Here is a 57,671-nt window from a genome sequence, read left to right as displayed (position 1 = left end):
CGTGCTCGCACCTCATGCCGTCACCCCCATCTCGTTCAGCGCCATCTTCAACGAGCGCAACGCATAGTGCGTGCGCGACTTCACTGTGCCCGGGGGCACCCCGAGCCGTGCGGCGGCCTCGGCCACCGAATGTCCTCGGTAGAAGCACTCGACCAGGACGTCACGATGTTGCTGGGACAGCCGTCCGAGCGCCTCGGCCACGGTCCATGCTTCGACCGCGCGATCCGCCTCGTCGGTATCCGGTGGTGGTTCGGGCATAACGTCGGTCATCACCTCACCCACCCGCACCGACCGGCGTCGCCAGGCGTCGATGGCCAGGTTTCGCGCGGTGGTGAACAGCCATGACCGCACCGCACCACGTTCCGGGTCCAGCGCCTCGGGATACCGCCAGGCCCGGAGCAGGGTTTCCTGCACCAGATCCTCCGCCTGCTGCCGGTCTCCTCCGGAGAGCCGGACGGCGTGGGCGTAGAGGGCATCCCCGTGTTCGTCCTGCAGAGCACGAAGCAGTTCGGCTTCCTGATCGTCCAAGAGCCCGCCCTCCCTCGTGTTCCACCCGTTCTTACGTGTGGAGGGAGAGAGCGGTTCAAACTCACGCGGTAGCCGCGTCACCACCCGATGACAGCGCCTCCGCGACGTTGCGCGCCGCCGCGGTCAGCTTGGCCCGGACCACCCGGGCCGACGTGAGCATCTCGGCCGCAGGCAGCGAGCAGGCCAGCACCAGCCGGCGTTCCATGTCGCGGTCGGTGATCACGGTGACCGCCGCGCAGGCCACGCCCTGCCGGAACTGGCCCATCTCCAGCTGCATGCCACGCCGCTCGCCGGCCGCCAGGTCGGCTTCGAGGGCCTCGGTCGTGGTCAGCGTGGCCGGGGTGAACGGCCGCATGCCGTAGTCGCGCAGGTATCGCGCCCGCTGGTCGGCGGTGAGCGTGGCCAGCAGCGCCTTGCCCAGCGCGGTCGCGTGGCCGCCCTCGTCGAACCCGGGCGTCATGTCGTCCATGAACGGGGAACGCGCGCCGTCGGCCGACGCGGTCACCGCTATCCGGCCGCCGACGAACCGGCCCAGATAGTGGCTGTATCCGGTGTCCACCGCGGCTCGGCGCAGCGCCTCGCCCACGGCGGGCGGGCCGCGGAAGGCGGAGACGAGCTCACGATAGCGATCGGCGATCTCCAGACCCACGATGTACGTGCCGTCCTCACGACGGATCACATAGCCCTCGTAGGCCAAGGTTCGGACAAGGTGATACGTCGTCGCGACGGTGAGTTCGCACCGCCGGGCGATCTGTTTCACGGTGAGTCCGCGCGGAGCACGTCCCACCGACTCGAGCACACGCAACGCGCGTGACACGCTCCGGATGAGATCTGACGGCTCCGCCAGAGGGTCGCGCACAGCCACCTCCGACGCCGGGGACTTACACCATATGAATAATCTTCCCCTGACGGAATGCCAAATGCGTGTGGATCCTGGTCGATTTGCACGAGCCGTGTGGTCATTCCCACTGAGCGTGCCTGGATGCATCACACAGGCTTAGTCTGCGGATGATGGCTACCACCTCTCCGATGCTCACGAAAAGGCGTCCGGTCCGCGCCGTCACCGGGGCGCTGACCACGACGATCGCGGTTTCCATCCCGGTATTCCTGGTCGGTGGCCTGGCCGTACAGATCGGTGACGATCTCGGCTTCTCCCCGGCCGGACTCGGTCTCGCCGTCTCGGCCTATTTCGGGGCCAGCGCACTGGCGTCGGTACCCGCCGGCGCACTCGCCGAAAAGTTCGGTTCCACGAACGTGTCACGTGTGGCCATCGGATTGGCCAGTGCGTCGTTACTGGCCATCGCTCTCGGCGCCCGATCGCTGTGGAGTCTGGTCGCGATCCTGGCCCTCGGCGCCGCCGCCAACGCGATGGGTCAGCTTGCCAGCAACAGCAGCCTGGCCGAGCACGTGCCGCCCCGCCGGCAGGGGCTGTCGTTCGGGGTGAAGCAGGCGGCGATCCCGGTGTGCACACTGCTCGCCGGGGCGTCGGTGCCCGTGATCGCGCTCACGCTGGGCTGGCGCTGGGCGTTCGCCCTGGCCGCGGTGCTGGCGATCGGCGCGCTCACGCTCGTACCCAGGCCGAACGACGCCAAGCGCAAGTCGCGCGGAGAGAGCGGGGACCGGGCGACCGCGGCGCTGATCGTGCTCGGGGCGGCGGCGACGCTCGCGGCGGGCGCGGCCAACGCGCTGGGGACGTTCCTGGTCGATTCGGCGGTGGAGCGCGGCATCTCGCCCGGACCCGCCGGCCTGACCCTCACCCTGGGCGGCGCGGTGTGCGCGCTCGCCCGGATCACCGGCGGCTGGCAGGCCGACCGGTTCCCCGGCCGGCAGGTCGGAGTGATCGCCGGGCTGCTGGCGGCCGGCGCGATCGGGCTGGGGCTGCTGGCCGTGTCGGGCACGGTGCCACTGGTCATCGGCGTGCTGATGGGCTTCGGGCTGGGCTGGAGCTGGCCCGGTCTGATGAACTTCGCGGTGGTCCGGCTGCACCCACAGGCGCCGGCCGCCGCGACCTCGATCACCCAGACCGGGGTGTACGCCGGAGGCTGCCTCGGCCCACTGGGGCTGGGCGCGGTCGCGACGATGGCCGGTTACCCGACAATGTGGACGGTCGCGGCCGTGGCGATGTTGCTGGCCGCTCTCCTGATGTTCGTGGGGAGCCGGATGTTGCTCAGTTGGTCCGGTCGGCGATGAAGTCGCAGAGGGCTTCCATCGCCGCCTTGGACGAACCATCCGGCAGCGGCGCCAGGCTGGCGCGGGCCTCTTCGGCATACCACCGGACCGTCTCGCGCGCCCGCTTCATCGCCGCCGAATCGCGCAGCAGGCCGAGCGCCTCGGCATGCAGGGCGTCGTCGGTCACCGGGCCGATCGCCAGGATCTCGCGCAGCCGCACCGCCGAGGCGTCGTTGTCGTCGTCGGCCAGCGCGTAGAGCACCGGCAGCGTCGGAACGCCCTCGCGCAGGTCGGTGCCCGGCGTCTTGCCCGACTGCACCGACTCGGACGTGATGTCGAGCAGGTCGTCGGAGAGCTGGAAGGCGATGCCGATCGTCTCGCCATAGCCGGCCAGGGCCTCGATGTGTTCCGGCGCCGCCCCCGAGAACAGCCCGCCGAAGCGCGCCGACGTCGCGATCAGTGACGCCGTCTTCTCGGTGATCACACCCAGGTAGTGGTCGATCGGGTCGCTGCCGCGCGGCCCCACGGTCTCGGCGATCTGGCCGTGGACCAGCCGCGAGAACGTACGCGCCTGAAGCCGCACCGCCTCGGGCCCCAGCGACGCCGCGATGTCGGCCGCCCGCGCGAACAGGTAGTCACCGACCAGGATCGCCAGCGAGTTGCCCCAGCGCGCGTTGGCGCTCGCCGCCCCGCGCCGCACGGCTGCCTCGTCCATGACGTCGTCGTGGTAGAGCGTCGCCAGATGTGTGAGCTCCACCACGAGCGAGGCATCGATGATCTCGGGCCGCCCCGGGTCGCCGAACTGGGCCCCCAACGCCAGGATCAGCGGCCGGAACCGCTTTCCGCCGGCTTCCATCAGATGTCGTGCCGCCTCGGCCACCAGCGGATCGGCGCTGGCCACGTTGCTGCGCAGCGCCACCTCCACAGACGCCAGCGTCGCCGTCACGACCTCATCGACGCTGGCGTCGATCTCCAGGCCGAGCGCCGCGAGCGCGCTGTCACCGGTGCTCATCACGCTTTCACGATGCCATACGGGTCCGACACTTCCCGTGCCAGGGTTATCAAGATCATCCTTGGGTACGCGCGCAGCCCCTGCTCGTCCGCGCCGACCGGCCAGTCGGTGCGAACGCTCCGCGCCCGCTTCCGGGTTGTCCCGACCGGTCCGGCCAGCCCGGCCCGGCACCGTCAGTGGCGGGTGGTCGGTAACGTCGCGTCATGCGCCTCCCTCCGCTGCCCGTGGCGGCCCCCGCCCTGACACCGGAACAGATGGCGCGGCGAGCCGTGGGCGACCGCCCCACCGAGGTGAGCCAGCCGATCACGGTGAGTGAGTACGACCCGGAGTGGCCGGCCCGGTTCGCGCGCGAGGAAGACCGGATCCGGGCGGCCCTCGGCGACCGCGTCCTCGCCCTCGACCACGTCGGCTCCACGGCCGTGCCCGGGCTCCCGGCCAAGGACCGCGTCGACATCGACCTCATCGTGGCCGACCCGGCCGACGAGGACGCCTACGTGCCCGCGCTGACCGCGGCCGGCTACCGCCTGGCCACCCGGGAACCGGACTGGTACGAGCACCGCGCCCTGTGGACCGCCACCCACGACGTCAACCTGCACGTCTTCGGCCCCGACTGCGACGAGCACCTGCGACACCTGATCTTCCGCGACCACCTGCGCGCCCACCCCGCCGATCGCGACCGCTACGCCGGCGTCAAACGGCGGGCCGCGGCCGACCATCCGATGAGCATGGCCGGATACGTGGCCGCCAAGGCCGCCGTCGTCATCGCCATCCTGCGCCGGGCCGGCCTCGTCTGACCACTGTGGAACCCCTGATCTTCGATCTCTACAACACCCTGCTCGACGGCGCCGACGACGAACGCGACGTGGTGGTGGCCGAGATGGCCATGGTGGTCGGCGTCGCACCGGAAGCTCTGGTCGAGTCCTACCACGACAGTTGGCGGGTACGGCTGATCGGCTGGACGGTCGAGGAGACCATCACGATTCTCGCCGCCCGCGTCGGTGGCCGGCCCAGCCACGAGCAGGTGGCCGCGGCGGCCGAGATGCGCCGGCGTTGGCTCGCCGGCTGCTCAGCAACGTACCCCCGTCGACTTTGGACTCGCTGGATCGCCTGCGCGCCAACGGCCATCGTCTCGCCCTGGTCAGCAACGCCACCTCGGAGACGGCCGAGGCGTGGCCGGACACCCCGCTGGCGTCCCGCTTCGACGCGGCCGTCTTCTCCAGCTCGGTGGCCCTGGCCAAGCCCGACCCGGCGATCTACCGCCTCGCCGCCGACCGCCTCGACGCCGCGCCCGAGACTTGCCGCTTCATCGGCGACGGCGCCGACGACGAACTGGACGGCGCCCTGAAGGCCGGGATGACCGTGATCCGGACCACCGAGTTCCGGGACAGCGCCCCCTGGTGGACCGGCCCCACCATCAGCGCGCTTGAGAGCCTTCCGGGTGGAGGTCTGCTGCATCGCTCGCGCTGATCATGGACTGAGCTTGGTTGCCAGGCGCCCGGGCTGCCCGCTCGCCCTCCCTGCCGCCGCTCACGCTCCCGACCAAGCCGCGCATTCGCAGCGCCGCGGACGGTGTCCCGGCCGCCCCTACACCGTCACGACCAGTGGTAGGACAGCCCGGCATCGCGGCCCCGAATACCGTCAGGACCCACCACTGCCACGAACCGTGGTAGGACAGCCCGGCATTACGGTCCCGAACACCGTCAGGACCCACCACTGCCACGAACGGTGGTAGGACAGCCCGGCGTCGCCCGACCGGACACTGTCAGGACCTACCACCTGTGCCGGGCAGCCAGGGCGAGGGGCGGCAGTGAGGGTGAGTCGGCAGCCCGGGCGCCTGGAAACCCCCGGCCGCTCGGCCAGCCAGCTGCCCGACGCTCGATTTTCCGTGCGCCAGACGGTCCTGCCGCTCAGACGACATCGTCCGCCCAGCCGCGGTCAAGGTGGCGCCCAACGCCGACGGACTGATTTCGATCTTGACGAGCGCGAGCGCACCGCCACCTCCCCCACCCCGGCACTGGGTGGGCCAAACGTTAGGCGGCGGCTACGACAATTTCGGACCGACATCCACAGGCGCGGCGCGGCTCTTCGCGATGAGAGCAAGGCGCGGCTCTAGGCGGAGAACGCAAGGCGCGGCACGAGGTGGAGAAGGCAAGGAACGGCACTTGGCGGTGAGGGCAAAGCGCGGCGCTAGGCGGAGGGAGAGCAAGGCGCGGCAAGGTCATGGGGGTAAGAGCAAGCGGTCGCAGCCCGGAAGGCGAGAACAAGCGCGGCGCGGCTTTTGGTGGTGGGAGCTTGGATCACGCACCCGGCAGGGTGTGGTCATCCGCTCATGAGCCGCCAGGCGAATGGATGGCCGCGCCCGGTGCCCGCGGGAGCATACGTCTCGGACCCACAACGAACGCGGGAAAATAGATCTTCAGGAACTTGATCTTCAAGAGACGAGAAACAAGAGACAAGAAACAAGAAACGGCAGCGCCTTGAACGAAGCAGCCCCGGCCGACAATCGACCGGGGCTGCATCAGCGAATCATCTGACGAATTGGGCGGCGTCCGTGGTGAGGTCCAGCAGGGGTGCCGGGGCGATGCCCAGTGCCAGCGTCGCCAGGAAGCCGATGGCCAGGGCGGCTGAGGTCATGGCGCCGGGCACGGAGACTGTGGGGGTCGACTCGCCGGGCTCGCTGAGCCACATCATGACGACCACCCGCAGGTACGGGAAGGCCAGCAGCATGCTGGTGATCACGCCGAAGATGACCAGCCAGGTCTGTCCGCCCTCGATGGCCGCGCCGAAGACCGCGAACTTGCTGGTGAAGCCGCTGGTCAGTGGGATGCCGGCGAAGGCCAGCAGGATGAACGTGAACAGGCCGGCGAACAGGGGACTCTTACGGCCCAGGCCGGCCCACCGGGAGAGGTGGGTGGCCTCGCCGTCGGCGTCGCGGACCAGGGTGACGACGGCGAAGGCGGCCAGCACCGAGAAGCCGTAGGCGACCAGGTAGAACATGGTGCTGGACAGGCCGCTCTTGTTCAGGGCCAGGGCGCCGACCAGCAGGTAGCCGGCGTTGGCGACCGACGAGTACGCCAGCAGCCGCTTCATGTCGGTCTGGGTGACCGCCAGGACGGCGCCGACCAGCATGGTGAGGACGGCGATGGCGCCGAGGACGGGCTGGAAGTCCCAGCGGACGCCGTCGAAGGCGACGTAGAGGATGCGCAGCAGCGCGCCGAACGCCGCGACCTTGGTGCACGCCGCCATCAGGGCGGTGACCGGAGTCGGCGCGCCCTGGTAGACGTCGGGGGTCCAGACGTGGAAGGGGGCCAGCGCGCCCTTGAACAGCAGGCCGATGGCGACCAGGGCCAGGCCGGCGAAGAGCAGCACCTCGCTGCGCTGGGGGGTGGCCACCGCGTCGTGGATCTGGCTGAACTGCACGCCACCGGAGAAGCCGTAGATCATGGCCACGCCGAACAGGAAGAAGGCCGAGGCGTACGAGCCGAGCAGGAAGTACTTGAGCGCGGCCTCCTGGCTGAGCAGGCGCCGGCGGCGGGCCAGCGCGCACAGCAGGTAGAGCGGCAGCGAGAAGACCTCGAGCGCGACGAACATGGTCAGCAGGTCGTTCGCGCCGACGAAGAGCAGCATGCCGCCCAGCGCGAACATGGTCAGCGGGTAGACCTCGGTGGCGCCGGGCTCGCTGCCGGCCTGCTTGAGGTCTTTCTGCGAGCCGACCGTGATCGCCGCCTGGGAGACGAACGCGCCGCCCTTCTCGATCGACCGCTCGCCGATCAGCAGCAGCGACACCAGGCCGAGCAGCAGGATCGCGCCCTGCAGGAACAGCGTGGGACCGTCCACCGCGACCGCGCCGCCGATGGTGACCGTGCGCTTGCCGTGGAAGACGATCACCGTGACGAACGCGGCGACCGTGGCCAGCATGGCCAGGGTGAGCTGGACCGGGTGGCGGGACCGCTTCGGCGCGAGCGCCTCGATCAGCACCCCGATGCAGGCGGCCCCGAAGAGGATCAGCATCGGCGCCAGGGCGCCGTAGTCGATCGCGGGTAGTTTGAGGTCTCCCATGGCTACGGAGCCGTCCTTCCGTTTGCGACCGCCGTCGGGCCCGGATCCTGCGTGCCGACGTCCTGCATGGTCGCCTGTACCGCCGGGTTGATCACGTCGGTGATCGGCTTCGGGTAGAAGCCGAAGATGATGAGCAGCGCCACCAGCGGCGCGACGACCACCTTCTCGCGCAGCGTGATGTCCTTCGTCATGGCCGGCACCTCGGCGAGCGCGGGGTTCAGGGTGCCCTGCGTGGTGCGCTGGATCATCCAGAGCACGTACGCGGCGGCCAGGATGATGCCCGCGGTGGCGACCACGGCCCAGGCCGGGTGCACAGTGAACGTGCCGACCAGGACCAGGAACTCGCTGACGAACGGGGCGGTGCCGGGCAGCGCCAGCGACGCCAGACCGGCGAAGAACATCACGCCGGCCAGCACCGGGACCAGCTTGCCGGCCCCGCCGAAGTCGCTGACCAGGGCCGAGCCGCGCCGGGACACGAACATGCCGACGACCAGGAACAGCAGGCCGGTGGCGAGGCCGTGGTTGACCATGTAGAGCACCGAGCCGGTGCCGCCCTGCGTGGTGAAGGCGAAGATGCCGATGCCGATGAACCCGAAGTGCGCGATCGAGGTGTACGACACCAGCCGCTTGAGGTCGTTCTGGCCGACCGCGAGCAGCGCCGCGTAGATGATGCCGATCACCGCGAGGGCGATCGCGACCGGCGCGAACCAGCGTGACGCCTCGGGGAACATCGGCAGGCAGTAGCGCAGGATGCCGAAGGTGCCGACCTTGTCCAGCACGCCGACCAGCAGCGCCGCGGCGCCGGCCGGGGCGGCGCCACCGGCGTCGGGCAGCCAGGTGTGGAACGGGAAGAACGGCGCCTTGATCGCGAAGGCGATGAAGAAGCCGAGGAACAACCAGCGGCCCGCCTCGGTGCCGATGTCGGCGTTGACCAGCGTCTGCCAGTCGAAGGTGTTCTCACCGGCGACCACCCACACGCCGATTACCGCGGCCAGCATGAAGAGGCCGCCGACCAGCGAGTAGAGGAAGAACTTGACCGCGGCGTACTGCCGGCGCTGGCCGCCGTAGCTGCCGATGATGAAGTACATCGGCACGAGCATGACCTCGAAGAACACGTAGAACAGGAAGATGTCGGAGGCCGCGAAGACGCCGATCATCGTGCATTCGAGGGCGAGGAGCAGGGCGAAGTAGGTGGGCACGCTCCGGTTGGTCTGTTCCGCGTCGTGCCACGACGCGAGGATGACCAGGGGTACGAGCACCGCGATCAGCATCAGCAGGACCAGGGCGATGCCGTCCACCTCGAAGGTGAAGCGCACGCCCCAGTTGGGGATCCACGGGTACGACTCGCGGAACTGGAAGCGTTCGCCGCCCACCTCGTAGGCGATCCACATCAGGACGCTGAGCACCAGCACGACCAGCGACCAGACCAGCGCAACAGTCTTGGCCAACTGTCCCTTGGCCTTCGGGATGAACGCGACCACCAGCGCGCCCACCAGCGGGAGCAGCGTGAGAATCGACAGGAACGGGAAGTTCTTCACGCCAGCCATCCCAACTGAACGGCGAGGAAGGCACCGACGACCAGGACCGCGCCGGTGAGCATCGAAAGGGCGTAGGAGCGCACGAACCCGGTCTGGAGCCGCCGCAGCCGGCCGGAACTGCCGCCGACCCCGGCCGCGATCCCGTTGACCACGCCGTCGATGCCCCTGTTGTCGAGGTAGACCAGCGCCCGCGTCAGGTAGACGCCGGGCTTCTCGAACACCGCCTCGTTGATCGAGTCGGTGTAGAGGTTCTTGCGGGCGGCGGTGACCACCACGCCGGCCGGCTGCTCGGCCAGGGCGGTGCCGCGGCGGAACATCGCGAAGGCGGTGCCCGCGCCGAGCAGCGAGACCGCGACCACCAGAAGGCTGATCACGATGGCCGGCATGACCGGCTCGTGTTCGCCCTCGCCGGTCACCGGCTCGAGCCAGGCCGGGATGGCCGAGTGCCGGCTGAGCAGGAAGCCCGCCACCATCGAGCCGAACGCCAGCAGCATGAGCGGCACGGTCATGATGGCCGGCGACTCGTGCGGGTGCTTGTTGTCCTCGGTGTACCGCTCCGGGCCGTGGAAGGTCAGCACGAACAACCGCGTCATGTAGAAGGCGGTCAGGCCCGCGCCGACCAGGGCCGCGGTGCCGAACAGCCAGGACGTCCAGTCGCCGCGGGCGTACGCCGCCTCGATGATCGGGTCCTTGGAGAAGAAGCCGGACAGCGGCGGGATGCCGATGATCGCCAGCCAGCCCGCCATGAAGGTCAGCCAGGTCCACTTCATGTGCTTGCGCAGGCCACCGAACCGCCGGATGTCGACCTGGTCGTGCATGCCGTGCATGACCGACCCGGCGCCGAGGAACATGTTGGCCTTGAAGAAGCCGTGCGCCAGCAGGTGGATGATGGCCAGCGCGTACGCCCCGCCACCGAGCCCGACACCCAGGAACATGTAGCCGATCTGGGAGACCGTCGACCAGGCCAGGACCCGCTTGATGTCGTCCTTGGCCGCGCCGATGATGCAGCCCATCAGCAGGGTGAGCGCGCCGACGCTGACCACGATGGTCTGCAGCGTGTGGTTGGCCGAGAAGATGATGTTCGAGCGGGCGATCAGGTAGACGCCCGCGGTCACCATCGTCGCGGCGTGGATCAGGGCCGAGACCGGGGTCGGGCCCTCCATCGCGTCCGGGAGCCAGGCGTGCAGCGGGAACTGACCGGACTTGCCGGCCGCGCCGAGCAGCAGCAGGAGGCCCAGGATCAGGACCGTGGTCGCGGACAGCGAGCCGACGCCGTTGAAGACGTCGGAGTACTGCGTGCTGCCCAGCGTCGCGAACATCAGGAAGATGCCGATGGCCAGGCCGGCGTCGCCGACCCGGTTCATCAGGAACGCCTTCTTGCCCGCGGTGGCCGCCGACGGCCGGGTGTACCAGAACGAGATCAGCAGGTACGACGCCAGACCGACGCCCTCCCAGCCGAAGTACAGCATCACGTAGTTGTTGCCGAGCACCAGCAGCAGCATGGCCGCGACGAACAGGTTGAAGTATCCGAAGAACTTCCGCCTGCCCTCGTCGTGCTCCATGTAGCCCACCGCGTACAGGTGGATGAGCGAGCCGACACCGGTGATCAGCAGGACGAACACGCCGGACAGCGGGTCGAACAGCAACCCGAAGTCGACGTGCAGGCCGCCCACCACGATGAAGTCCCACATGCTCAGCTCGGCCGAGCGGCCTTCGGCGTCCAGCCCGCTCAGGCTGAGGAACATGGTCAGGCCGAGGACGAACGTGACGGCGACGGCCAGCACGCCCAGCCAATGGCCCCACCGGTTGGCCCGCTTGCCGAGCAGCAGCAGGACGGCCGCGCTGGCCAGCGGAATGGCCACCAACAGCCAGATACCGCTCAGCAACCCCGTGGCCGGGGCATACTCCACTGTCGCTTCCACTCCAAATGCCCCTTTAGTACTTCAGCAGGTTCGCGTCGTCGACGCTCGCGGAACGACGCGTCCGGAAGATCGACATGATGATCGCGAGGCCCACCACGACCTCGGCCGCGGCGACCACCATCACGAAGAACGAGATGATCTGGCCGTCCAGGCTGCCGTTGATCCGGCTGAAGGTGACCAGCGCGAGGTTCGCCGCGTTGAGCATCAACTCGATGCACATGAACAGCACGATCGCGTTGCGGCGGATCAGCACGCCGGCCGCGCCGATCGTGAACAGGATCGCCGCGAGGATGAGGTAGTAGTCGGGTGTCACTTCTCGGTCCTCTTCGGCTCGGCCTCGCGCGTCGTCAACTCACGCACGGGGAGAATCGGCGAGATGCTGCGCTCGGACCCGTTGCCGTCGGGCAGGCGGGCGGGCACGGCAACCGACATGGTGTTGGCGTAGACGCCGGGACCGGCCTTCGGGCCCGGGTAGCTGCCCGGCCGGAACCGGGCGGTCATCCGGGTGACCTGGTCGGCCAGGTCGGCCTTGGTGCGTTCCACGTGAGCCATCACCATCGCGCCGACCGCCGCGGTGATCAGCAGGGCCGAGGTGACCTCGAACGCGAACACGTACCGGGTGAACAGCAGCGAGGCCAGCCCCTGGACGTTGCCGTTGGCGTTGGCCGCGGTCAGACCGGCCGACGCGGTGCCGCTCAGCGCGCGGGCCAGGCCGGCCGCGACCAGGGCGGCGAAGCCGATGCCGAGCACGATCGCGGCGACCCGCTGGCCGCGCAGCGTCTCGATCAGCGAGTCGGACGCGTCCCGGCCGACCAGCATCAGCACGAACAGGAACAGCATCATGATCGCGCCGGTGTAGACGATGATCTGCACCGCGCCGAGGAACGGCGCCGAGTTCATCACGTAGATGAAGCCCAGGCAGAGCATGGTGACGACCAGCCAGAGCGCGGAGTGCACCGCGTTGCGGGCGATGACCATGCCCAGCGCGCCGATCACCGCGAGCGTGCCGAGGATCCAGAAGCCCACGGCCTCACCGTTGGAGACGTGGTCGGCGGCGGCGGCGAGCACGACGTCCGGGCTCATCGTGCGCCCTCCTTCGCCGCTTCCCCGGTTCCGTCGACGGCCTCGTTGGTCGACCACGGCGCCCGCTCGGCGCCGGCCGAGGTGCCCGGGTTGGTCAGCGCCCCGAGGTAGTAGTCCTTGTCGGTCTCGCCGAGGCGCATCGGGTGAGGTGGCTGCTCCATGCCCGGCAGCAGCGGCGCCAGCAGTTCCTTCTTGGTGAAGATCAGGTCCTGCCGGTTGTCCCGGGCCAGCTCGTACTCGTTGCTCATGGTCAGCGAACGGGTCGGGCAGGCCTCGATGCACAGGCCGCAGAAGATGCACCGGGCGTAGTTGATCTGGTAGATGCCGGCGTACCGCTCACCCGGCGAGAAGCGCATCTCGTCGGTGTTGTCGGCGCCCTCGACGTAGATCGCGTCGGCCGGGCAGGCCCAGGCGCACAGTTCGCAGCCGATGCACTTCTCCAGGCCGTCCGGGTGCCGGTTGAGGATGTGCCGGCCGTGGTAGCGCGGCGCCGGCGTGGGCGGCGTGAACGGGTAGTCGGTCGTGATGACCTTGCGGAACATGTGCGCGAAGGTCACCCCGAAGCCCTTGAAGGAGCCGGTGAACGTGCCCACGTCACACCTCCTTCTCTGGCGAGGTTTCGCCGACCGTTGCGGGTTCCCGCTCGGCGACGGCCCGCCGCGCCCGTGGGCTCGGCGGCACTTGCAGGTCCATGGGTGGCACCGGGAAGCTGCCCGGTGGCCGGGCGGCCAGCTGCTCCTCGATGGAGAGCTGCCTGACCTTCTTGGCCGACGGCCAGAACAGCGCGACCAGCAGCACCAGGATCACCACGCTGCCGATCACCAGCCAGCGGGTGGTGCTGGAGAACTCGTTGCTGGCGACCTTCACCCCGGCCAGGAACAGGATCCAGACCAGGTTGACCGGGATCAGGACCTTCCAGCCGAAGCGCATGAACTGGTCGTAGCGCATCCGGGGCAGCGTGGCCCGCAGCCAGATGAAGCCGAACAGCAGGATCAGGACCTTGCCCAGCCACCACAGCAGCGGCCACCAGCCCTGGTTGAACATGCCGTCGTTGATCGAGCTGATCGGCCACGGCGCCCGCCAGCCGCCCAGGAAGAGCGTGGTGGCGAAGGCCGAGACGGTGATCATGTTGATGTACTCGGCCAGGAAGAACAGCGCGAACTTGAACGACGAGTACTCCGTGTGGAAGCCGCCGACCAGCTCGGACTCGGCCTCGGGGAGGTCGAACGGCGCCCGGTTGGTCTCGCCGACCGCCGAGATGCAGTAGATGACGAAGCTCGGCAGCAGCAGGACCGCGTACCAGCTCGGGGCGGTCGGGTGCCAGCCGAAGATGTCGACGGATCCGTTGCCGGCCTGGGCCTTGACGATCTGCGAGGTGCTCATCGTGCCGGCGGTCATGAAGACCGCGACGATCGACAGGCCCATCGCGACCTCGTACGAGATCATCTGCGCGCTCGACCGGAGACCACCGAGCAGCGGGTACGTCGACCCGGACGCCCAGCCGGCCAGCACCACGCCGTAGACCGCCATCGACGAGCAGGCCAGCAGCACCAGCACGGACACCGGAACGTCGGTGAGCTGCAGCGCCGTCTTGTGGCCGAACATCGAGACGACCGGTCCGAACGGGATCACCGCGAAGGCGGTGAAGGCCACGGTCGCGGAGATCACCGGCGCGATGAAGTAGACCACCTTGTCGGCGGTCTTCGGGATGATCTCTTCCTTGAACGGCAGCTTCACGCCGTCGGTGAGGCTCTGCAGCCAGCCCTTCGGGCCCACCTGGTTGGGGCCCGGCCGGACCGCCATCCGGGCCACGACCTTGCGCTCGTAGTTGATCGTGAAGAGCGTCAGCAGCAGCAGGACGACGAAGACGCCGAGCAGCTTGATCAGCACGATCCACCAGACGTCCTGTTCGAACGTCTGCAGCGTCGGGTCCTGCGCGAGGACCTCGAGTCCGTTGCTCATCAGGAGAGAGCCCCCTCAGCGAGGATCGGGCCCGGCACCCCGGCGGACAGCCGGACCACCGCTCCCGCGTTGACCCCGAGGCTGCGACGGACCGTCGAGCCGGGTGAGTTGGTGGGCAGCCACACCACCTGCGCGGGCAGGTCGGTGATCTCGGCCGGCAGCGTGACGCGGCCACGGCCGGTGCTGACCGTGATCAGGTCACCGTCCGCGACACCGAGCGTGTCGGCCAGGTCCTTGCCGATCCGGGCCACCGGCGGGCGGGCCGTGCCGGCCAGGGCCTCGTCGCCGTCCTGGAGGGAACCGAGGTCGAGGTTCTGGTTCCAGGTGGCCAGGATCGCCTCGCCCGGGCCCGGGGCGGGCCGCGCGGTCGCCGCGGCCACCGCGGGCCGGGACGGACGCTCCGAGCGGCTGGCCGGCATCGCGCCCAGCTCGCGGCGGATCGCCATCACGTCGCCGGTGTTCAGCGTGACGTCCATCAGCGCGGCGATCGCCTCGAGCACCCGCCCGTCGGTCATCGCCGTGGTCGGCAGCACCGTGTCGAAGGACCGCAGGCGGCCCTCCCAGTTGAGGAACGTGCCGGACTTCTCGGCGGCCGGGGCGATCGGCAGCACCACGTCGGCCCGCCGGGTCACCGCGCTCTGCCGCAGCTCCAGGCTGACCAGGAACGGCACCGTGTCGAGGGCTTCCTCGGCCAGCCGCGGGTCGGCCAGGTCGGCCGGGTCGACGCCGGCCACCAGCAGGCCGCCGAGCACGCCGTCCTTGGCCGCCCGCACGATCGCGTCGGTGTCCCGCCCGACCGAGGCCGGCAGCAGGCCATCGGCCAGGTCCCAGGCGGCCGAGATCTCGGTGCGGGCCGCCGGGTCGGTGACCGGGCGGCCGCCGGGCAGCAGGTTGGGCAGGCAGCCGGCGTCGACCGCGCCGCGGTCACCGGCCCGCCGGGGCACCCAGACCAGCCGGGCGCCGGTCCGCGAGGCCAGCGCGGCCGCGGCCGAGAGCCCACCGGGCACGGTGCCGAGCCGCTCGCCGACGATCAGGATCGAGCCGGGCGCGGCCAGCGCCGCGGCCACCGCCGGGTCGGTCTCGAGCAGCCGGGCCTCGTCGCCGGGAACCGCCTTGACCAGTGCGGCGCTGAGCTTGTCGAGACCCCGGGTGAGGTAGGGCGCGACCGCCGTGACCTTGAGCTTCCGCTTCCGTACGCCCTTGCGCAGACGCAGGAAGAGGATGCCCACCTCTTCCTCGGGCTCGAGCCCGACGAGGACCGCCGACGGCGCTTCCTCGACGTCGGTGTAGGTCACGTCGGTCAGCCCGGCCACCGTGGACGCCAGGAAGTCGGCCTCCTCGGTGCTGACCGGGCGGGACCGGAAGTCGATGTCGTTGGTGCCGAGCGCGACCCGGGCGAACTTGGCGTACGCGTACGCGTCCTCGACCGTGAGCCGGCCGCCGGTCAGCACGCCGACGCCACCGTTGCGCCGCGCCGCGGTCAGGCCCTCGGCCGCGGCGAGCAGCGCCTCGCTCCACGACGCGGTGCGGTATTCACCGGTCTCCCGGTCGCGGATCAGCGGCTCCATGATGCGGTCGGCCGCGGTCGCGTAGCGGAACGCCCAGCGTCCCTTGTCGCAGTTCCACTCCTCGTTCACCGCCGGGTCGTCGCCGGCCATCCGCCGCAGGACCTTGCCGCGGCGGTGGTCGACGCGGCTGGCGCAGCCGCCGGAGCAGTGCTCGCACACGCTCGGCGTGGAGACCAGGTCGAACGGGCGGGCCCGGAACCGGTACTGCTCGCCGGTCAGCGCGCCCACCGGGCAGATCTGGATCGTGTTGCCGGAGAAGTACGAGTTGAACGGGACGTCGCCCTCGCCGTCGCCGGCCTGGCCGTCACCGGTGAGCTCGCCGCCGAAGAAGTCGTCGCGGTAGACGTTGATCTGCTCGCCGGAGGAGCGGTCCATCAGGTCGATGAACTTGTCGCCGGCGATCTCCTCGGAGAACCGGGTGCAGCGCTGGCACAGGATGCACCGCTCGCGGTCCAGCAGCACCTGGCTGGAGATGTGGATCGGCTTCTCGTACTCACGCTTGTGCTCGTGGAACCGGGAGTCGGTGCGGCCGTTGGACATCGCCTGGTTCTGCAGCGGGCACTCGCCGCCCTTGTCGCAGGTCGGGCAGTCCAGCGGGTGGTTGGCCAGGAGCAGCTCCATCACGCCGTGTTGGGCCTTGTCGGCCACCTCGGAGGTGAGCTGGGTCTTGACCACCATGCCCTCGGCCACCGCCTGGGTGCAGGAGGCGACCGGCTTGCGCTGGCCCTCGACCTCGACCAGGCACTGGCGGCAGGCGCCGGCCGGGGCCAGCAGTGGGTGGTCGCAGAACCGCGGGATCGCCGTGCCCATCCGCTCAGCGACGCGGATGACCAGCTCGCCCTTCTCGGCCTGGACCTCGACGCCGTCGATGGTCAGGGTGACGAGATCGGTCTTCTTTGCGACGTCGGTCATCAGTGCGCTCCTACCAGGGCCTTCTCGGACAGCCGCGGAGCGGTCCGGCCCTCGATGTAGTCCAGGTAGTCCTGGCGGAAGAACTTGAGCGTGGACACCACCGGGGTCGCCGCGCCGTCGCCCAGGCCGCAGAACGACCGGCCGAAGATGTTGTCCGCGGTGTCCTGCAGGGTGTCCAGGTCGGCGTGGGTGCCGTGACCGGAGAGGATCCGGCGGTACGTGCGGACCATCCAGTAGTTGCCCTCGCGGCACGGGGTGCACTTGCCACAGGACTCGTGGTGGTAGAACTCGAGCCAGCGCCAGGTCGCGTAGACCGGGCAGTCCTGGTCGGAGAAGATCTGCATGGCCGTGGTGCCGAGGATCGAACCGGCCGCCGCCACACCCTCGAAGTCCATCGGGGTGTCGATGTGTTCCGCGGTGAGCAGCGGGGTGGACGATCCGCCCGGCGTCCAGAACTTCAGGTTGTGGCCGGGCTGCATGCCGCCGGCCAGCTCGATCAGCTCGCGCAGGGTGATGCCGAGGCCGCATTCGTACTGACCCGGGTTGGCGATCCGGCCGGACAGCGAGTAGATCATCGGGCCGGACGACTTCTCGGTGCCCATGCTCTTCCACCAGTCGGCGCCGCCCAGCACGATGTACGGCACGCTGGCGATGGTGCCGACGTTGTTCACCACGGTCGGGCTGGCGTAGAGGCCGGCCACCGCGGGGAACGGCGGGCGCAGGCGCGGCTGGCCGCGGAAGCCCTCGAGCGAGTCGAGCAGCGCCGTCTCCTCGCCGCAGATGTACGCGCCCGCCCCGCTGTGCACCACCAGGTCGAGGTCGAAGCCGGAGCCCAGGATGTTCTCGCCGAGGAAGCCCTTGGCGTACGCCTCCTTGACCGCATTGCGCAGCCGGCGGGCGGCGTGCACCGCCTCGCCGCGGATGTAGATGTAGGCCCGGCTGGCCCGGATCGCGTACGACGCGATGATCGCGCCCTCGACCAGCGAGTGCGGGTCGTACGTCATCAGCGGCAGGTCCTTGCAGGTGCCCGGCTCGCCCTCGTCGGCGTTGATCACCAGGTAGTGCGGCTTGCCGTCGCCCTGCGGGATGAAGCCCCACTTGAGACCGGTCGGGAAGCCCGCGCCGCCGCGGCCGCGCAGACCGGAGTCCTTGATCAGCTGGATCAGGTCGTCCGGGTGCACGTCCAGCGCCTTCTTGACCGCCGCGTAGCCGTCCAGCCGCTGGTAGACGTCGATCTTCCAGGCGTCCGGCGACAGCCAGCGCTTGGTCAGCACCGGGGTCAGCTTTTCGAGCACCTCACGCCGTGGCTGCGTCACTTCTTCTCCTCGGAACCGTCGGCGGCGGCGGGACGGGCGTCACCGGCCGGTGAGCCGTCGCCGGACGGGGTGGTCTGTGCTACCCCGGACGCCTCGGCCGCGTTGCTCGGCGCCGGCGTGCGGGCCTGGGAGTCGCCGGTGCGGTCGGGCTCACCCATGGTCGGGTTGCGCTTCTCGGCCGTCCGGGTCTCGGGGTCCTTCACGTCCTCGCCGCCGGTCTCCTCACCGGCGTGCCGGTTGGTGACCGCGCCGGCCGCGGCCTTCACCGCTCCGGCCGCCTTCTTGGCCGCCCGGGTCACCCGGCCCTCGGCCGGCGGCGTCGTCGCCGCGGTCCGGGACGCGGGCAGCCGGCCCGGCAGCAGCGGCGAGGTGGCCGGCTCGGCGTCCTTGACGGCCTTGGCCGACTCGTCGCGGGCCGGCTTGGTGGTGGTGATCGGGGTGTCCAGGTTGAAGTCGGGCACCGAGACCCCGTGTTCCTGGGCCAGGGTCACGCCGCGCAGGGTCGGCGCGCCGGCCGGACCGTCGGCGACCGCCTCGATCCGGTCGTCGGCGAACCCGGCCAGCTGGACCTGCATCTCCTTGAGGGTGCAGATCCGGCCGCCGCGGCTGGGCTGCGGGCGCTCGCCCTTGCGCAGCTGCTCGACCAGCCCGATGGTGCTTTCCGGGGTGGCCTGGTCGATCGCGAAGTCGTAGTTGACCGTGACCACCGGCGCGTAGTCGCAGGCGGCCAGGCACTCGGCGTGCTCCAGCGTGATCGTGCCGTCGGTGGTGGTCTCGTCGTGCCCGACACCGAGGTGCTCGGACAGCTCGTCGTAGACCTGCTGGCCGCCCAGCACGTTGCACAGGGTGTTGGTGCAGACGCTGACCAGGTATTCACCGGTCGGCCGGCGCTTGTACATGGTGTAGAACGTGGCCACCGCGCCGACCTGGGCCTTGTTGATGCCCAGGATCTCGGCGCAGAACGCGACGCCGGCCGGGCTGACGTGCCCCTCGGTCGTCTGCACCAGATGGAGCAGCGGGAGCAGCGCGGACCGGCCACGGCCCGCGGGGTAGCGGGCGATGATCTCGAGCGCGGGGTCCAGGAGCCTCTCGGCCAGCGGCGTGGCGGCCGGGGAGAACTCCACCGTGGTTTCGGACATCTATCGGTCACACCCACCCATCACGGGGTCCAACGAGGCGCCGCCGGCGATCACGTCGGCGAGCAGAGCACCCTCGGCCATCGCGGGGATGGCCTGCAGGTTGACGAAGCTGGGATCACGCATGTGCACCCGGTACGGATGTGTGCCACCGTCCGAGACGACGTGCACGCCGAGCTCACCGCGGGGGTGCTCGATGGACACGTAGACCTGACCGGCCGGCACCCGGAAGCCCTCGGTGACCAGCTTGAAGTGGTGGATCAGCGACTCCATCGACTGACCCATGATCTTGGCGACGTGTTCGAGCGAGTTGCCCATGCCGTCGATGCCCACGGCCAGCTGGGCCGGCCAGGCGATCTTCTTGTCGGCGATCATGACCGGGCCCGGCTTGAGCCGGTCGAGCGCCTGCTCGACGATCTTGAGCGACTCGCGGATCTCGGCCATCCGGACCAGGTAGCGGCCCCACACGTCGCTGGTCTGCGCGGTCGGCACGTCGAACTCGTAGTTCTCGTACCCGCAGTACGGCATGGTCTTGCGCAGGTCCCAGGGCAGGCCCGCGGCCCGCAGCACCGGCCCGGTCACGCCCAGGGCCAGGCAGCCGGTCACGTCCAGGACGCCGATCCCCTGCGTGCGCTCCTGCCAGATGATCTGGCCGGAGAGCAGGCTCTCGTACTCCTTGAGCTTCTTCGGCATGTACTTGAGGAAGTCGCGGATCTTGCGGATCGCCGAGTCGGGGACGTCCTGCGCGACGCCGCCGGGGCGGAAGTACGCGTGGTTCATCCGCAGGCCGGTGGTCTCCTCGAAGATGTCCAGGATGTACTCACGCTCGCGGAAGCCGTACAGCATCATCGAGATCGCGCCCAGCTCCATGCCGGTGGTGGCGATCCAGACCAGGTGCGACGAGATCCGGTTGAGCTCCATGAAGAGCAGCCGGATGGTGTTCGCCCGCTCGGTGATGTCGTCGGTGATGCCGAGCAGCTTCTCCACCCCGAGGACGTAACCGGCCTCGTTGAACAGCGGGGCCAGGTAGTCGGCGCGGGTGACGAAGGTGGTGCCCTGGGTCCAGTTGCGGTACTCGAGGTTCTTCTCGATACCGGTGTGCAGGTAGCCGATCACCGGGCGGGCGGCGGTCACCGTCTCGCCCTCGAGCTCCAGGACCAGGCGCAGCACGCCGTGTGTGGACGGGTGCTGCGGACCCATGTTGACGACGATCTTCTCGTTGCTCAACGGGTCGATGGAGCCGGTGACCGTGTCCCAGTCGCCGCCGGTGACCGTGAAGACACGGCCCTCGGTGGTCTCGCGCTCGGTTGCGTATTGAGAGGAAGTCACTGGTAAACCCTCCGCTGGTCCGGTGGCGGAATCTCGGCACCCTTGTATTCCACGGGCACTCCGCCGAGCGGGTAGTCCTTGCGCTGCGGGTGGCCCTCCCAGTCGTCCGGCATCAGGATCCGGGTCAGGTTGGGGTGGCCGGTGAAGACCACGCCGAACATGTCGTACGTCTCCCGCTCCTGCCAGTCGGCGGTCGGGTAGACGCTGGTCACGCTGGGCAGGCTGCCGCCGGCCGGCACGGCCGCCTCGAGGCGTACGCGCCGGCGGTAGGTCATCGAGGTCAGGTGGTACGCCACGTGCAGCCGCCGCGCGTCGGTGTTCAGGTAGTCCACCCCGGACACCGAGGAGCACAGCTCGAAGCGCAGCGCCTCGTCGTCCCGCATGATCTGGACGACCTCGAGGATCCGTTCCGGCGCGATGTGCAGGGTCAGCTCGCCGCGGTCGACGACGACCTTCTCGATCGCGTCGGCGAAGCCGGGGTAGGCCTCCTCGAGCGCGTCGGTCACCTCGTCGAAGTAGCCGCCGTACGGCTTGGGGGTGCCGGGCGCCTCGGCGTGCTTGCGGACCAGGCCGCCGAAGCCGGACACGTCACCGCTGCCGGTGATGCCGAACATGCCCTTCTGGGGGCTGGCCGGCGTCTGCGCGGGTGCGCCCAGCTCGGCGCCGGTGGGTTCGATGCTCATCTACTTGCCGTCCTCCCGCAGATGCGGTTGCAGCTTCATCCAGTTCTCGATGCGCAGCTGCTCCTCGCGGCCTTCCTTGACCGCCTGCGTCCACTCCGCGCGGCGGACCTTGTCCACCCGGTACGAGGAGGGCATCGCGCCCGGCGCCACGATCGGCATCTTGCCCGCGGCCTTGCGGGCCTCGAGCATCTTGCGGCCGTTCGGGCCCAGCGGCTGGGCCATCACCTTCTCGCGCATCTTGAGGATCGCGTCGATCAGCATCTCGGGCCGCGGCGGGCAGCCCGGCAGGTAGATGTCGACCGGCACGATGTGGTCGACGCCCTGCACGATCGCGTAGTTGTTGAACATGCCGCCGGACGAGGCGCAGACCCCCATCGAGATGACCGAGCGCGGCTCGGGCATCTGGTCGTAGATCTGCCGGACCACCGGGGCCATCTTCTGGCTCACCCGGCCGGCCACGATCATCAGGTCGGCCTGGCGGGGCGAAGCGCGGAACACCTCCATGCCCCAGCGACCGAGGTCGTAGTGGGGCCCGCCGGCCGCCATCATCTCGATGGCGCAGCAGGCCAGCCCGAACGTGGCGCCCCAGAACGACGACTTCCGGGCCCAGTTCGAGAGCTTCTCGACCGAGGTCAGCAGAATGCCGCTCGGCAGCTTCTCTTCGATTCCCATGGTGATCAGTCCCAGTTGAGGCCGCCACGCCGCCACACATACGTGTAGGCGATGAAGACGGTGATGATGAAAAGAACCATCTCGATGAATCCGAACAGGCCCAGCGCCCCGAAGGAGACGGCCCACGGGTACAGGAAGATGGTCTCGATGTCGAAGATGATGAAGAGCATCGCGGTCAGGTAGAACTTGACCGGGAAGCGGCCGCCGCCGATCGGCTGCGGCGCGGGCTCGATGCCGCACTCGTAGGCGTCCAGCTTGGCGCGGTTGTAGCGTTTCGGTCCGACGATCGGGGCGATGGACACGGAGAACAACGCGAACAACGCGCCCAGGGTCAGCAGCCCGACGATCGGGACGTACGGGTTGACCGTCATGCTCTCTCCTGCTCGGGTGTCGTCCAGCTCACACTATTGATCCGGGATCCTCCGGCCTCGACCGGGGTGTCCTGCGTCTTCATACCGCCGGAGCCACCTTGGTCAGACCGTTGATGACCCGGTCCATGGCGTCCCCGCCCCGCGGATCCGTCAGGTTCGCCAGCAGTTTCAGAACGAATCGCATGAGCGTCGGATGTGGCATGCCGTGCTTGGTCGCGACCCGCATGATCTGTGGATTGCCGATCAGCTTCACGAAGACCCCGCCCAGGCGGTAGTACCCGCCGAAGCGGATCTTCAACTCCGCCGGGTACGCCCGCAGCGCGCGCTCGCGGTCCGGACCGGCCGGTCGGGCCAGCGCCTGCACCGCGACCTCGGCCGCCAGCTCGCCGGACTCCATCGCGTAGGCGATGCCCTCGCCGTTCATCGGGTTGACCATGCCGCCCGAGTCGCCGACCAGCATCATGCCGCGGGTGTAATGCGGAACCCGGTTGAAGCCCATCGGCAGCGCTGCGCCGAGGATCTGACCGTCCGCGTTCGCCTCGTCGGTCAGGCCCCACTCCGGCGGCGTGGTGGCCAGCCAGTCGGTCAGCATCGCCCGGTAGTTGGTGCGGCCGAAGGCGCTGGACGAGTTGAGGATGCCCAGGCCGGCGTTGACCCGGCCGTCGCCGAGGCCGAAGATCCAGCCGTACCCGGGCAGCAGCCGGTCGCGGTCCTGCGCGCTGCGCAGTTCCAACCAGGACTCCAGGTAGTCGTCGTCGGCCCGGACCGGCGACTGGTAGTAGCGGCGGACCGCCACCCCGATCGGCCGGTCGTCCCGCTTGGCCAGGCCCATCGCCAGCGGCAGCTTGCCGGACACACCGTCCGCCGCGACGATCAACGGCGCGCGAAACTGAACCGGTTCCTTCTCGGCGCCACGCTTGGCCAGGACGCCGATGGCGTGGCCGTCGTCGTCGAGCACCGGCCCGGTCACGTTGACCCGGGTGTGCAGCACGGCGCCGGCCTCGACCGCGCGCTTGGCCAGCATGTCGTCGAAGTCGAGCCGGGTGCGGACCAGGCCGTAGCTGGGGAAGCTGGCCAGCTCGGGCCAGTCGAGCTCGAGCCGGACGCCGCCGCCGATCACCCGCAGGCCCCGGTTCTGCAGCCAGCCGGCCTTCTCCGAGGTGTCGACGCCCATCCGGATCAGCTGCCGGGTGGCGCGCGGGGTCAGGCCGTCGCCGCAGACCTTCTCGCGCGGGAACTCGGTCTTCTCCAGCAGGAGGACACGTAGTCCGTGTCGTGCCATGTGATAGGCGGCCGCGGAACCGCCCGGCCCGGCGCCGACGATGATCACATCGGCCTCGTCGACGATCGCTGTCAGCTGCTCGTGCACGGCCTCACCTCCGTTTCGCGCTTGCTCGTGAAACAGTTCACAAGCCAGCCCACCCGGAGTCTAAGACGGCCATCGAGGCGCTTCGGGGTTAGGGAACCCTAACCCCCAGTCACGCCGGTGAGCCGCGGTCGAGTGCCCGGTCTGCGACCAGCCGGGCGGCTCCGTCCAGGTGTTTCCGAAACGTACCGCCCATCGCCCGATCGAGCGCGACGATCAGCTGATCCACCAGATCCTGGGCCAGCCCCGGATCGTCGGCCGCGACCAGCCGGATGCGGTTGGCCAGTTCCAGCGCGCGCCGTTCGCCCTCTTCCTGATCATCGATGGCCACATCGATGTCGGTGTCCTCAAGTTCCCCGAGTGTGCGCATACTTTCGTACGTTAAGCACGGTTTTACGATTTGTTGGGGGTTTGGCGGGTTTTCACTAGTCTCTCGTGGCCCGGTGCAGCGCCACCACGCCGCCGGTCAGGTTGCGCCAGCCGACCCGGGTCCAGGCTCCGGCCTGCGCGATGCGTTCGGCCAGACCCGTCTGGTCCGGCCAGGCGCGGATCGACTCGGCCAGATAGACGTACGCCTCCGGGTTGCTGCTCACCTGACGCGCGACCCGCGGCAACGACCGCATCACGTAGTTGAAGTAGACCGTGTGGAACGGCCGGTTGACCGGGTGGCTGAACTCGCAGACCACCAGGCGGCCGCCCTTGCGCGTGACCCGGCCCAGCTCACGCAGCGCGGCGCCGGTGTCGACCACGTTGCGCAGGGCGAACGAGATGGTCACCGCGTCGAAGACGCCGTCCGGGAAGGGCAGGCGCAGCGCGTCGCCGGCCACCAGCGGAACGGTGCGCCCGCTGTGCCGGCCCGCCGCCAGCATGCCGGTGGAGAGGTCGGCGCCCACCGCGTAGGCCCCCGAGCGGGTCAGCTCCTCGGTGGAGATCCCGGTGCCCGCGCCAACGTCGAGCACCCGTTCGCCCGGCCGCAACGCCAGCGCGGCCCGGGTCGACCGTCGCCAGCCGCGGTCCTGACCGAACGACAGGACCGTGTTGGTCAGGTCGTACCGCCGGGCCACGCCGTCGAACATCTCGGCGACCTCATGCGGCTGCTTGTCCAGATCTGCACGCGTCACGCGTCCACTCTGCCAGGCCCCGGACAGGGAAACGGGCGGGATGGTCACCCATCCCGCCCGTCACCGTGTTGCGTTATATATACGACCGCCATCGGTCGGGTCCAGAGGCGCCGCCATCGTTGATGGCAACCGGCGGCGTCGGTGCATTGCCCAGTGTTACGAGAAGCACGATATCCAGCGGAAACACCCCGGTACAGGAAGACACGGCGAGCGTTACGAAGGAGCAATCAGCCCCTCACCGACCCGCCTAACCGCACCTGTCTGAACGGATGATCGGATCCGCTGTACGGCCTACCCGACCCCCTCACGGCGGCGCCCCAGCAAGATCAAGAATGCTCCGAGGGCCAGCAGCAGCGCCCCGGCGCCCACGGCCGGCCCCGGTCCGGTGATCGGCAGGACCGGGTCGTCGTCACCGTCACCGCCGCCCGGGCTCTCGTCGTCACCCGGCGCGACCACGATCACGAAGGTGTCGTCGTTGTCGGCCAGGTCGATGTCGGCCAGCGGCGTGGGGAAGGACCTCGGCGCGGCCTTGACCTCGGCCGGGGTCGCCGCCCGGCCGGTGATCGTCACCTTGCCGCCCTTGAGGTTCACGCCCCGCTTGGCGTTGTCGTCGAGCCGCACCGGGAAGGAGAGCGGGATCAGGTCGCTCTCCGCCGGCAGCACCGCGTCGCCGAAGTCGCAGGTGACCGTCCGGGCGGTCGTCTCACAGCCTTCGACGGGCGGCTTCCCGGGCCGGAAGCGAGCGCCGGCCGGCAGGGTCGCGGTCACCTTGACGTCGGTGGCCGGCACGTTGCCCCGGTTGGCGAAGGCGGCCTCCAGCGGGGCCGTCTGCCCCGGCTCGAGCGCGCCGTCGGCCGGCACGTCCGCGGCCTGGGCGTACAGGTCCGGGCCGGGCCCGCTCTCGACGGAGAGCGGGAACGTGGCGAAGTCCTGCGGGTCCCAGCCCACCCGGTAGACGAACAGGACGCGGAGGTTGCCGGCCGGTCCGGGCACGGCCCCGCCCGTGATGGTGGTCGTGAATGTCGCGCTCCGGCCCGGCAGCAACGGGTTCGGCGTGAGCGCGCACCCGTCACCGATCCACCCGCCGGCGTCACAGACCTCGCGGTCGATGGCGATGGTGATCCGGTCGTGGTCCCAGGAGTTCTCCTCGAACTCCAGGACCGGGTTCCAGAGATCGTCGTCGCTGATGTTGGTGATCGTGAACGTCACCTGCTTGCTGCCCCCGGCCACGACCTTGCCGCTGGAGAGTTCGATGGCCACCCTGAGCTCGTCCTCCGGGCCCGCGCTGGCCGGCGACGCGGTCAGGGTGACCGCGCTCGCCGCGAGGAACAGCGCGACGGCGCCGGTGAGCAGACGACGCATGATCAAGATTCCCCCCCATAGCCAACGGCCCGACACCCCCTTGGTGGGGTGCCGGGCCGGTCGGCGATCTTCAGTTCTGCGGTGGTGGTGGCGCCTTACTTGTTGTCGGTCGGCGCGGCGAAGGTGATCCGGCGACGACGGGCCGAGATGAAGAGGAACGCGCCCACACCCAGGGCCAGGGCACCGGCGCCGGCGGCACCCGCGGCGACCGGACCGGTCAGCGGCAGCGACGGGTCGTCGGACTCGCCGCCACCCTCGCCACCCGCGACACCGCCGAGGATGGCCACGAAGCCGTCGCTGTTGTCCGTGGCGTCCACGTCGAACTTGGCGATCTCGGCCTTGGTGACGGCCTTGGCGAACTTGGGCAGGGCCGGCGCCGCGGCGCGACGCTTGGCGACCGAGGCCGGCAGGGTCTCGGCCACGACGGTCCAGGTGCCGCCGGTCAGCTTGGCCGGGCCCTTGGCCTTCGACGAGACGACAACCTCGAAGTAGGAGCTGAACGCCGAGATCGCCGTGTCGTTCTCCTGACCGAACGGCACGAGGACCAGGCCCTTGCCGACGCAGGTCGCGGCGGTCATCGCCGCGTTGTACTCGCAGTCCTCTTCCTTGGCCGCGAAGGTGAGATCCTTCGGCAGCTTGACGGAGACCTTGAGGTTGGTGGCGGCCGCGTCACCGTGGTTGGCGATGTAGCCCCAGGCGAAGCTGTGCTCGCCCGGCGCCAGCGCCTTGCCGGTCGGCACGCCGTTGCTGTCGGCGGACGTCACGTCCGAGGCGACGACGCGCAGGTCGACACCGGCCTTCTCGGACAGCACGACCTCGACGGTCTTGCTGTCGTTGGCCTTGACCGTGTCACCCTCGACGACGACCGTGACCTTCAGCTTGCCGGCGCTGCCGCGGGCGGCCGGGTCGGCCACCTTCAGCGGAACGTCCAGGTCGGCGGTCTCGCCGGGCCCCGGGATGAACTCCTCGCCGATCTCACAGTCGGCGATGCCGTTCTCCACCGTGCACGAGCCCAGGTCGAGAGCGACCTTGTCGTTCAGCTGGCGGGCGTCGAAGAGCACGCCGACCTGCTTGGGCTTGCTGGTGCCGTTGTTCGAGAAGCTGATCGTGGCCGGCTTCTCGGTGGCGCCCAGGGCGATGGTGGTGCCCTTGAGGTTGATACCGAAGTCGACGTCAGCGGCCAACGCCGGAGTGGCGGCCAGGGCGAGAGCGCCGGCCGCGAGCATTCCGGTGGCGGAGACGCGCGCCAGGTGGCGGATCGTCATGAGAGGGGGCTCCCCGTGAGACCTAGGAATAAGAGGCCCGAAGGTTATCGACGGATCTTCACCTTCCGCTATCCCGTCCACAGGGGACACACAGGTCATGCGCGGCCCTGATCCGCAAATGCCCGTTTCTCGGAGCGGTTAAGGGACCTTTAAGCCAGGGGCGTCACTCGGCCGAAAGGATGAGCGGATCTCGACGGAGCGTGATACCGCCATTACAAGCGTCGCGACGGTCGCGTACCGTCCATACGCAACCGGCTCACGCTCGGTCAGGAGGCCTCGACCAGCGGTAGCTGGGTGCGGCCGGCGCCGCCACCGGGGATCGCGATCGACGAGAAGTGGGAGACCACCCGGTCGTCGGTCGGGTCGTCGGCCTCGGTGTGGTGCACGGCCAGGTGGTTGTAGAGGGTGTCGCGCCAGGCCGGGATGCGGCCCGCCGTGCGGATCATCCAGATCAGCTCGTGCAGGTTCGAGCGGTGCCGGGCGCCGGCCGAGGAGATCACGTTCTCCTCCAGCATGATCGAGCCCAGGTCGTCGACGCCCATGTGCAGCGACAGCTGGCCGACGTCCTTGCCGGTGGTCAGCCAGGACGCCTGCAGGTGGGCCACGTTGTCGAAGAACAGCCGGGACACCGCGATGAACCGCAGGTATTCCAGCGTCGTGGCCTGGGTGCGGCCCTTGAGGTGGTTGTTCTCGGGCTGGTAGGTCCACGGGATGAACGCCCGGAAGCCGCCGGGACCGTCCGCCGCCTCGACCGGGGTGTCGGCGTAGCCGTTGGCCACGGCGAGGTCCTGGACCTCACGGATCATCCGGATGTGCTCGATGCGCTCGGCGTTCGTCTCGCCCGTGCCCATCATCATCGTGGCCGTCGAGCTCAGGCCGTTGCGGTGGGCGACCGCCATCACCTCGAGCCAGCGGGCGCCGCTCTCCTTGAGCGGGGCGATGGCCTTGCGCGGCCGGTCCGGCAACATCTCGGCGCCCGCGCCGGCGATCGAGTCGAGCCCGGCGGCCTTGATGCGGACCACCGCCTCCTCGATCGAGACGTCGCTCACCTTGGCCATGTGCAGGATCTCGCTGGGCCCGATCGAGTGGATCACGAGCTGCGGGTACGCCTGCTTGACGGTGGAGAAGAGCTGCTCGTAGTAGTCCACCCCGTAGTCGGGGTGGTGACCGCCCTGGAGCATCACCTGGGTGGCGCCGAGGTCGGCCGCCTCGCCGCACCGGCGCAGGATCTCCGCCATCGGGTGGGACCAGCCCTCACCGTGTTTCGGCGCGCGGTAGAAGGCGCAGAACTTGCAGGCGGTGACGCACACGTTGGTGTAGTTGATGTTGCGGTCGATCAGATAGGTGACGATGCCGTCGGGGTATCGACGCCGCCGGACCGCGTCGGCCGCCTCGCCGAGCGCGTGCAACGGCGCATCCGTGTAGAGCAGCAGCGCCTCCTCGGCGCTGATCCGGCCGCCGTCGGCGCCACGCTGCAGGATGCTGTCGATCTCGGTCAAGGCAGTCACGACGCCAAGCGTACGTGCCGTTTCGGGGGGTCGTCAGCGGCGCGTGTCACGGCGGCGCGGTTTTGTCGGTGCCCTTGGTTAGGGTCGTCGGCGTGCTTGTCGTTCACGGTTCGTGGCTGCCCGTTCCGGGCGGCATGGGTCAGCTCGCGCTCTGGGCCGAAGACCCCGAGCTCCCGCTGACCGCGGCGTCGCGCGCGAAAAGGCCGGCCCACCCGTTCGCGGTGCCGGCCGGCCGGCTGCTGGCCGCGCTCGACGACCTCGGCGACGAGCTGGCCACAGCGGTCGAGAGCACGCTCACGCTGCGGCTTCCCGGCACGACCAAGGGTCCGCTGCCGTCGCCCGAGGCGGGCAGCGAGACGCCCGGCCGCGGGCTGCGGCTGACCCAGTGGGAGACGCCGGCGCTGCTGCTGCCCGGCGAGGCGGCGATGGCCGCCCTCGGCGCGCTGGCCTCGCCCGACCCGAGCGGCCCGTGGAGCTCGGCGGCCTCGCTGCGCTACCTCTGCGTGCTGGCCGGGCACGCCTGCGACCTGGCCCGCCGGGGCCGCATGCTGCCCCAACTGGTCACCGAGGCGGGTGAATCGGCCGCGCGCTGGCGTCCGGTGCTGACCGGGGCCGACGCCGCCGCCTACCGCGACTTCGCGGCCGCGATGCCGCCGGTCTGCCGGGCCGCCCACGACGCCGGCGAGGGCGCGACCCTGCGGGACGCGCTGGCCACCCTGGTCGACGCGGCGGCCCGGGCGCTGCTGCCCGAGCGGCTGCTGCTCGGCCACCGGCCGGGGCCCAAGGCGCCGCTGCCCGACCGCTGGGTGCTCGCGCTGACCGCCGACGACCCGGCCCTGCCCGGCGCACCCCCGGCCGAGGTGGCCGACCTGCGCCGGGCCCTGGACGGCTGGCTGGCCGCGGCCCACGAGGCCAACGGGCCGATCCGGGTCAGCTTCCGGCTGAGCGAGCCGCCGCCCGGCGAGGACGACTGGGGCCTGGAGTTCGCGCTCCAGTCGGCCGACGACCCCAGCCTCTACCTGCCCGCGGCAGCGCTGTGGGACGGCGCCCGGATGCCGGGGCTGCCCGCCCGGCCGGACGAGACGCTGCTGGCCGGTCTCGGCCGGGCGGTGCGGCTCTTCCCCCTGCTCCACGTCGCGCTCCGCGATCCGGAACCGGCGGCGATGACGCTGGCGACCGGCGAGGCCCACGAGTTCCTGCGCCAGGCGGCGCCGTTGTTGCAGGCGGCCGGCTTCGGGGTGCAGCTGCCCAAGTGGGCCGGGCGCAAGGCGGTCGGGCTCAAGCTGACCACGCGTACGCGGAAGAAGGAATCGTCCCGGGCGGTCGCCGACTCCGGGTTCGGGCTGGACGAGCTGGTCGGGTTCCGGATCGACCTGGTGATCGGCGACGGCACGGTGACCGCCGAGGAACTGGCCGAGCTGGCCCGGCTCAAGGTGCCGCTGGTCCGCATCCGCGGTCAGTGGGTCGAGCTGGACGACCGGCAGCTCAAGGCGGCGCTGCGGGCGGTCGACAAGCGGCGCGAAGGCGAGCTCACCGCGGCCGAGGTGCTGCAGACCGTGGTCGACGGCGGCGACGAAGACCTGCCGCTGGTCGAGGTCGACGCCGACGGGATGCTCGGCGACCTGCTCGGTGGCGCGGCCGAACGCCTGGCGCCGGTGGCCACCCCGGCGGCGTTCCAGGGCGTGCTCCGGCCGTACCAGGAAAGGGGTTTGTCGTGGTTGCACTTCTTGTCCAGGCTGGGTCTGGGCGGGGTGCTGGCCGACGACATGGGCCTGGGCAAGACCGCACAGACGCTGTCGCTGCTGCTGGCCGAGCGGGCGGGCGACACGAAGGCCGCGCCGACCCTGCTGATCTGCCCGATGTCGCTGGTCAGCAACTGGCAGAAAGAGGCGGCGCGGTTCGCCCCGAGCCTGCGCGTGTACGTGCATCACGGCGGCGCCCGGCAGCGGGACTCCTCGTTCCTGGACGCGGTCGCGTCGGCCGACCTCGTGATCACCACGTACGGGACCGCGCTACGTGACCTGACGGCCCTGCGCGAGGTGACGTGGGGGCGGGTGGCCTGCGACGAGGCTCAGGCGATCAAGAACGCCGGGACCCGGCAGGCGCAGGCCGTCCGTGCGATCCCGGCCCGTACCCGGCTGGCCCTGACCGGCACGCCGGTCGAGAACCACCTGGCCGAGCTCTGGTCGATCATGGAGTTCGTCAACCCGGGGCTGCTCGGGCCGGCCAAGCGGTTCCGCCGCCGCTTCCAGGAGCCGATCGAGATCCGGCAGGACGCCGACGCCACCGCCGCGCTCAAGCGGGCGACCGGCCCGTTCGTGCTGCGCCGCCTCAAGACCGACAAGTCGATCATCTCGGACCTGCCGGAGAAGGACGAGATGAAGACCTGGTGCACGCTCACCGCCGAGCAGGCGACCCTCTACCAGGCCGTGGTGGAAGACATGATGGACGCCATCGAGGGCTCCGAGGGCATCCAGCGCCGGGGCAACGTGATCGCCGCGATGACCAAGCTCAAGCAGGTCTGCAACCACCCGGCCCACCTGCTCAAGGACGGCTCGCGGCTGCCCGGGCGGTCGGGCAAGCTGGCCCGGCTCGAGGAGCTGACCGAAGAGATCATCTCCGACGGCGACAAGGCGCTGATCTTCACGCAGTACTCCGAGTTCGGGTCGATGCTCCAGCCCTACCTGGCCGCCCACCTCGACCGGCCGGTGCTCTGGCTGCACGGCGGCCTGACCAAGGCCCGGCGCGACGACCTGGTCGAGCGCTTCCAGACCGACGACGAGCCGATGCTGTTCCTGCTGTCGCTCAAGGCGGCCGGCACCGGCCTCAACCTGACCGCGGCCAACCACGTGATCCACTACGACCGCTGGTGGAACCCGGCCGTCGAGAACCAGGCCACCGACCGGGCGTTCCGCATCGGCCAGCGGCGCAACGTACAGGTCCGCAAGTTCATCTGCACCGGAACGCTCGAGGAGAAGATCGACGCGATGATCGAGCGGAAGAAGGCGCTCGCCGCGTCGGTGGTCGGCACCGGCGAAGACTGGATCTCCGAGCTGAACACCGACCAGCTGCGCGACCTGTTCGCGCTCGACCCGGCGGCGGTGAGCTGACATGCCGGTCGACCCCGACGGACGGTTCTTCGAGGGCGGGCCGCCGATCAAGGTCGACGGCGGCATCGCGGTGCGGGCCCAGCGCGGCAACATCGGCTCGCAGTGGTGGTCACGGCGGTTCGTCGACATCCTCGAGGAGATCTGCCCGCCCGGCCGGCTGGCCCGCGGCCGCAGCTACGCCCGCAAGGGCCAGGTCATCGACTTCTCGCTCACGCCGGGCCGGGTGGTCGGCCGGGTGCAGGGCTCACGACCAGAGCCCTATCTCGTCACGCTGACCATCGACGCCTTCGACCCGCCACAGTGGACGAGACTGACCTCCGACCTCGCCGGCCAGGCCCTGTTCCGGGCCGCGCTGCTGGCCGGCACGATGCCGCACGAGATCGTGGAGGTCTTCGACGCGGCCGAGCTGCCGCTGTTCCCCGCCCAGGTCGGCATGGTGTGCAGCTGCCCGGACTGGAGCGTCCCCTGCAAACACGCCTCGGCCATGCTGTACGTGCTGGCCGAGGCGTTCGACGACGACCCGTTCCTGGTGCTGGCCTGGCGCGGCCGCAGCCGCGACGAGCTGCTGGACGCCCTGCGCGCGACACCCGAACCGGCCGAGGTGATCGACCCCCTGGCCGTCGACGAGACGGCGCTCGGCGACCGGCTGGGCGACTACTACTCCCCCGGAATCTCGCTGAGCCGCCTGCGCGAGCGGCCGGCCCGGGTGACCGCGCCGCCCGAGTTGCTGCTGCGGGCCCTGGACGCGCCGAAGGTCAAGGTGCGTCACATCCCGCTGACCGACCTGCTGCGTCCCGCCTACCGAGACCTTGAACGCCCCGGCTAGCGTGCGCGGCGTGGACACGCCTGTGGATGAACATCCCTGGAACGCGGCTCAGGCCGAGCACGGTCACGCCGGCGACGTCCGGGCGATCGCCGCCGGCGCCTGCGCCGGCCGGCCGGTCTTCGCCTCCGGCGGGGAGGACGGCACGATCCGGCTGTGGGAGGCCGGCACGTCCGATTTCCTGCGGTCCATCGAGGCACACCCCAAGCCGGTCCGCGCCCTCGTGTTCGCCGGCGACATCCTGGTCAGCGCCGGGGAGGACGGCCTCGTCGAGCGCTGGGACCCGGCCACCGGCGAACGGATCGGGGCGCCGCGGCCCGAGCCGGTCGTCGCGCTCGCCGCCGCCGGGAACCTCGTCGCCGCCGCGGGCGCCGACCAGCGACTCCGGGTCTGGGACGCGTCGACCGGCGCCCCGCGGGCCGACTTCGACGTGCGGCGCGAGGTGACGAGCATCTCGTTGTCCTCCCCCGGCGACCGCCTGATCGCCCTGGTCATCGGCGAGCTCCGGGACGACGAGAAGCACTGGGACGACCTCGCGGTCGGGACCCTCTGGGACGCCACGACCGGCGCCGAACTGCGCGAGCCGATGCTGATCCCGGACGGCGGCGGCGTCGGCACCGCCGGAACCGTGAACGGCCGCCCGGTCGTGGTGCACGGCATCGACGCCCGGAAGAACCAGCCCGACGAATGGTGCCGGCCCGAGGAACGGGCCGACCTGAACGTCCGCGACCTGACCACCGGCGACCTGCTGGCCACGCTGACGCACCCCGGGTACGGCTGGAACCACGCGGTGGTGCTGGTCACCGCCCGGTCCGGCCGCACCCTGGCGTTCTCGGCCGGCGACTCGAAGGTGATCGCCTGGGACCCGGCCACCGGCCACGAGATCACCGACCCTCACCTGCGCGAGTTCTACACCGGCGAGGTGTCCGGCCTGGCCGTGACCGAGGTGGACGGCCGGTTCGCGGTCGCCGCCTGCGTCGACGACCAGGTCTGCATCTGGTCGGCCGACGTGCCGGGCTGATCTCACATGCTCCGGGGGGACGGGAGATACGCGAGCGGTCGGCCCGCGCATCTCCACACGGGTCACCTGATCGGCACCCTCAGGAGGTCCACTGCCGAAGAGCGCCCCAATTGGTTCTGTTCTGGGAAGAGCCTTCAAACAAGCTGTGCTTGATCTGAACGTCGCCGATGCGGTCATCATCGTCGTCCATGCCGATTCCGAGTTTGTACTCACCGAAGGCCAACTCGAAGTCGAAACTGCTGCCGTCGTCCTCCCACCAGGAGAAGACCACGTCACACTTGGAACTGCCCAGGTTCTCCACTCCGGTCCATTCGTCGCCGGCGTTGTTCAACCCCTCCCAGTTGTATTCCACGAACCCCGTACCGCTGCAGCCCCTGCTCTTGACCCGCACAGCGATCTCCGCGTCTCCCTTGGCCCACGGCTCCTTGTCGTCGAGCAGAACGACCTCATTCATGGTGACCTTGTAACTGGCCGCTGCGGCGGAAACCGACTCGTCGGCCGACGTCACGTCTGATTGCCGGGTCTGGAGCACATTGCCGGCATCGTCGGTTCGTTCGTTGACCCCCAGGACGATGACGGGCTGCTTCGGCGCCACCTGAGCATCCAGCTGGTGGGCCTTGCCCGCGGCGTCGTAGGCGGTGACGGTCGCGAGTGTCGTGTCGTCGACGCCCTCGGGCATCCAGGCGACCAGCGGGGTGTAGTCCGCGGCATTCCAGGTGTCGAAATTCGCGGGCACGGCGACCTGGAAGCGCGGAATCCCGTTGGCGAGAGCCGCGACGGTGTTCTGGGCCGACAGAGTCGAGATGCCCTTCGCCTGAGAAGCGACCTTCGTGATTGCGCCCTGCGCACCCGGTTTCGCCTTGAGACTCTTCCACAGGACATCGTTGTCGCCGTCGAACCGCTCGGCGACGGAATCCTGGATCGTCTGACGGAAGCCCTTGTCCGTGACGGCGCCGGCGAACAACTTCGCCAGAGCGTCCAACGAGCTGTTCGTGCCGGCGTCGGAGATCCTGGCCGTGGCGGTCGAAGGTTCCGCGTACGCCGGGCCCCCGATGATGGCACTGCTCGCGGCGACCGTCCCGAGAATGGTCAGGGAAGCGCCGACGATCCGCCCTGCCCTTTTCCGCGCACTCCGAGATCCCATGTTCCCTGGGTTCACAATTCCTCCTCTTGCCGCACCGTCTGTCGAGAAGGGACGCTACGGACGCGCGAACCGGTTCGTGAGGGTCGAACAACCCTCATTCCGCACCGACGAGTGAGTGGGCCGGCGAGCGTCGCCAGGGCTGGAAGCGTCTAATCAGAGAGGCGGCGGCAGGGGCTGGCTGTGCAGGACCGAGAGGCGGGAGACGGCGCGGGTCAGGACGACGTAAAGGCGGTGCAGGCCGCGCGGTTCGGCGGCCACGATGTCGGCGGGCTCGAGGACGATGACGTGGTCGTACTCGAGGCCCTTGACCATCGTCGCGGGCACCACCGTGACGCGCGCCTCGGAGTCGACGTCCTCGGGGGTCGCGGCCTCGACGCCCGCCGCGGCCAGGTGTTTGCGCAGGCGGTCGATGGCGCTGTCGGCCGCGATCACCGCGACCGACCCCTCGTGCTCGAGCGCGGCCGTGATCTCGACCAGCATGGCCGCCTCGACATCGCCGGTGGGCACGATGGACAGGTCGCCGTCGCTACGCAGCGACTCGGCCTCGGGCACGTCCACGCCCAGGGCCGGCAGCAGGCGGTTGGCCAATTCGATGATCATTTCGGGTACGCGGAACCCGACGGTCAACGGGACCACCGCGGCGTCCGGCTTGCCGAGGTGGCCGAGGGTGTCCCGCCAGTTCACCGCCGCCCACGGCGCCGTGCCCTGGGCCAGGTCGCCGAGCAGCGTGATCGACCCGTGCTCGCTGCGCCGCGCGATCGCCCGCGCCTGCATCGGCGACAGGTCCTGCGCCTCGTCGACGACGACGTGCCCGAAGCTGGACTCCCGTTCCAGCAGCCCGGCCGCCTCGTCGAGCAATACCAGGTCGGCGGCGCTGAACCGGGCGGCCTTGACCGTCCGTGGCGGCTTGACCCAGCGGATCGCCTCCTGCTCGTCGGGGGTCAGGATGCCGTCCGCGATCGACGGGTCGACAAGCACGGAGACGACCAGTTCGGCCGGCGTGATCGACGGCCAGGCGGCGTCGATGAACGTGCGGACCGGCGCCACCCGGGCCATCTTGCGCATCCAGCCCTCGCCGGGCGAGTTGCCGGTCCGGTACTCGGACTGGCGTTGCAGCAGCCCGACCACCCGGGCCAGCACCCGCTCCCGGCCCACCGCGTACGGCAGTCCTTCGCGCCGGGCCTCGTCCACGATCCGGCGCAGCGGCTCCGCGTCGATCCGCCACCGGTACGACCCGTCCGACACCATGATCGGCTCGGTCGGCTTCACCAGCCGGCCGCGCAGCGCCTCGGCCAGCACCCGGGCCATCCGCGGGTCGTGCTTGATCAGCGTGGCCGCGTCGGTGTCGACGGCCCGGACCGGCGCCCGCCCGATCAACTCGTCGACGGTGGCCTGCTGCACCTCGACCTCGCCGAGGGCCGGCAGGACCGCCGAGATGTACGACAGGAACGCGGTGTTCGGCCCCACGATCAGCACCCCGGACCGGCGCAGCCGCTCGCGGTGCAGATAGAGCAGGTACGCCGCCCGGTGCAGCCCGACCGCCGTCTTGCCGGTGCCGGGCGCGCCCTGCACGCAGATCGAGTGCTCCAGGTCGGCGCGGACCAGCTCGTCCTGTTCCGGCTGGATGGTGGCGACGATGTCGCGCATCGGGCCGACGCGCGGCCGTTCGATCTCGGCGGTCAGGATGCGGCTCTTGGTGCCGAGTTCCTCGCCGCGGTCGAGGTGTTCGTCCTCGAAGCTGGTCAGTTCGCCGCGGACGAAACCGAATCGGCGGCGCACGGCCACACCCTGTGGGTCGCGGACGCTGGCCCGGTAGAACGAGCGGGACAGCGGCGCCCGCCAGTCCAGGACCATCGGCTCGCCGGCGTCGTCGGTGACGTGCCGCCGGCCGACGTGGAACTCGGCGTCGCCGATGTCGAGGCGGCCGAAGAACAGCGGGGTGTCCGGTACGTCGGCCAGCTCGGCCACCCGCCGGGAGAGGGTCCGGCCGAGGGCTTCGGCGCCGTACGCGTCGCCGGCGACGTCGCTGCCGGTCGAGAAGAGGGCTTCGGCCCGGCCGCGCATCCGGCGCAGGGCGGCCCGGGACTCGGACAGATGGGTTCGTTCGGCTTGCAGTTCGCTGTCGAGGTCAGGTGCGGGCACGCTGATCTTCCCTATCGCTCGCATGCTTCGCTTCCGCGTATCCGGGGGCGGATGGCCGCCTGGACCCGGCGCGGCGACGTCCGCTTCGGTGCTTTCACCTCGTCCGTCGAGCGGCCAACCACCTTACGCTCCGACGTGGGATACGCCACCGAATTACCGGCGGGGCGAAATGCCGGGATACGTTCGGTGGCATGAGTGATCGCGTCCAGCGCCCCCGGGTCGGGCACATCCAGTTCCTGAACTGCCTGCCGATCTACTGGGGCCTGATGCGTTCGGGCGCGCTGCTGGACGTCGATCTGCGCAAGGACACGCCCGACCGGCTGAACGCGGCGCTGGTCGCCGGCGACCTCGACATCGGCCCGATCTCGCTGGTCGAATACCTGCGCCACCACGAAGATCTGCTGCTCCTGCCCAACCTGGCGGTCGGCAGTGACGGGCCGGTGCTGTCGGTGAACCTGGTGACCACCCGGCCGCTGGGCGAGCTGGACGGCCGCCCGGTGGCGCTGGGCTCGACCTCACGAACCGGCGTGCTGCTGGCGCAGATGCTGCTGGCCGACCGTTACCAGGCCGAACCGGAGTACTTCCGCTGCCCGCCCGACCTGACCCAGATGTTGATGGAGGCGGACGCGGGCGTGCTGATCGGCGACCCGGCGCTGCGGGTCATGCACGAGCCGCCCAGCGGTCTGACCGTGGTCGACCTGGGTGAGGCGTGGCGCGAGTGGACCGGGCTGCCGATGGTCTTCGCGGTCTGGGCGGTGCGCAAGGATTTCGCGTCGGCCCACCCGGGCGTGGTCAAGGAGGTGCACGAGGCCTTCCTGCGCTCCCGTGACCTGTGCCTGGACGAGCTCGACACGGTGGCCGAGGCGGCCGCCCGGTGGGAACCGTTCGACGCCGCGACGCTCGCCAACTATTTCCGCGCGCTCGACTTCTCGCTGGGCGAGCGCCAGGTGGCCGGGCTGCGCGAGTTCGCCCGCCGGGCGGCAGCGCGGGGCGAGGCGCCGGCGCTGCCGCCGGACGGACCGGTCTTCGCGGCGCTCTGAGGCGGAGCGGCCTCAGCTCAAGATCTCGTCGAGCGCCGCCACGTCGGCGGCGGTGAGCTCCCAGCCACCGGCGGCGACGTTCTGCCGGATCTGGTCCGGGGTCGTCGCGCCGGCGATCACGCTGGTCACGGCCGGGCGGGCGGCCAGGCCGGCGATCGCCACGTCGAGCAGGCTGTGGCCGCGGTCGGCACCGAACGCGGTCAGGGCCTCGATGGTGTCCCAGTCGGCGCCGTCGAGCCAGCGCTGATAGCGGGGAAGCGAGAGCCGCGACCCTGAGGCCGGCTTCTCGTCCCGCGAGTACTTGCCGCTGAGCAGGCCGCTGTTGAGCGGGAAGAACGGCAGCAGCCCGAGCCCGAAGTGCTCGCAGGCCGGCACGACCTCCTGCTCGGCCTCGCGGGCCAGCAGGCTGTACTGGTTCTGCGCGCTGATGAACGGGGTCAGCCCGGCGGCCCGCGCGGTCCAGTCGGCGTCCGCGATCTGCCAGCCGGCGAAGTTGGAGTTGCCCAGGTAGCGCACCTTGCCGCTGCGCACCAGGTGGTCGAGCGCGGCGAGGGTCTCGTCGATCGGGGTGCCCGGGTCCGGCTCGTGCATCTGGTAGAGGTCGAGGTGGTCGGTGTCGAGCCGGCGCAGGGACGCCTCGACGGCCCGGATGATGTAGGACCGCGATCCGCGTACGCCGCGGTCGTTGCCGTTGAGGCCTTCCATGTCCATCCCGAACTTGGTGGCCAGCACCACCTCGTCGCGCCGACCCTTGAGCGCGGCGCCGAGGAACTCCTCGGAGGCGCCGTGCGGGGTGCCGTAGATGTCGGCGGTGTCGAACAGGGTGATCCCGGCGTCGAGGGCGGCGTCGACGACGGCGCGGGTGCCGTCGGCGTCGAGCTTGCGGCCGAAGTTGTTGCAGCCGAGCCCGACCACGGAGACCAGCAGGCCGGAGGGGCCGAGGCGGCGGTAGGTCATGTCGCTCATGAGTTCGAGCTTAGGTCGGGTCATAGATCGGCAATCATCTATTGACATTCTTTACTAAAAACATTCACGCTGTGAGAGCGCTCTCTCGTCCTCATCCCCGGAGGCTCTCGTGCGATTGCGACTGAGATCCCTACTCCTGTCCCTGTCCCTCGTGATTCCGGTCACCGCCGTGGTCGCCACCCCCGCACAGGCGATCGGCCCGGCCGTCCTCCCCGTCTCGGTGACCAACAACACCGGGCGCGGCGAGGCCGTCTACCTCTACACGATCGGCGTCCAGCTCTCCAGCGGCCGACTCGGCTACGTGAACCAGGCCGGCACGTTCACCGCCTGGAGCGGTGGCCAGCTCCCGCCCTCGCCCGCACCGGACGTCGCCATCGGCGGACCCGGCAACGGCGGCACCACCACGATCAACTTCCCGCGCGGGTTCTCCGGCCGGGTCTACTTCTCCCTCGGCGAGAAGCTGAAGTTCTTCCTCACCCCGGACGGCCTGGTGCAGCCCGCGCCGTGGGCCGGCGGCGACCCCAACCGCAACATTCTGTTCGACTGGTCCGAGTTCACCTACAACGACGCCGGCCTGTGGCTGAACAGCTCGCAGGTGGACATGTTCGCGATCCCGCACGCGGTCACCGTGACCGGGGCGAGCGGCGCGACCAGGCGGACCGGCGACGTGGTCAACAACGGCCGCAACGCGATCATCGACGGCATCCGCGGCCAGTCCGGCTGGGCCAACACCGTGGTCAGCCGCTCGGACGGGACCGTGCTGCGGGTGCTCGCGCCGGGCAAGGCGGCCGAGGCGGGGCTGCTGGCCGCCAACTACTACGACTCGTACATCGCGTCGGCGTGGAACGCGTACACCGGCAAGGTGTTGACCGTCGTGCCGTTCGGGGACCAGCCCAACACCAAGTACTTCGGGCGTACGTCGGGCAACGTCATGAACTTCACGAACAGCGCGGGCCAGCAGGTGGCGTCGTTCAACCGCCCGTCCTCGGGCAGCGTCTGGGGCTGCGCCGGTGACCTGCCGGCACCCAACGACCAGGTGGTCGGCCCGATCTCGCGTACCCTCTGCGCCGCTCTCAACCGCGGCACCCTGGGCACCCTGGACACTCAGCCGACCCTCAACGCGGGCGAGTTCTACCGCAACAACCCGGCCAACCAGTACGCCCGGGTCATCCACGCGAACATGGTCGACGGCAAGGCCTACGCGTTCCCGTTCGACGACGTCGGCGCGTTCGAGTCGCTGGTGCACGACGGCGACCCGCGCTCGGCCGGCCTGATCCTCAGCCCGTTCGGCGCCGGTGGCTCGACCCCGCCGCCCACGCCGGCCGGGGTGCCGGTGATCAGCAACTGGAACAACCTCTGCGTCGACGTGCCCGGCGCCAACTTCGTCGACCGGGCGCCGCTCCAGACGTACACCTGCAACAACTCGGGCGCCCAGAAGTGGACGTTCGAGGGCGGCGCGCTGAAGACCGAGAACGGCAAGTGCGCCGACGTGGCCGACGGCTCCACCGCCAACGGCGCGGCGATCCAGCTCTACACGTGCAACGGCACCGGGGCCCAGCAGTTCACCCTCTCCGGCGCCGGTGACCTGGTGAACCCGCAGTCCAACCGGTGTGTCGACATCAAGGACTGGGTGAACGGGAACGGCGCCAAGCTCCAGCTCTGGGACTGCGCCGGAACCGCCAACCAGAAGTGGCGCAAGGGCTAGGCGTCACGCCACCAGGGCGCGTGCTTCCGGTAGTGGGAGCGCGCGCCCTTCGGCGTACAGGGCGTCGAACCGATCGCCCAGCGCCGACGACAGCCGATCCTTCGTACGCCGGAAGTCGTCGCCCGTCACAGCCGGGCCGGGCACCCGATGACCGCCGTTCAGCCGGTGCGGCCGGGAACGACCGCGCGGATCTGGGCGGCCAAGGTGGACTGGTCGGCCTCGTCTACCGGCAGAACGCCGTTCTCGGCCATCAGCGCGTGGTACTGCTGCTGGTCGTAGGGCACGCCGGGCGGCAGGGGCGCCAGGTGCCAGTGCAGGTGGGCGTTGCCCTGGTGGCTGCCCAGGGACAGGGAGTACATGCGCTCGGTCGGCACGACCTCGGCGATCGCCACGGCGACGCGGTGGACGACCGACTGGACGACCAGGTAGTCGGCCGGGGCAGGCGCAGCCAGTCCTCGAGGTGGCGCTTCGGGCACACCAGCGTGTAGCCCCGCAGCGTCGGCCAGCGGTTCAGGAAGGCGATCGTCGCGTTGTCCTCGTACACCACGTGGTGGTTGTAGTCGGGGTGGCCCGCGAGGAACGCGCAGATGAAGCAGGGGCCGGACCGGGCGCGGCGCTGGTAGGCCTCGATGTCGAACATCCCAGCAGGCTGTCAACTTTATGGCACAAACCTCTTTGACTTTGTGCGGTAAAGTTCTTTGCATGACGAGCGAGCACGATGACGACCTGCCGATGGACCCGGCCGAATCGCTCCGCCTGATCGAGCGCGAGCGGGCCGAGGCGGAACGCAAGCTGACCCCCGACCCGCGCGTCTTCCTGTGGCCCTGGGGCTTCGCCTGGCTGATCAGCTTCACCCTGTTGTTCCTGCGCTTCGGGCCGGGCGGGCGGGTCTTCGTCGACATGCCCGACTGGGTGCCCCTGGCCGTGCTGGCGGCGACGATGATCACGGCCGGCGCGTTCACCGGGGTGGTCGGCGCCCGCAGCGGGCGGTGGATCTCCGGGCCGTCCAGCCGGCAGGGTGCGTTCTACGGCATCACCTGGTCGGTCGCCTTCTTCGGGCTGTCCACGGTGCTCGGCCGGGTCAGCCAGTTCGTGCCCGACGGCGAGGTCAACCTGCTCTGGGCCGGCGCGATGGTGGCGCTGACCGGTGCGCTGCACATGGCCGGTGGCGCCATCTACAACGACAAGAACGTCTTCCTGCTGGGCGTCTTCATCAGCGCGATCAACGTGATCGGCGTCTTCGCCGGGCCGGGGTGGCACGCGCTGCTGCTGGCCGTGCTCGGTGGCGGCGGCATGCTGGCGGCCGGCGCCTACGCCAAGTCCCGCCTGCCAAAAGCCCAAAAAGCCGAGGCCCAGAACGCCGAGGCCGAAACCGCCGAGGCCCGAAACGCCGGGGCCGGGAACGCCGAGGCTGGGAACCAGTGAGCCAGACCGAGCTGCCGGAACTCGACCCGGTGATCCACGCCCAGGCCCGGCTCCGGGTGGTCTCGTCGCTGTCGATGCTCCGTGAGGGCGACCGGATCGCGTTCCCCCGGCTCCAGGAGATCCTGCGGATGACCGCCGGAAACCTGTCGGTGCATCTCCGCAAGCTCGAGGACGCCGGCTACGTCGAGGTGACCAAGACCCATCAGGGCCGGACGCCGGCCACCCTCGTCCAGTTGACCCGCCGCGGCCGGCTGGCCTTCGAGGACTACACCGCGGCCCTGAAAGCCCTGCTCAACCCCTCGGAGGAGCCATGACCCTGGCCCGCGCGATCAACGTCAGCCGCCGGTACGGCGACGTGCTCGCCCTCGACCGGCTGTCCCTCGACGTCCCGGCCGGCCAGCTGGTCGGGCTGCTCGGCCCGAACGGCGCCGGCAAGAGCACCCTGGTCAACCTCTTCACCGGGCTCCGCCGGCCGAGCGAGGGCACGGTCGAGCTGTGCGGCCGCGACCCGCGCCACGCGGCCGCCCGCGCCTCGCTGGGCGTGACGCCGCAGGAGACCGGGCTGCCGTCGTCGCTGCGGGTCGTCGAGGTCGTCGACTACACCCGCGCCCATTTTCCCAGGCCGCTCGGGCGGGACGAGGTGCTCGCCCGGTTCGGCCTGACCGATCTGGCGCGGCGGCAGACCGGCGGGTTGTCCGGCGGGCAGAAGCGCCGGCTGGCGGTGGCGCTGGCCTTCGTCGGCCGGCCCCGCATCGTGTTCCTCGACGAGCCGACGACCGGGCTCGACGTGGAGGCCCGGCGGTCGCTGTGGGACGCGGTCCGCGAGTTCCACGCCGACGGTGGCACGGTCGTGCTGACCAGCCACTACCTGGAGGAGGTCGAGGCGCTGGCCCAGCGGGTCGTGGTGATCGGGGGAGGTCGCGTGCTCGCCGACGACACGGTCGACGCCGTCCGCGGCCTGGTCGCCATCCGCCGGGTCAGCGTCTCGACGGCGTCGCCCGTACCGGATCTGCCCGGTGTGGTCGGCCGGGAGCGGGAGGGCGAGCGTACCCATCTGCTCACGCCGGACGCGGATCGCCTGGTCCGCGACCTGGTGGCCAAGGAAGTGCCGTTCGCCGACCTGGAAGTGCGTCCCACCTCGCTCGAGGAAGCGTTCCTGACTCTCACGGGGAGTGCCCGATGACCACGCTCGCTCTGACCCACGCCAAGTTCCAGTTGCTCGAGACCGTACGCATCCCGATGGCCCTGATCGGCAGCGCGTTCTTCCCGGCCGCGTCGATGCTGTTCTTTGTGGTGCCGTTCGTCGGCGACGACCCGGTCTACTCCACCTTCGCCACCGCCTCCATGGTCACGTTCGCGGTGATGACGACCAACCTCTTCCAGTACGGCGCCGGCATCGCCGAAGACCGCGCCCAGCCGTGGGACCCGTTCACCCGCACGCTGCCGGCCGGACCGGGACCGCGGTTCCTCGGCCGCATCCTGGCCGGGCTGGCCCTGATGACGATCTCGCTGATCCCGGTCGTGCTGATCGCCTGGCTGTTCACCGCGGCCACGATCACCTGGGGCGGTGCGCTGGCCGCGCTCGGGGCGCTGGCCGTGTCCGCGCTGCCGTTCACGCTGCTCGGGCTGGCCATCGGCTACTCGCTGCCGGCCAAGGCGGCGATCGTGACCGCCCAGCTGCTGTTCTTCCCGCTGGCCTTCGGCGGCGGGCTGATGACCGCACCGGGCGCGGCGCCGGGATTCGTCGAGAACATCGCGCCCTACCTGCCCACCGGCGGCGCGGCCCGGCTGATGTGGGCGGCGGTCGGCGACTTCCGGTTCGACCTGACCGCGACGGTGAGCCTGGTGGCCTGGACGATCGTCTTCGCTGGGCTGGCCGCATGGGCCTATCGCCGCGACGAGGGTCGGCGGTTCAGCTAGAAGTTCGACACTTAAGAGAGTCGAAAGGGGGGTCGGTGCCACCATGCGGAGATGACCGCACCGACCCCTGGCCAGCCTCTTTGGGTAGATCTCGGCACCTCGGACGTGAACGACGCGAAGCGCTTCTACACCGAGTTGTTCGGCTGGACGGCCCACGTGTCGGGCGACGACTACGGCGGCTACACGATCTTCAACCTGGACGGGCGGCCGGCGGCCGGTGCCGGACCGCTGTTCGGCGAGGGCCAGCCGACGGCGTGGAGCACGTACATCGCGACGGATGACGCCGACGACACCGCCATCCTGGTCGAGGACGCCGGCGGGAAGGTGCTCGTACCCCCTTTTGACGTGGGCGTCCAGGGCCGGATGGCGGCCTGCCTCGACCCGGCCGGCGCGCCCTTCACGGTGTGGCAGGCCGGCACGATGGCCAGCGCCGAGGTGGTCGACGTGCCGGGCGCGCTGACCTGGAGCGAGCTGACCACCCGGGACGTCGAGCGGTCGGTCGACTTCTACGGCCGGGTGTTCGGCTGGGCGGCGCGGGAGAGCCAGTTCGTGGGCCAGCCGTACGTGGTCTGGGAGCTGGACGGCCAGATGATCGGCGGCATGCAGCCGATGGTCGGCCCCGGCTGGCCGGACGACCTGGCGGCACACTGGATGCTCTACTTCGCGGTGCGGCACTGCGACGAGACCTCCGCGCTGGCCCACGAGCTGGGCGGGCACGTCGTCCGGCCGCCGACCAACTTCCCGATGGGCCGCTACGCGGTCATCGAGGATCCGCAGGGCGGGACGTTCTCGATCCTGGAGAGCGCTTAGGTATCACCACGGGTCCGCTCTCGCCCTCCAGCACGGTGACCCGGGCCCGGTAGTGCTCAGCCAGCAGGGTTTCGGTGAGCACCTCGCGCGGCGGGCCGGCGGCGACCACCCGGCCCTCGGCCAGCAGCACCATCCGGTCGGCGTACTCCCCCGCGATCGACAGGTCGTGCATCGTCGACAGGACGGTCAGCTCCCGCTCGCCGCGCAGCCGATCCACCAGGTCGAGCACCTCCTGCTGGTGACCGATGTCCAGCGCCGAGGTCGGCTCGTCGAGCAGCAGGATCGGCGCGCCCTGGGCCAGCGCCCGAGCCAGGAAGACCCGCTGCCGTTCGCCACCGGACAAGGTCTCGAGCCGCCGCCCCGCGAAGTCCTCCAGGTCGAGCGCGCCCAGCGCTTCGTCCACGGCCGACAGATCGGATGCCGATTCCCGGCCCAGCGGCGCGAGGTAGGGCGTCCGCCCGAGCAGCACGTAGTCGATCACGCGCATCCCCGGCGGCACCACCGGAGTCTGCGCGACCATCGCGACCGCGCGCGCCCGCTCCCGCCGCCTGAGCGTCTCGGCGCGCCTCTTTCCAAGATCAATTTCGCCGGTGTACGCGACCAGCCCGCCGATCGCCCGCAACAGGGTCGACTTCCCGGCGCCGTTCGGCCCGATGACCGTGACCCACTCGCCCGCGCCGACCCCGAGGTCAACCTCGTCGACGACGGTCGCCCCGCCCAGCCGCACACTCACCCGCCGCACACCGATCACCGTCACACCGCCCGGCTCCGGCGGAGCACCAGGATGAAGAACGGGGCGCCGAAGAACGCGGTCACCACGCCGATCGGGATCTCCGCCTCGCCGGCCGCGGTCCGCGCGACCACGTCGGTCAGCGCCAGGAACGCCGCCCCGAACAGCACCGACAACGGCAGGAGCGACCGATAGCTGGCCCCCGACAGCAGCCTCAGCGTGTGCGGGACGACGATGCCGACGAAGCCGATCAGCCCGGACACCGACACGGCCGCCGCGGTGCCCAGCGAGGCCGCGATCAGCAGCAGGTAGCGACTGCGCTGCGGGTGCAGCCCCAGCGACGCGGCCTCCTCGTCGCCGACCGTGAGGACGTCCAGTTCCCGGCGCTGGGAGAGGACGATCAAACCCGTCACCACGAAGTACGGAAGGATCAGCAGCACGTCGTGCCAGCCGGCGGTGGCCAGCCGCCCGAGCAGCCAGCTGTAGACCTGGCGGAGCGTTTCCACGTGCTGCTGCATCAGATAGGTCTGGGCCGCGGCCAGGAACGCCGACACCGCCACCCCGGCCAGGATCAGCGTGGCGGGGGTGCGTTCGCGGCCCCCGGCCGCCCCCAGGATCCAGGTCAGGGTCACGGCGAGCAGCGCGCCCAGGAAGGCCGCCGGTGGCACGCCGATCGGCAGGTTGGCCGTGGCGTCGCCGCCGTCGGTGGTGCGGGTGGCGATCACCGCGGTCACGCCGAGCCCGGCGCCGGCCGCGACGCCGAGCAGGTGCGGGTCGGCCAGCGGGTTGCGGAAGACGCCCTGGTAGGCGGCGCCGGCCAGGGCCAGCATCGCGCCGACCAGCAGTCCGAGCACCACGCGCGGGAGGCGCAGCTCGGTGAGGATCGCGATCTCTCGTTCGCTGAGCCCGCTGTGCAGGCGTACCCCGGGAACGAGGTTGAGAAGCTCGGCCGAGACGCTGCCCGGCGGCAGCCCGACCGGCCCGAGCGACACCCCGGCGACCAGCGCGATCGCCACCGCGACCAGGCCCGCCGCCACCCAGCGGAGCCGCAGGCCGGCCGGCCGCGGCCGATCGGTCACGACATCCCGTCCGCGACCGACCGGAGGAGGTCGACGACACGCGGTCCCCAGCGGGAAGCGATGTCGTCGTCCAGGGCGATCACCTTCCCGGAGGTGACCGCGGTGATCGACGACCAGCCGGTGCGCGCCTTCACGGTGGCCGGGGACTGCTTGCAGCACTTGGTGTCGGCCAGCAGGATCAGCTCGGGGTTGGCCTTGACCAGCGCTTCCGGCGAGAGCTGGGGGTAGCCGCCCTTGCTGCCGTCGGGGTCGGCGGCGTCGGCGACGCTCTTCAGCCCCAGCCGCCCGAGCAGCGAGCCGACGAACGTCTTCGAGGTGACCGTGTAGAGGGTCGGGTCCAGCTCGTAGTAGTAGGTCATCGGCTTGGTGCGCTTCGGCACGGAGGCGGCGATCCGGTCGATGTCGGCGCGCATCCGGCCGGTCAGCGCGGTGGCTTCGGCGGGGTGCCCGGTCAGCGTGCCGAGCTGCTCGATCTCGCCGTAGGTCTGGTCGAGGTCCCGGGCCGACGGGGTCAGGAAGACCGGGATCTTGAGCGTACGCAGCTGGTCGACGATCTTGTTGAGGTCGTCGGAGAGCACCACGAGGTCGGGGTTCTTCCGGGCGATCGCCTCGGCGTTGGGCTTGAAGCCGGACAGGTCGGTCCGGGGCGCCCCGGCCGGGAACGTCGACTGGTCGTCGACCGCGGTGACCTGCGGTCCCGCGCCGATCGCGAAGAGCATCTCGGTCGCCGTCGGTGAGAGCGAGACGATCCGCTCGGGCCGTTGGGCCAGGGTCAGATCGCCGACCGAGACCGGGTACGCCGGGCCGGCGCTTGCCGAGGGCGGCGACCCGGCGGGGGTGTCGTCGCCGCCGGCACAGCCCGCCAGCAGCAGCGCGGCCGAGGTCAGCAGCGCGGTCAGCACACGTCGTCGTTGCATGGTTCCTCCTGTCGACGGCTCGCCGACAGGAGTGGCCCGCCCGCGAGGCGCCCCTTCCCCGGGGGCGCTGGTTCGCGACCGGCGTCCAGGCGACCTGGCTCGTCCCCCGGGCCCGGGGGCATCACAGTTGCGGGACAGCGCCGGGATCACACCGGCTTCGCTGGAACGCGGTCTCGGGTAGAACCTAACGCAGGCTGCGGACGCACATGTCGATGAGTTGGTCGTACGACTCGTCGACGTCGAGGTCGAGGCCGAAACCACCGCCGGCCTCCAGGGTGGCGAAACCGTGGGCGGCGGCCCGGAGCCGGCGGATCGCGTGGGTCGCGGTGGCTTCGTCCATGGCGTACGCCCGCATCACCGCGACGAACACCGCCAGGATCTCCGCCCCCGCTCGGGCCAGCGGAGTGTCCCGATGCAGGGGGTCGAGCGGCACCAGCGTGTAGCGGGCGTTGTGGCCGACGACGTATGCCCGGTAGGCCCGCAACAGCGCGATCACCGCCTCGTCGCCGGACCGGCCCATCACCTCGGTCGCGAAGATCGCGGTGATCTGCCGGGTGATCCGCTCGGCCATCAGTTCGCGCAGGTCGGCCAGGCTGCCGACGTGTTTGTAGAGCGAGGGCGCGGCGACCCCGGCCCGGTCGGCGACGGCGGCCAGGCTGAGCGCGTCGAGGCCCTTCTCGTCGATCAGCGCGAGCGCGACGTCGACCACCGCGGCTTGCGACAACCCGGCCCTAGGCACGGAAACTACCTGTCATAGCCACCAAGCTAGGACAGGTAGTTTCCCCGGGCAAGCCGGTCAGCAGTACGTGGACTGCTTGTTGATCACCTTGTACGGGCAGTCCGCCACCTCGGCCAGTTGCAGCGCCGCCGTCCGGTTCCGGCTCGTCTCGCGCGTGATCACGCTGGCCGGCGGATAGAAGCCGCCGCCCGACGAGGAGGTCGGGTACATCTCAAAGGTGTACGCGAAGATCTTGTGCGTGCCCCACAGCCAGTCGAGCAGGTCACCGTCGGTGATGTAGAGCGCACTGGACTGCTCGGGCGTGTAGTTGTTCGTCGCGGCCATCTGGCGGCCCAGCGTCGAGAACGTGTTGTTCTGGTCGGTGTTCATGCCCTCGCCGGTGCGCGCGTTGGTGTAGCCGAAGGGCCAGAGAACCAGCTCCGAGTACGTGTGGAAGTCCATCGCGGCCTTGATCTGCTGGACCCCGCCGACCACCCGGCTGTTCACGAAGTCGCGGATCACCCGGGTCTCCGGCGCCGAGAACGCCTGCGTCCCCCGGTAGGTCTCGGACCCGGTGCTGCCGGACGAGCCGCCGCAGCAGCCCCACTTGTAGCCGTAGTTCCGGTTCAGGTCGGTGCCGACGTTGCTCGAGCCGCTGTTCGGCTGGCGGTTCTTGCGCCACGAGCGGTAGCTGCCGGTCGCCACGTCGTACTCGGAACCGTCCGGGTTCACGGTCGGGATGATCCACAGCTCGCGGCTGTCCACGACCGACCGGACCCGGCTGTCCGAGGCGTACCCGCTGGTGAACTGGTTGAGCAGGTAGAGGGCCATCTCCACGGTCAGGTGCTCGCGGGCGTGATGGTTGGCGTCGTAAAGGACCTCGGGCTCGTTCTCGTCCGTGCCGACGTTGTCGGAGATCTTCACGGCCACGATCTGCCGGCCCTCGTACGAGGTGCCGAGCACCCGCTTGCTGGCGATCGACGGGTACGCCGCGACCACGCGGTTCACCTCGGCGATCGTCTCGGCGTAGTTGTGGTAGGCGGCGTCCCGGGGCGGGAAGTCCATGGTGGAGGCCTTCTCCAGGGCCTGGTCGGGCAGCTTCTCGACCTTGAAGCCCTGGGACCGCAGGGTCGCGACCTCCGCGGCGGTGGCGGTGATCTCGACCACCGCGTGCTGCACGCCGTCGATCGCGGCGCCGCTGCGGGCGATCTGGTTACGCGACGCGGCGGTACGCACGTCGAACACTTCGTACTGGGCGGACTGCTCGGCACCGGGCCCGGCTTCGGCCGGTCCGGCCGCGACCAGGGTGAATCCGGCCAGAGCGGCGACCACGGCCGCCGTGACACGTCGTCTCATGAACGACCTCCGAGGGAATGGGGGTTTCCGACACCCCATCACCACGGATAGACGACTGGCAATATCCCGGCTGGCACCTACCCCGGCAGGATGCCCTATTTCTCGACGGACCGGGGCTCGGCGGCCCGATCACCCTCGGCCGCGGCCGACTCGTCGCCGGCCAGCGCGGCCCGCAGCCGGTCCTTCTCGGCCTTGCGCCGGTCGGCCACCGTGCCCAGCCGCTCGGCCATCTGGTCGCGCCACTTCGCCAGCAGGAAGTACGACGCGATCGCCGACAGCACCAGCGCGATCATGGCCTTGATCAGGATGTTCAGCGGCACCGGCAGGAGCAGCACGAGGAACAGGAAGAACAGCCCGAACCGGCCGAGCGTGTACTTGAGAGCGGGATTCACAGCAATCTCCCTCAGCCGGCCCGATGGCGCAGCCACCGCAGACCGTAGAACCAGACGGCGCTGTAGACCACGGTCAGCGCGAACGCGCCGATCGCACCGCTGACCAGCGCCGGGAACAGGCCCGCGGCCAGGCCGGCCAGCGTCATCCCGGCCGCGACGCCGAACCCGAGGCCGAGCAGGCCGACCACGACGCGGCCGCCGCCCCACCCGGCCGCGCGGAACTCCTCGGTGAACAGCCACACCGGCAGGACCAGCGCGATCCAGCCGCTCGCGTCGCCGAAGTCGGAGAGCCGCACCAGCGACAACAGGCCCTCGATGACGAGCAGCACGACGAACCCGGCGAGCAGCCCGGCCAGCGCCGTCCCGACCAGGTCGGGGAAGGTGGCCAGGCGGCCGTCGGCGTCGCGGCGGAGGCGCCGCTCGCTCGGCTCGGCGCCTTCGGTCTTCTTCGCGGCTTCGGTCATGACAAACCGAGGGTACGCGGCCGGCCCGGGAGCCCTACGCCCAGACCTGCTGCGGCTCGCTGCGCCGGTCGGCCAGCGTCGGCGGCCGGTCGTACTCGCGCACCACCTCGTACCTGGTGTTCCGCTCGACCGGCTGGAAGCCGGCGTCCCAGATCAGGTTGAGCAGGTCTTCCCGGTGCATGGTGGTCGGCGTGCCGTACGAGTCGGCATCATGGGTGATCTTGTATTCGACCACCGAGCCGTCCAGATCGTCGACGCCGAAGTTCAGCGACAACTGGGCCACCGACAGGCCGTGCATGACCCAGAAGCACTTGACGTGGGGCACGTTGTCGAAGAGCAACCGGGACACCGCGAACGTCTTCAGCGACTCGGCCGGCGCGGCCATCGTGGTCTGCGCCTGGATCCGGTTGCGGACGATGCCGTCCTGCGCGTCGACGAAGTCGTGCTGGTAGCGCAGCGGGATGAAGACCGCGAAACCGCCGGTCTCGTCCTGGAGCTCACGCAGCCGCAGCACGTGGTCGACCCGGTGCCGGTGCTCCTCGATGTGGCCGTACAGCATGGTGGCCGGGGTCTTCATGCCCTTGCTGTGGGCCAGCCGGTGGATCCGCGACCAGTCTTCCCAGTGGCAGTTGTGGTCGACGATGTGCTGCCGGACCTCCCAGTCGAAGATCTCGGCGCCGCCGCCGGTCAGCGATTCCAGGCCGGCGTCCATCAGCTCGTCGAGGATCGCGTCGGCGGGCAGCCCGCTGATCTTCTCGAACCACTGCACCTCGGTCGCGGTGAAGCACTTGAGCTTGACGTTGGGCAGCGCCGCCTTCAGCTCGCGCAGCACCTTGGGGTAGTACCGCCAGGGCAGGGTGGGGTGCAGTCCGTTGACGATGTGCAACTCGGTGAGCTGCTCATCCTCCATCTCCTTGGCCTTGCGGACGGCCTCGTCGATCCGCATCGTGTAGGCCGCCTTCTCCCCCGGCTTGCGCTGGAAGGAGCAGTAGGCACAACTGGCCGAGCAGACATTGGTGAGGTTGAGGTGCCGGTTGACGTTGAACATCACCCGGTCGCCGTTGGTCTCGGTGCGCTTGTGGTGGGCCAGGCGGCCGAGCCAGGCAAGATCGTCCGTGGCGTACAGCGCCTCGCCGTCGGCCCTGGTCAGGCGTTCACCCGAGTAGACCTTGGCCTCCAGCTCACGCTTCAGACCGGCGTCCATTGGTACCTCCCTCTCTGCCCCTTCGTGCGAGCGTACGTCCCTGGCTCGCCGGCACCACGTGGCGCATGATGGACGCGGCGTAGGTCACCCCGGCGGAGCACCGATTCTCAGGTTCCTTTCATCTTCGATCGATCGACAGCGGTACGCCTGGTGGGGTATGACCTATATGGGGGAACGGACAGCCTCGGAAAGCGCCCTACCGGGTGGCGCCGAGCGGACGGGGAGCTGATGGCGACATACCGAGGGGCAGATCGACTTCGACGTGCGCGGCCTTGGTGGCGTCCGTTGGTGTTGACCGCTGCCGCGGCCACCGCTATCGCCGCTCTCTTCCATCCCCTCGCGGCCCAGGCCGCCCCGAACGTCCCGGCGCCCCCGGTGGCCCCGGCCATCCCCGACGCCGGCTCCCGCCCCACGCCCATCGGCACCCTTCTGATGCCCGGGCAGACCTCGAGCACCCCCACCACCACGACCCCGGTGACGCTGCCCGGCGTCGCGGTGGCCCCGATCCTGCAAGAGCAGGAAAGGAAACAGAACGAGATCAACACCCTCGGCGACCAGCTGATCAAGCTGGGCGAGGACCGCGATCTCGCCAAGACGCAGGCCGACACCGCGGGCGCCAAGCTCACCGCCGCCCAGGCCGCGCTGACCCAGGCCCAGCACGACGCCGCCGCGGCCGCCGCCGCCGCGGTGCGCGACCAGGCCGCGTTGCCGCCCGGCCTGCCCGGGTCCGGCCTGGCCGACCTCGACGCGCTCTCCCGAATGCAGCGTGGCGAGACCTCCTCCGACGAGGCGGCCAACCGCCAGCTCGCGCTGATCCAAGACGCACAGACCATCGCCTGGGCCGAGCAGACCACCGCGTCGGCCACCTACACCGACCTGCAACAGAAGTGGACGACCCTCAAGGCGACGATCGGCACGAAGCAGAAGGCGCTCGACAAGTGGCGGGCCGACCACGCCGAGGAGCTGACCGCGGCCGAGGCCACGGCAACCGCCGAAGACGCGCGTCTCGGCGCCAACTACATGGACGGCACGTCCTCGGGGCGCGGAGCCGACCCGAAGGCGATCGCGGCGCTGACCATCGCGCTGAAGCAGATCGGCGATCCGTACGTCTGGTCCGAGGAGGGCCCGGACCAGTTCGACTGCTCCGGCCTGATGTATTACTCCTACCGCTCCAACGCGGCTAAGAACTTCCCGCTGGCCCGGGTGTCGCGCGACCAGTACTGGCAGCTGCGCAACCGGGTCGTCGACCGCTACTCGCTACTCCCCGGCGACCTGCTCTTCTTCAGCTCGAGCAACAGCTGGACGGGCATCCACCACGTGGCGATGTATGCCGGCCAGGGCAAGATGGTCGAGGCGCCACGCACCGGGCTCGACGTGCGGCTCACTCCCGTGCGGTGGAGCCGGCTGTTCGGCGCGACCCGGGTGTATGGCTCGGTCGACCACCCGACGCAGGGCCCCGACCTCACCAACCTGCCGACCCCGGGCAACGACGACGGTTCCGACCCGACGCGGCCGCCGGCAACAACCAACCCGCCGTCGAACCCGGGTAGCCCGTCCAACCCGGGAAGTCCGTCTAATCCGGGTAGCCCGTCGAACCCGGGTGGTCCGTCCAGCCCGGGTGGTCCCTCCAGCCCGGGTGGTCCCTCCAGCCCAGGTGGTCCGTCCAGCCCGGGCGGCCCGAGCGGCGGCCCGTCGGACGATCCCAGCGACGACCCGACGACGGACCCGCCCGACGACGACCCGACGACTCAGCCTCCGAAGGACGATCCGACAACTCAGCCTCCGAAGGACGATCCGACGACTCAGCCTCCGGCGACTGAACCGGACACACCACCAGAGACGACCAGGCCGGCCGAACCCGAACCGACCGAGACGTCCAAGGCGGCCGATCCGACGGAGTCGGCGGGCTCGGACGGAAACTGATTCGCGAACCGGCAGAAGCGCCCCGGACGACGGGGCGCTTCGTCGTTTCCCCTGGGTGAGCGCTTTCGGCGGAAACCCGGACACTTGATCCACTTCGCTAGCCTTGCCGACGCCGGGTGCGGGCACCCGCGCCGATGTGGCACGGTTAGGAAACAGCGCCCGACGCTTCCACCAGGTGTCGGCACGCGGCGGTCGGGAGGACCCATGGACGAGCAGCAGGCGCCGGCAGACAGCCAGGGCAACGCGCCTCGAGCTGGGCGGACACCGACCGGGGACAGCGACAAAGGGTACGAATTGCCGCCTCCGCCCGGGCCCGGCGCCCTCTGGGGCGCGTCCGGCAGCGACCAGTCCGCGTCCGATCCGTCCGATGGGTCGTATTCCTCCCGGCCGGCCTCGGTTCCGCCCGCGAACACGCCGGCCAGCGGCAGGTCGGGCCGCGCGTCCGTGCCCGGCCGGGTCGACGCGCCGGGCGGCACCAGCCGGCCGATGTCGGCCACCCCCGGCGCCGGTGCGGCCCGCGCCTCGGTTCCCGGCGGTGCGTGGGATGCCGACCCGGCCGACGCGCCTGCCCGCTCGTCCGGCAGCGCCAAGGTGTACGGCGGACGCCCGAGCGCGACGTCCCCCGAGCCGGGCGATCCCGACCAGCCCGAGCCCAACCGGCCTGACCCCGAGCCCAACCGGCCCGATCCCGAGCCCAACCGGCCCGACGAGCCGGCGCCCGGCGACCCTGAGCCTGACCGCCGGCCGGCGCCCGCGCCGCGACCCGGCGAGCCGAGCCGGCCGCCCGAGCCGTTCAAGCCGTTCGACCCGCCGGAGCCGGTCTCGCCGGCGCCGAACCCGTTCCCGAACCCGTTCCCGTCGCCGCAGCCGCCCGGCCCGTCGCCGATGCCCCCGCGCCCCGACCCGTACCCGACGCCGCAGCCGGGCCCCTCGCCCGTGCCGCCGGGCCCGGGTCCGTCGCCGATGCCCCCGCGCCCCGGCCCGTCGCCGATCCCGCCCGGCCCCGGTCCGAGCCCGGTTCCGCCCGGCCCCGGCCCGTCACCGGTGCCCGGGCCACCCCAGCCGGTCTTCCCGCCGCCGCCGACGATCTCCAGCCCGGCGGCCGGCGGGCCGCTGCCGTCCTACTCGATGCCGCCCGGCGTCCCGCCGGCGCAGTGGTCCGCGCCGCCGCCGGTGAGCTACGGGCAGCCGACCAGCGGCGCACCGGCCAGCAGCCCGCCGGCCGACTGGGCCCGCCCGTCGAGTGGCGCTCCCGCGAGCACGCCGCCCTACAGCTCCAGCGCGCCGCCATACAGCACGAGCACGCCGCCCCATAACTCCAGCGCGCCGCCGTACAGCACGAGCACGCCGCCCCATAACTCCAGCGCGCCGCCATACAGCACGAGCACGCCGCCCTACAGCTCCAGCGCGCCGCCGTACAGCTCCAGCACGCCACCGGCCGAGGCGACCATGCCGTTCCGCCCGGGCGCCGGCCAGCCCAACGAGGCCACCGCGCCGTTCCGCCCGGGCCAGGGCAACCCGTCCGCCGACGCCACCGCGCCGTTCCGCCCCGGGGCGGGCACGCCGTCGGCCGACGCGACCATGCCGTTCCGGGCTGGAACCGGGACGCCGGGTGGGCCGGCCGCGGACGAGACGATGCCGTTCCGCGCCGGGACCGGAGTGCCCGGAATGGGCGGTGCGGCGCCGGCCGCCAACCCGCCGTGGAACGTCGCGCCGCCGCCCAGCCAGGCGCCGGCGTGGAACGGCCCCTCCTCCGGGGTCGGCGCGTCAGACGCTTCCGGTCGCCCGTTCGGTGGAGTCCCCGCCCAGGTGTCCAGCCCATTCCACGGGCCAGGATCGGGCGTGCCCGGTCAGCGGATGGACGGCACCGTCTACGGCAACGACTCGCCGATCGACATGACCATGCCGGTCAACACCAACTCGCTGGAGAACTCCGGGTCGCTGACCGGGCACATCCTCGCCCAGGGCTGGGACAAGGGTGTCGACACCAACCGGCGCAGCAACGTCAAGGTGGGCATCGCGATGCTCGTGGTGCTGCTGGTGATTCTCGGCATCAGCCTGTTGTTCGTCTTCACCGTCGGCGACGCTTTCACCGACATGATGAACGGCGTGTTCGGCAAGGAGTGAATTTGCCGCTACGCAGCTATACGCCCTAAGCTGGCGCGGTTGCGCCGAAGGTGAGTCTGCCCACTACCGGCGCGGATTATTCGCGGGTGCGCAAACGTTGACCCGTACACTGATGGCAGTAATTTGACGCGGCGTGTCCCCCGGTTCACGCCATGGGCGTTCTTGCAGGCATGACGGCGGTCGGTCGATCGAGTCCTCACGGACACGTACGAGACCCGCGGCGGGCCATTCGCGAGCATGCGCCCCCGTAGAGAGGTTCTCTTGACCACTTTCGCCGACCCGAACACTTTTCCTTCCGTCTTCGAATCCCCCACGGTGGACACCGCGGTGAATTCCGAGCTCGCGGTCAACTCCGAGCCCGCGGTCAGCACCGAGCAAGCGAAGAACGCTGAGCCCGCGATCGACATCGAGCCCGCGGCCGAGACTGAGCCCGCGGCCGACATCGAGACCGCGGCGGTCATCGAGGCAGCAGCCATCGACGAGACTCCGGTCATCGAGGCGACTCCGGTTACCGAGGAGACCGCGATCGCCGACGAGACCCCGGTCATCCCGGTTGCCACCTTCGGCGACCTCGGCCTCCCCGCCGAGCTCGTCCGCGTCCTGACCCGCGAGGGCATCAGCTCGCCGTTCGAGATCCAGACCGCCACCATCCCCGACGCGCTGGCCGGCCGTGACGTTCTCGGCCGCGGCCAGACCGGCTCCGGCAAGACCCTCGCCTTCGGTCTTCCGCTGCTGGCCCGGGTGGCCAAGGGCGGCCGCGCCGTCCCGCACCACCCCAAGGCCCTGATCCTGGTGCCGACCCGCGAGCTGGCCATGCAGGTGGCCGACGCGCTGATGCCGCTCGGCCGCGCCGTCGGCGTCTTCATCAAGACCGCGGTCGGCGGGGTGCCCTACGACCGCCAGATGGACGCGCTGCGCCGCGGCGTCGAGGTCATGGTCGCCACGCCGGGCCGCCTCGGCGACCTCATCGAGCGCGGCGCCTGCAGCCTCGACCAGATCGAGGTGTCGGTGCTCGACGAGGCCGACCAGATGGCCGACATGGGCTTCCTGCCCGAGGTCACCGAGCTGCTGGCCAAGACCCCGGCCAACGCTCAGCGGCTGCTCTTCTCGGCCACCCTCGACGGTGACGTCGACATGCTGGTCAAGCGCTTCATGCACGACCCGGTCACGCACTCCACGGACCCGTCCGAGGCCAGCGTGTCCACGATGGATCACCACCTGCTGCTGATCCCGCCGCACGACAAGTTCCCGATCACGGCCTCGATCGCCAACCGGGCGGGCAAGACGATCGTCTTCGCCCGTACCCAGATGGGGGTCGACCGTCTGCAGGAGCAGCTGCGCGCGGTGGGTGTGCGCGCGGGCGCGCTGCACGGCGGCAAGACCCAGCGGGTCCGCACGAAGACGCTGGCCGAGTTCAAGGAAGGCCGCACCAACGTGCTGGTCGCCACCGACGTGGCCGCCCGTGGCATCCACGTCGACGGCATCTCCCTGGTCGTCCACGTCGACCCGCCGAAGGACCCGAAGGACTACCTGCACCGCGCGGGCCGCACGGCTCGGGCCGGCGAGTCCGGCGCCGTGGTGACGCTGGTTCTGCCCAAGCAGCGCCGCAGCACCAGCTCGATGATGGCCAAGGCGGGCGTGGCACCCGACGAGGTGCGGGTGCGCCTGGGCGACGAGCGTCTGATGGAGATCACCGGCGCCCGCGAGCCCAGCGGCATCCCGGTGGTGGAAGAGCCCGAGCAGCGGCGCGACCGCACCGAGCGGCCCAAGCGG

At 70.4% G+C, this 57,671-nt stretch carries 52 protein-coding genes, 2 pseudogenes and 1 riboswitch (2 of these 55 running past the window's edge); of the genes and pseudogenes, 16 read left to right on the top strand and 38 right to left on the bottom strand.

Annotation, left to right across the window (positions count from 1 at the left end; translation table 11 throughout):
• From AB0O15_RS24220 to AB0O15_RS24210, 3 genes are all read right to left on the bottom strand, one after another.
• A protein-coding gene (locus AB0O15_RS24220; protein ID WP_364322424.1) for a zf-HC2 domain-containing protein crosses the window boundary here: on the bottom strand, window positions 1-16 show its start. It extends 701 nt beyond the left edge of the window; the window shows 16 of its 717 coding nt (coding positions 1-16); it begins with the start codon at window positions 14-16; its stop codon lies beyond the left edge, outside the window.
• Window positions 13-528 carry a sigma-70 family RNA polymerase sigma factor gene (locus tag AB0O15_RS24215; protein WP_364322422.1) on the bottom strand — a complete coding sequence of 172 codons (516 nt, stop codon included), beginning with the start codon at window positions 526-528 and terminating at the stop codon, window positions 13-15. Before AB0O15_RS24215 ends, AB0O15_RS24220 begins: the two co-directional genes overlap by 4 nt.
• A gap of 61 nt (window positions 529-589) precedes the next feature.
• Entirely contained in the window at window positions 590-1,387 is a 798-nt protein-coding gene (locus AB0O15_RS24210; protein ID WP_364322420.1) for an IclR family transcriptional regulator C-terminal domain-containing protein, read from the bottom strand.
• Window positions 1,388-1,557: 170 nt separating this feature from the next.
• On the opposite strand from AB0O15_RS24210, the gene AB0O15_RS24205 reads away from it, so the two are divergent.
• Window positions 1,558-2,718, top strand: coding sequence for an MFS transporter (locus tag AB0O15_RS24205; protein ID WP_364322418.1), 1,161 nt, complete (start codon window positions 1,558-1,560; stop codon window positions 2,716-2,718).
• Here the strand turns inward: AB0O15_RS24205 and AB0O15_RS24200 are convergent.
• Entirely contained in the window at window positions 2,696-3,709 is a 1,014-nt protein-coding gene (locus AB0O15_RS24200; protein WP_364322654.1) for a polyprenyl synthetase family protein, read from the bottom strand. The two genes, AB0O15_RS24205 and AB0O15_RS24200, sit on opposite strands and share 23 nt — an antisense overlap.
• 203 nt (window positions 3,710-3,912) lie before the next feature.
• Between AB0O15_RS24200 and AB0O15_RS24195 the strand changes: the two genes are divergently transcribed.
• Together AB0O15_RS24195 and AB0O15_RS24190 are read left to right on the top strand one after the other, a co-directional pair.
• On the top strand, window positions 3,913-4,503 hold the full coding sequence (locus tag AB0O15_RS24195) for a GrpB family protein (protein ID WP_364322416.1): 591 nt from the start codon (window positions 3,913-3,915) through the stop codon (window positions 4,501-4,503).
• 295 nt (window positions 4,504-4,798) lie between these two features.
• Complete coding sequence (locus tag AB0O15_RS24190) at window positions 4,799-5,176, top strand: HAD-IA family hydrolase (protein ID WP_364322414.1); 378 nt, start codon at window positions 4,799-4,801, stop codon at window positions 5,174-5,176.
• Between the two features lie 1,059 nt (window positions 5,177-6,235).
• Here the strand turns inward: AB0O15_RS24190 and nuoN are convergent.
• From nuoN to mqnC, 20 genes are all read right to left on the bottom strand, one after another.
• Window positions 6,236-7,768, bottom strand: coding sequence for an NADH-quinone oxidoreductase subunit NuoN (nuoN, locus tag AB0O15_RS24185; RefSeq protein ID WP_364322412.1), 1,533 nt, complete (start codon window positions 7,766-7,768; stop codon window positions 6,236-6,238).
• A gap of 2 nt (window positions 7,769-7,770) precedes the next feature.
• Window positions 7,771-9,306: an NADH-quinone oxidoreductase subunit M gene (locus AB0O15_RS24180; RefSeq protein WP_364322410.1), complete on the bottom strand. Its 1,536-nt coding sequence runs from the start codon at window positions 9,304-9,306 to the stop codon at window positions 7,771-7,773.
• A complete protein-coding gene (nuoL, locus tag AB0O15_RS24175; protein WP_364322408.1) occupies window positions 9,303-11,228 on the bottom strand; it encodes an NADH-quinone oxidoreductase subunit L in 1,926 nt (641 codons plus the stop codon). The genes AB0O15_RS24180 and nuoL overlap by 4 nt, the downstream gene beginning before the upstream one ends.
• 13 nt (window positions 11,229-11,241) lie before the next feature.
• Complete coding sequence (gene nuoK / locus AB0O15_RS24170) at window positions 11,242-11,541, bottom strand: NADH-quinone oxidoreductase subunit NuoK (RefSeq protein WP_364322406.1); 300 nt, start codon at window positions 11,539-11,541, stop codon at window positions 11,242-11,244.
• On the bottom strand, window positions 11,538-12,311 hold the full coding sequence (locus AB0O15_RS24165; protein WP_364322404.1) for an NADH-quinone oxidoreductase subunit J: 774 nt from the start codon (window positions 12,309-12,311) through the stop codon (window positions 11,538-11,540). The genes nuoK and AB0O15_RS24165 overlap by 4 nt, the downstream gene beginning before the upstream one ends.
• Entirely contained in the window at window positions 12,308-12,904 is a 597-nt protein-coding gene (gene nuoI, locus AB0O15_RS24160; RefSeq protein ID WP_364322402.1) for an NADH-quinone oxidoreductase subunit NuoI, read from the bottom strand. The genes AB0O15_RS24165 and nuoI overlap by 4 nt, the downstream gene beginning before the upstream one ends.
• 1 nt (window position 12,905) lies before the next feature.
• On the bottom strand, window positions 12,906-14,273 hold the full coding sequence (gene nuoH / locus AB0O15_RS24155) for an NADH-quinone oxidoreductase subunit NuoH (protein WP_364322401.1): 1,368 nt from the start codon (window positions 14,271-14,273) through the stop codon (window positions 12,906-12,908).
• Window positions 14,273-16,753 carry an NADH-quinone oxidoreductase subunit G gene (locus AB0O15_RS24150; RefSeq protein WP_364322399.1) on the bottom strand — a complete coding sequence of 827 codons (2,481 nt, stop codon included), beginning with the start codon at window positions 16,751-16,753 and terminating at the stop codon, window positions 14,273-14,275. Before AB0O15_RS24150 ends, nuoH begins: the two co-directional genes overlap by 1 nt.
• Window positions 16,753-18,069, bottom strand: coding sequence for an NADH-quinone oxidoreductase subunit NuoF (nuoF, locus tag AB0O15_RS24145; protein ID WP_364322397.1), 1,317 nt, complete (start codon window positions 18,067-18,069; stop codon window positions 16,753-16,755). Before nuoF ends, AB0O15_RS24150 begins: the two co-directional genes overlap by 1 nt.
• The gene (gene nuoE, locus AB0O15_RS24140; protein WP_364322395.1) at window positions 18,066-19,208 is read right to left on the bottom strand and encodes an NADH-quinone oxidoreductase subunit NuoE; all 1,143 of its coding nucleotides are present in this window, start codon (window positions 19,206-19,208) and stop codon (window positions 18,066-18,068) included. Before nuoE ends, nuoF begins: the two co-directional genes overlap by 4 nt.
• The gene (locus AB0O15_RS24135) at window positions 19,209-20,534 is read right to left on the bottom strand and encodes an NADH-quinone oxidoreductase subunit D (protein WP_364322393.1); all 1,326 of its coding nucleotides are present in this window, start codon (window positions 20,532-20,534) and stop codon (window positions 19,209-19,211) included.
• Window positions 20,531-21,217, bottom strand: coding sequence for an NADH-quinone oxidoreductase subunit C (locus AB0O15_RS24130; RefSeq protein ID WP_364322391.1), 687 nt, complete (start codon window positions 21,215-21,217; stop codon window positions 20,531-20,533). Before AB0O15_RS24130 ends, AB0O15_RS24135 begins: the two co-directional genes overlap by 4 nt.
• Window positions 21,218-21,889 (bottom strand): NADH-quinone oxidoreductase subunit B family protein, encoded by a 672-nt coding sequence (locus tag AB0O15_RS24125; protein WP_364322389.1) that lies wholly within the window; start codon window positions 21,887-21,889, stop codon window positions 21,218-21,220. It lies immediately after the preceding gene.
• A gap of 5 nt (window positions 21,890-21,894) precedes the next feature.
• Window positions 21,895-22,260 (bottom strand): NADH-quinone oxidoreductase subunit A, encoded by a 366-nt coding sequence (locus AB0O15_RS24120; protein ID WP_364322388.1) that lies wholly within the window; start codon window positions 22,258-22,260, stop codon window positions 21,895-21,897.
• Between the two features lie 79 nt (window positions 22,261-22,339).
• Window positions 22,340-23,617, bottom strand: a complete 1,278-nt coding sequence (locus tag AB0O15_RS24115; RefSeq protein ID WP_364322652.1) for a geranylgeranyl reductase family protein — start codon at window positions 23,615-23,617, stop codon at window positions 22,340-22,342.
• A 121-nt stretch (window positions 23,618-23,738) separates the two neighbouring features.
• Entirely contained in the window at window positions 23,739-23,996 is a 258-nt protein-coding gene (locus AB0O15_RS24110) for a hypothetical protein (protein WP_364322386.1), read from the bottom strand.
• Between the two features lie 55 nt (window positions 23,997-24,051).
• Complete coding sequence (locus AB0O15_RS24105; protein ID WP_364322384.1) at window positions 24,052-24,747, bottom strand: demethylmenaquinone methyltransferase; 696 nt, start codon at window positions 24,745-24,747, stop codon at window positions 24,052-24,054.
• Between the two features lie 291 nt (window positions 24,748-25,038).
• Window positions 25,039-26,109, bottom strand: coding sequence for a hypothetical protein (locus AB0O15_RS24100; protein ID WP_364322382.1), 1,071 nt, complete (start codon window positions 26,107-26,109; stop codon window positions 25,039-25,041).
• A 95-nt stretch (window positions 26,110-26,204) separates the two neighbouring features.
• Window positions 26,205-27,374, bottom strand: a complete 1,170-nt coding sequence (locus AB0O15_RS24095) for a hypothetical protein (protein WP_364322380.1) — start codon at window positions 27,372-27,374, stop codon at window positions 26,205-26,207.
• A 266-nt stretch (window positions 27,375-27,640) separates the two neighbouring features.
• A complete protein-coding gene (gene mqnC / locus AB0O15_RS24090; protein WP_364322378.1) occupies window positions 27,641-28,882 on the bottom strand; it encodes a cyclic dehypoxanthinyl futalosine synthase in 1,242 nt (413 codons plus the stop codon).
• A 92-nt stretch (window positions 28,883-28,974) separates the two neighbouring features.
• Between mqnC and AB0O15_RS24085 the strand changes: the two genes are divergently transcribed.
• Genes AB0O15_RS24085 through AB0O15_RS24075 form a run of 3 tightly spaced genes read left to right on the top strand, consistent with a single transcriptional unit; the run spans window position 28,975 to window position 33,836 of the window.
• On the top strand, window positions 28,975-31,992 hold the full coding sequence (locus AB0O15_RS24085; RefSeq protein WP_364322376.1) for a DEAD/DEAH box helicase: 3,018 nt from the start codon (window positions 28,975-28,977) through the stop codon (window positions 31,990-31,992).
• A 1-nt stretch (window position 31,993) separates the two neighbouring features.
• Window positions 31,994-32,818 (top strand): hypothetical protein, encoded by an 825-nt coding sequence (locus tag AB0O15_RS24080; protein WP_364322374.1) that lies wholly within the window; start codon window positions 31,994-31,996, stop codon window positions 32,816-32,818.
• A gap of 10 nt (window positions 32,819-32,828) precedes the next feature.
• Window positions 32,829-33,836 (top strand): WD40 repeat domain-containing protein, encoded by a 1,008-nt coding sequence (locus AB0O15_RS24075; protein WP_364322372.1) that lies wholly within the window; start codon window positions 32,829-32,831, stop codon window positions 33,834-33,836.
• Window positions 33,837-33,915: 79 nt separating this feature from the next.
• On the opposite strand, the gene AB0O15_RS24070 is transcribed toward AB0O15_RS24075, so the two are convergent.
• On the bottom strand, window positions 33,916-34,995 hold the full coding sequence (locus tag AB0O15_RS24070) for a DUF3103 family protein (RefSeq protein ID WP_364322370.1): 1,080 nt from the start codon (window positions 34,993-34,995) through the stop codon (window positions 33,916-33,918).
• Window positions 34,996-35,133: 138 nt separating this feature from the next.
• The gene (locus AB0O15_RS24065) at window positions 35,134-37,146 is read right to left on the bottom strand and encodes an AAA family ATPase (protein WP_364322368.1); all 2,013 of its coding nucleotides are present in this window, start codon (window positions 37,144-37,146) and stop codon (window positions 35,134-35,136) included.
• A 167-nt stretch (window positions 37,147-37,313) separates the two neighbouring features.
• Between AB0O15_RS24065 and AB0O15_RS24060 the strand changes: the two genes are divergently transcribed.
• On the top strand, window positions 37,314-38,162 hold the full coding sequence (locus tag AB0O15_RS24060) for a menaquinone biosynthesis protein (RefSeq protein WP_364322366.1): 849 nt from the start codon (window positions 37,314-37,316) through the stop codon (window positions 38,160-38,162).
• 12 nt (window positions 38,163-38,174) lie between these two features.
• Here AB0O15_RS24060 and AB0O15_RS24055 read toward each other — a convergent pair whose 3' ends face one another.
• Window positions 38,175-39,119: an aldo/keto reductase gene (locus AB0O15_RS24055; protein ID WP_364322650.1), complete on the bottom strand. Its 945-nt coding sequence runs from the start codon at window positions 39,117-39,119 to the stop codon at window positions 38,175-38,177.
• A gap of 118 nt (window positions 39,120-39,237) precedes the next feature.
• On the opposite strand from AB0O15_RS24055, the gene AB0O15_RS24050 reads away from it, so the two are divergent.
• Window positions 39,238-40,833 carry a beta-1,3-glucanase family protein gene (locus tag AB0O15_RS24050; protein WP_364322364.1) on the top strand — a complete coding sequence of 532 codons (1,596 nt, stop codon included), beginning with the start codon at window positions 39,238-39,240 and terminating at the stop codon, window positions 40,831-40,833.
• A 3-nt stretch (window positions 40,834-40,836) separates the two neighbouring features.
• Here the strand turns inward: AB0O15_RS24050 and AB0O15_RS24045 are convergent, their stop codons facing one another.
• The 3 genes and pseudogenes from AB0O15_RS24045 to AB0O15_RS24035 all read right to left on the bottom strand — a co-directional run.
• Complete coding sequence (locus AB0O15_RS24045) at window positions 40,837-40,977, bottom strand: hypothetical protein (protein WP_364322362.1); 141 nt, start codon at window positions 40,975-40,977, stop codon at window positions 40,837-40,839.
• 14 nt (window positions 40,978-40,991) lie between these two features.
• Window positions 40,992-41,309 carry a hypothetical protein gene (locus AB0O15_RS24040; RefSeq protein WP_364322682.1) on the bottom strand — a complete coding sequence of 106 codons (318 nt, stop codon included), beginning with the start codon at window positions 41,307-41,309 and terminating at the stop codon, window positions 40,992-40,994.
• Between the two features lie 14 nt (window positions 41,310-41,323).
• Window positions 41,324-41,473: pseudogene (locus AB0O15_RS24035) on the bottom strand (hypothetical protein); the annotation flags it as partial.
• A gap of 62 nt (window positions 41,474-41,535) precedes the next feature.
• Here AB0O15_RS24035 and AB0O15_RS24030 point away from each other — a divergent pair.
• Genes AB0O15_RS24030 through AB0O15_RS24010 form a run of 5 tightly spaced genes read left to right on the top strand, consistent with a single transcriptional unit; the run spans window position 41,536 to window position 44,988 of the window.
• A complete protein-coding gene (locus tag AB0O15_RS24030) occupies window positions 41,536-42,258 on the top strand; it encodes a transporter (RefSeq protein ID WP_364322360.1) in 723 nt (240 codons plus the stop codon).
• The gene (locus AB0O15_RS24025; protein ID WP_364322358.1) at window positions 42,255-42,572 is read left to right on the top strand and encodes a transcriptional regulator; all 318 of its coding nucleotides are present in this window, start codon (window positions 42,255-42,257) and stop codon (window positions 42,570-42,572) included. The genes AB0O15_RS24030 and AB0O15_RS24025 overlap by 4 nt, the downstream gene beginning before the upstream one ends.
• Entirely contained in the window at window positions 42,569-43,441 is an 873-nt protein-coding gene (locus AB0O15_RS24020; protein ID WP_364322356.1) for an ABC transporter ATP-binding protein, read from the top strand. Before AB0O15_RS24025 ends, AB0O15_RS24020 begins: the two co-directional genes overlap by 4 nt.
• Window positions 43,438-44,178, top strand: coding sequence for an ABC transporter permease (locus tag AB0O15_RS24015; protein WP_364322354.1), 741 nt, complete (start codon window positions 43,438-43,440; stop codon window positions 44,176-44,178). The genes AB0O15_RS24020 and AB0O15_RS24015 overlap by 4 nt, the downstream gene beginning before the upstream one ends.
• A gap of 51 nt (window positions 44,179-44,229) precedes the next feature.
• Entirely contained in the window at window positions 44,230-44,988 is a 759-nt protein-coding gene (locus tag AB0O15_RS24010; RefSeq protein ID WP_364322352.1) for a VOC family protein, read from the top strand.
• Here the strand turns inward: AB0O15_RS24010 and AB0O15_RS24005 are convergent.
• The 8 genes and pseudogenes from AB0O15_RS24005 to mqnE all read right to left on the bottom strand — a co-directional run bounded on the left by AB0O15_RS24005 (window position 44,939) and on the right by mqnE (window position 51,848).
• A complete protein-coding gene (locus tag AB0O15_RS24005) occupies window positions 44,939-45,736 on the bottom strand; it encodes an ABC transporter ATP-binding protein (RefSeq protein ID WP_364322648.1) in 798 nt (265 codons plus the stop codon). The two genes, AB0O15_RS24010 and AB0O15_RS24005, sit on opposite strands and share 50 nt — an antisense overlap.
• A gap of 5 nt (window positions 45,737-45,741) precedes the next feature.
• Window positions 45,742-46,797, bottom strand: a complete 1,056-nt coding sequence (locus AB0O15_RS24000) for an iron ABC transporter permease (protein ID WP_364322350.1) — start codon at window positions 46,795-46,797, stop codon at window positions 45,742-45,744.
• Complete coding sequence (locus tag AB0O15_RS23995; protein WP_364322348.1) at window positions 46,794-47,714, bottom strand: ABC transporter substrate-binding protein; 921 nt, start codon at window positions 47,712-47,714, stop codon at window positions 46,794-46,796. Before AB0O15_RS23995 ends, AB0O15_RS24000 begins: the two co-directional genes overlap by 4 nt.
• A gap of 93 nt (window positions 47,715-47,807) precedes the next feature.
• A riboswitch (cobalamin riboswitch) is annotated at window positions 47,808-47,870 on the bottom strand.
• Window positions 47,871-47,898: 28 nt separating this feature from the next.
• Window positions 47,899-48,453 carry a TetR/AcrR family transcriptional regulator gene (locus tag AB0O15_RS23990; RefSeq protein WP_364322346.1) on the bottom strand — a complete coding sequence of 185 codons (555 nt, stop codon included), beginning with the start codon at window positions 48,451-48,453 and terminating at the stop codon, window positions 47,899-47,901.
• Between the two features lie 60 nt (window positions 48,454-48,513).
• A pseudogene (locus AB0O15_RS23985) lies at window positions 48,514-49,788 on the bottom strand (M14 family metallopeptidase); the annotation flags it as partial.
• A gap of 95 nt (window positions 49,789-49,883) precedes the next feature.
• The gene (locus tag AB0O15_RS23980) at window positions 49,884-50,180 is read right to left on the bottom strand and encodes a DUF4229 domain-containing protein (protein ID WP_364322344.1); all 297 of its coding nucleotides are present in this window, start codon (window positions 50,178-50,180) and stop codon (window positions 49,884-49,886) included.
• Window positions 50,181-50,191: 11 nt separating this feature from the next.
• Entirely contained in the window at window positions 50,192-50,644 is a 453-nt protein-coding gene (locus AB0O15_RS23975) for a hypothetical protein (protein WP_364322342.1), read from the bottom strand.
• A gap of 34 nt (window positions 50,645-50,678) precedes the next feature.
• The gene (mqnE, locus tag AB0O15_RS23970) at window positions 50,679-51,848 is read right to left on the bottom strand and encodes an aminofutalosine synthase MqnE (RefSeq protein ID WP_364322340.1); all 1,170 of its coding nucleotides are present in this window, start codon (window positions 51,846-51,848) and stop codon (window positions 50,679-50,681) included.
• A 288-nt stretch (window positions 51,849-52,136) separates the two neighbouring features.
• On the opposite strand from mqnE, the gene AB0O15_RS23965 reads away from it, so the two are divergent.
• The 3 genes from AB0O15_RS23965 to AB0O15_RS23955 form a co-directional block, all read left to right on the top strand.
• Entirely contained in the window at window positions 52,137-53,771 is a 1,635-nt protein-coding gene (locus tag AB0O15_RS23965) for a C40 family peptidase (RefSeq protein WP_364322338.1), read from the top strand.
• Window positions 53,772-53,975: 204 nt separating this feature from the next.
• Complete coding sequence (locus AB0O15_RS23960) at window positions 53,976-55,898, top strand: hypothetical protein (RefSeq protein WP_364322336.1); 1,923 nt, start codon at window positions 53,976-53,978, stop codon at window positions 55,896-55,898.
• 525 nt (window positions 55,899-56,423) lie between these two features.
• Window positions 56,424-57,671, top strand: partial view of a DEAD/DEAH box helicase gene (locus AB0O15_RS23955; protein WP_364322646.1) — the 5' portion only. The gene runs 294 nt beyond the window's last position; the window shows 1,248 of its 1,542 coding nt (coding positions 1-1,248); its start codon is at window positions 56,424-56,426; its stop codon lies off the right edge, out of view.

The sequence above is a fragment of the Actinoplanes sp. NPDC089786 genome, from assembly GCF_040684855.1.
Lineage (GTDB): Bacteria > Actinomycetota > Actinomycetes > Mycobacteriales > Micromonosporaceae > Actinoplanes.
Note: the sequence above shows the minus strand (reverse complement) of the source record. Positions and strands in the feature narration are given on the sequence as shown.

Bases quoted from the DNA above. Each gene is read 5' to 3' on its own strand.
- AB0O15_RS24100 (WP_364322382.1), bottom strand. From the start codon at position 26,109: ATGCGTCGTCTGCTCACCGGCGCCGTCGCGCTGTTCCTCGCGGCGAGC.
- AB0O15_RS24080 (WP_364322374.1), top strand. From the start codon at position 31,994: ATGCCGGTCGACCCCGACGGACGGTTCTTCGAGGGCGGGCCGCCGATC.
- AB0O15_RS24125 (WP_364322389.1), bottom strand. From the start codon at position 21,889: ATGGGAATCGAAGAGAAGCTGCCGAGCGGCATTCTGCTGACCTCGGTC.
- AB0O15_RS23995 (WP_364322348.1), bottom strand. From the start codon at position 47,714: ATGCAACGACGACGTGTGCTGACCGCGCTGCTGACCTCGGCCGCGCTG.
- nuoN (WP_364322412.1), bottom strand. From the start codon at position 7,768: ATGGGAGACCTCAAACTACCCGCGATCGACTACGGCGCCCTGGCGCCG.
- AB0O15_RS24150 (WP_364322399.1), bottom strand. From the start codon at position 16,753: ATGACCGACGTCGCAAAGAAGACCGATCTCGTCACCCTGACCATCGAC.
- AB0O15_RS23975 (WP_364322342.1), bottom strand. From the start codon at position 50,644: ATGACCGAAGCCGCGAAGAAGACCGAAGGCGCCGAGCCGAGCGAGCGG.
- AB0O15_RS24060 (WP_364322366.1), top strand. From the start codon at position 37,314: ATGAGTGATCGCGTCCAGCGCCCCCGGGTCGGGCACATCCAGTTCCTG.
- AB0O15_RS24065 (WP_364322368.1), bottom strand. From the start codon at position 37,146: ATGCGAGCGATAGGGAAGATCAGCGTGCCCGCACCTGACCTCGACAGC.
- AB0O15_RS24130 (WP_364322391.1), bottom strand. From the start codon at position 21,217: ATGAGCATCGAACCCACCGGCGCCGAGCTGGGCGCACCCGCGCAGACG.
- nuoE (WP_364322395.1), bottom strand. From the start codon at position 19,208: ATGTCCGAAACCACGGTGGAGTTCTCCCCGGCCGCCACGCCGCTGGCC.
- AB0O15_RS24030 (WP_364322360.1), top strand. From the start codon at position 41,536: ATGACGAGCGAGCACGATGACGACCTGCCGATGGACCCGGCCGAATCG.
- AB0O15_RS24195 (WP_364322416.1), top strand. From the start codon at position 3,913: ATGCGCCTCCCTCCGCTGCCCGTGGCGGCCCCCGCCCTGACACCGGAA.
- AB0O15_RS24015 (WP_364322354.1), top strand. From the start codon at position 43,438: ATGACCACGCTCGCTCTGACCCACGCCAAGTTCCAGTTGCTCGAGACC.
- AB0O15_RS24110 (WP_364322386.1), bottom strand. From the start codon at position 23,996: ATGCGCACACTCGGGGAACTTGAGGACACCGACATCGATGTGGCCATC.
- AB0O15_RS24020 (WP_364322356.1), top strand. From the start codon at position 42,569: ATGACCCTGGCCCGCGCGATCAACGTCAGCCGCCGGTACGGCGACGTG.
- AB0O15_RS24010 (WP_364322352.1), top strand. From the start codon at position 44,230: ATGACCGCACCGACCCCTGGCCAGCCTCTTTGGGTAGATCTCGGCACC.
- AB0O15_RS24095 (WP_364322380.1), bottom strand. From the start codon at position 27,374: ATGACGATCCGCCACCTGGCGCGCGTCTCCGCCACCGGAATGCTCGCG.
- AB0O15_RS24200 (WP_364322654.1), bottom strand. From the start codon at position 3,709: ATGAGCACCGGTGACAGCGCGCTCGCGGCGCTCGGCCTGGAGATCGAC.
- AB0O15_RS24120 (WP_364322388.1), bottom strand. From the start codon at position 22,260: ATGACGGTCAACCCGTACGTCCCGATCGTCGGGCTGCTGACCCTGGGC.
- AB0O15_RS24165 (WP_364322404.1), bottom strand. From the start codon at position 12,311: ATGAGCCCGGACGTCGTGCTCGCCGCCGCCGCCGACCACGTCTCCAAC.
- AB0O15_RS23960 (WP_364322336.1), top strand. From the start codon at position 53,976: ATGGACGAGCAGCAGGCGCCGGCAGACAGCCAGGGCAACGCGCCTCGA.
- nuoH (WP_364322401.1), bottom strand. From the start codon at position 14,273: ATGAGCAACGGACTCGAGGTCCTCGCGCAGGACCCGACGCTGCAGACG.
- AB0O15_RS24205 (WP_364322418.1), top strand. From the start codon at position 1,558: ATGCTCACGAAAAGGCGTCCGGTCCGCGCCGTCACCGGGGCGCTGACC.
- mqnE (WP_364322340.1), bottom strand. From the start codon at position 51,848: ATGGACGCCGGTCTGAAGCGTGAGCTGGAGGCCAAGGTCTACTCGGGT.
- AB0O15_RS24055 (WP_364322650.1), bottom strand. From the start codon at position 39,119: ATGACCTACCGCCGCCTCGGCCCCTCCGGCCTGCTGGTCTCCGTGGTC.